This is a genomic window from Vibrio frigidus, assembly GCF_042465995.1.
Lineage (GTDB): Bacteria > Pseudomonadota > Gammaproteobacteria > Enterobacterales > Vibrionaceae > Vibrio.
The window spans coordinates 346,030-394,822 of record NZ_JBCDMC010000004.1 but is presented as its reverse complement, the minus strand read 5'-3'; the positions used below and the strand labels follow the sequence as shown (position 1 = coordinate 394,822).

General features: G+C 41.5%; 37 protein-coding genes (1 of these 37 cut by a window edge). 7 read left to right on the top strand and 30 right to left on the bottom strand.

All coding sequences use genetic code 11. The features are described 5' to 3' along the window. Positions 1–206 precede the first annotated feature (206 nt). From AACW90_RS09445 to hinT, 7 genes are all read right to left on the bottom strand, one after another. On the bottom strand, positions 207–1,496 hold the full coding sequence (locus AACW90_RS09445) for an NAD(P)/FAD-dependent oxidoreductase (RefSeq protein WP_390233529.1): 1,290 nt from the start codon (positions 1,494–1,496) through the stop codon (positions 207–209). 318 nt (positions 1,497–1,814) lie between these two features. Beyond that, a complete protein-coding gene (ycfP, locus tag AACW90_RS09440) occupies positions 1,815–2,354 on the bottom strand; it encodes an alpha/beta hydrolase YcfP (protein ID WP_347999889.1) in 540 nt (179 codons plus the stop codon). Between the two features lie 201 nt (positions 2,355–2,555). Then, complete coding sequence (locus AACW90_RS09435) at positions 2,556–3,401, bottom strand: phosphotransferase (RefSeq protein WP_390233525.1); 846 nt, start codon at positions 3,399–3,401, stop codon at positions 2,556–2,558. 64 nt (positions 3,402–3,465) lie between these two features. Then, positions 3,466–4,056, bottom strand: a complete 591-nt coding sequence (lpoB, locus tag AACW90_RS09430) for a penicillin-binding protein activator LpoB (RefSeq protein ID WP_275136226.1) — start codon at positions 4,054–4,056, stop codon at positions 3,466–3,468. A 9-nt stretch (positions 4,057–4,065) separates the two neighbouring features. Beyond that, positions 4,066–4,455: a YcfL family putative periplasmic lipoprotein gene (locus AACW90_RS09425; RefSeq protein WP_390233523.1), complete on the bottom strand. Its 390-nt coding sequence runs from the start codon at positions 4,453–4,455 to the stop codon at positions 4,066–4,068. Beyond that, positions 4,455–5,846 carry a COG3014 family protein gene (locus AACW90_RS09420; RefSeq protein ID WP_390233520.1) on the bottom strand — a complete coding sequence of 464 codons (1,392 nt, stop codon included), beginning with the start codon at positions 5,844–5,846 and terminating at the stop codon, positions 4,455–4,457. Before AACW90_RS09420 ends, AACW90_RS09425 begins: the two co-directional genes overlap by 1 nt. A 26-nt stretch (positions 5,847–5,872) precedes the next feature. Next, positions 5,873–6,223, bottom strand: a complete 351-nt coding sequence (hinT, locus tag AACW90_RS09415; protein WP_195702879.1) for a purine nucleoside phosphoramidase — start codon at positions 6,221–6,223, stop codon at positions 5,873–5,875. 249 nt (positions 6,224–6,472) lie between these two features. On the opposite strand from hinT, the gene AACW90_RS09410 reads away from it, so the two are divergent. After that, the gene (locus AACW90_RS09410) at positions 6,473–8,464 is read left to right on the top strand and encodes a methyl-accepting chemotaxis protein (protein ID WP_390233517.1); all 1,992 of its coding nucleotides are present in this window, start codon (positions 6,473–6,475) and stop codon (positions 8,462–8,464) included. Between the two features lie 169 nt (positions 8,465–8,633). After that, the gene (locus AACW90_RS09405) at positions 8,634–9,782 is read left to right on the top strand and encodes a Card1-like endonuclease domain-containing protein (protein WP_390233515.1); all 1,149 of its coding nucleotides are present in this window, start codon (positions 8,634–8,636) and stop codon (positions 9,780–9,782) included. A 119-nt stretch (positions 9,783–9,901) separates the two neighbouring features. Here the strand turns inward: AACW90_RS09405 and udp are convergent, their stop codons facing one another. The 8 genes from udp to AACW90_RS09365 all read right to left on the bottom strand — a co-directional run bounded on the left by udp (position 9,902) and on the right by AACW90_RS09365 (position 20,760). Next, a complete protein-coding gene (udp, locus tag AACW90_RS09400) occupies positions 9,902–10,660 on the bottom strand; it encodes a uridine phosphorylase (protein ID WP_195702876.1) in 759 nt (252 codons plus the stop codon). Between the two features lie 238 nt (positions 10,661–10,898). Continuing rightward, positions 10,899–13,178 (bottom strand): zinc/cadmium/mercury/lead-transporting ATPase, encoded by a 2,280-nt coding sequence (locus AACW90_RS09395; protein WP_390233512.1) that lies wholly within the window; start codon positions 13,176–13,178, stop codon positions 10,899–10,901. A 102-nt stretch (positions 13,179–13,280) separates the two neighbouring features. After that, on the bottom strand, positions 13,281–13,754 hold the full coding sequence (locus tag AACW90_RS09390; RefSeq protein ID WP_390233510.1) for a response regulator: 474 nt from the start codon (positions 13,752–13,754) through the stop codon (positions 13,281–13,283). 1 nt (position 13,755) lies between these two features. Continuing rightward, positions 13,756–15,081, bottom strand: coding sequence for an ATP-binding protein (locus AACW90_RS09385; protein WP_390233508.1), 1,326 nt, complete (start codon positions 15,079–15,081; stop codon positions 13,756–13,758). A gap of 5 nt (positions 15,082–15,086) precedes the next feature. Then, on the bottom strand, positions 15,087–16,505 hold the full coding sequence (locus AACW90_RS09380; protein WP_275136218.1) for an SLC13 family permease: 1,419 nt from the start codon (positions 16,503–16,505) through the stop codon (positions 15,087–15,089). Between the two features lie 168 nt (positions 16,506–16,673). Continuing rightward, the gene (locus tag AACW90_RS09375; protein ID WP_390233505.1) at positions 16,674–18,143 is read right to left on the bottom strand and encodes an MATE family efflux transporter; all 1,470 of its coding nucleotides are present in this window, start codon (positions 18,141–18,143) and stop codon (positions 16,674–16,676) included. Between the two features lie 72 nt (positions 18,144–18,215). Beyond that, positions 18,216–18,632 carry a CBS domain-containing protein gene (locus AACW90_RS09370; RefSeq protein ID WP_195702870.1) on the bottom strand — a complete coding sequence of 139 codons (417 nt, stop codon included), beginning with the start codon at positions 18,630–18,632 and terminating at the stop codon, positions 18,216–18,218. 253 nt (positions 18,633–18,885) lie between these two features. Continuing rightward, entirely contained in the window at positions 18,886–20,760 is a 1,875-nt protein-coding gene (locus AACW90_RS09365) for a methyl-accepting chemotaxis protein (protein ID WP_390233502.1), read from the bottom strand. Positions 20,761–21,255: 495 nt separating this feature from the next. Here AACW90_RS09365 and AACW90_RS09360 point away from each other — a divergent pair, with 495 nt between their 5' ends. After that, entirely contained in the window at positions 21,256–22,272 is a 1,017-nt protein-coding gene (locus AACW90_RS09360; RefSeq protein WP_390233499.1) for a LacI family DNA-binding transcriptional regulator, read from the top strand. 134 nt (positions 22,273–22,406) lie between these two features. Here AACW90_RS09360 and AACW90_RS09355 read toward each other — a convergent pair whose 3' ends face one another. The 7 genes from AACW90_RS09355 to AACW90_RS09325 all read right to left on the bottom strand — a co-directional run bounded on the left by AACW90_RS09355 (position 22,407) and on the right by AACW90_RS09325 (position 33,476). Next, positions 22,407–25,508: a GH116 family glycosyl hydrolase gene (locus AACW90_RS09355; RefSeq protein WP_390233559.1), complete on the bottom strand. Its 3,102-nt coding sequence runs from the start codon at positions 25,506–25,508 to the stop codon at positions 22,407–22,409. Positions 25,509–25,592: 84 nt separating this feature from the next. After that, positions 25,593–28,004 carry a glycoside hydrolase family 94 protein gene (locus AACW90_RS09350; RefSeq protein ID WP_390233496.1) on the bottom strand — a complete coding sequence of 804 codons (2,412 nt, stop codon included), beginning with the start codon at positions 28,002–28,004 and terminating at the stop codon, positions 25,593–25,595. Positions 28,005–28,080: 76 nt separating this feature from the next. Next, positions 28,081–29,172: an ABC transporter ATP-binding protein gene (locus tag AACW90_RS09345; protein ID WP_390233493.1), complete on the bottom strand. Its 1,092-nt coding sequence runs from the start codon at positions 29,170–29,172 to the stop codon at positions 28,081–28,083. Between the two features lie 93 nt (positions 29,173–29,265). Next, entirely contained in the window at positions 29,266–30,132 is an 867-nt protein-coding gene (locus AACW90_RS09340; protein ID WP_195702865.1) for a carbohydrate ABC transporter permease, read from the bottom strand. 1 nt (position 30,133) lies between these two features. Further along, on the bottom strand, positions 30,134–31,126 hold the full coding sequence (locus tag AACW90_RS09335; protein ID WP_390233556.1) for a carbohydrate ABC transporter permease: 993 nt from the start codon (positions 31,124–31,126) through the stop codon (positions 30,134–30,136). An 80-nt stretch (positions 31,127–31,206) separates the two neighbouring features. Next, positions 31,207–32,454: an ABC transporter substrate-binding protein gene (locus AACW90_RS09330; protein ID WP_390233490.1), complete on the bottom strand. Its 1,248-nt coding sequence runs from the start codon at positions 32,452–32,454 to the stop codon at positions 31,207–31,209. 17 nt (positions 32,455–32,471) lie between these two features. Further along, a complete protein-coding gene (locus AACW90_RS09325) occupies positions 32,472–33,476 on the bottom strand; it encodes a LacI family DNA-binding transcriptional regulator (protein ID WP_390233553.1) in 1,005 nt (334 codons plus the stop codon). A 1,324-nt stretch (positions 33,477–34,800) separates the two neighbouring features. Here AACW90_RS09325 and AACW90_RS09320 point away from each other — a divergent pair. Further along, on the top strand, positions 34,801–36,036 hold the full coding sequence (locus AACW90_RS09320; RefSeq protein ID WP_390233487.1) for a carbohydrate porin: 1,236 nt from the start codon (positions 34,801–34,803) through the stop codon (positions 36,034–36,036). Positions 36,037–36,182: 146 nt separating this feature from the next. Here AACW90_RS09320 and AACW90_RS09315 read toward each other — a convergent pair whose 3' ends face one another. The 5 genes from AACW90_RS09315 to AACW90_RS09295 all read right to left on the bottom strand — a co-directional run bounded on the left by AACW90_RS09315 (position 36,183) and on the right by AACW90_RS09295 (position 42,129). Then, the gene (locus AACW90_RS09315) at positions 36,183–37,787 is read right to left on the bottom strand and encodes a PAS domain-containing hybrid sensor histidine kinase/response regulator (RefSeq protein ID WP_390233484.1); all 1,605 of its coding nucleotides are present in this window, start codon (positions 37,785–37,787) and stop codon (positions 36,183–36,185) included. A 145-nt stretch (positions 37,788–37,932) separates the two neighbouring features. After that, positions 37,933–38,802, bottom strand: a complete 870-nt coding sequence (locus tag AACW90_RS09310) for an ABC transporter ATP-binding protein (protein ID WP_390233481.1) — start codon at positions 38,800–38,802, stop codon at positions 37,933–37,935. A gap of 19 nt (positions 38,803–38,821) precedes the next feature. Further along, on the bottom strand, positions 38,822–39,790 hold the full coding sequence (locus AACW90_RS09305; RefSeq protein ID WP_390233478.1) for an ABC transporter permease: 969 nt from the start codon (positions 39,788–39,790) through the stop codon (positions 38,822–38,824). Positions 39,791–39,897: 107 nt separating this feature from the next. Continuing rightward, positions 39,898–41,298: a CmpA/NrtA family ABC transporter substrate-binding protein gene (locus AACW90_RS09300; protein WP_390233475.1), complete on the bottom strand. Its 1,401-nt coding sequence runs from the start codon at positions 41,296–41,298 to the stop codon at positions 39,898–39,900. 645 nt (positions 41,299–41,943) lie between these two features. Then, the gene (locus AACW90_RS09295; protein ID WP_390233472.1) at positions 41,944–42,129 is read right to left on the bottom strand and encodes a hypothetical protein; all 186 of its coding nucleotides are present in this window, start codon (positions 42,127–42,129) and stop codon (positions 41,944–41,946) included. A gap of 168 nt (positions 42,130–42,297) precedes the next feature. Between AACW90_RS09295 and AACW90_RS09290 the strand changes: the two genes are divergently transcribed. The 3 genes from AACW90_RS09290 to AACW90_RS09280 all read left to right on the top strand — a co-directional run bounded on the left by AACW90_RS09290 (position 42,298) and on the right by AACW90_RS09280 (position 45,466). Then, entirely contained in the window at positions 42,298–43,302 is a 1,005-nt protein-coding gene (locus tag AACW90_RS09290) for an adenosine deaminase (protein WP_390233551.1), read from the top strand. 93 nt (positions 43,303–43,395) lie between these two features. Continuing rightward, complete coding sequence (locus AACW90_RS09285) at positions 43,396–44,871, top strand: coniferyl aldehyde dehydrogenase (protein WP_390233471.1); 1,476 nt, start codon at positions 43,396–43,398, stop codon at positions 44,869–44,871. Between the two features lie 7 nt (positions 44,872–44,878). Beyond that, positions 44,879–45,466, top strand: coding sequence for a TetR/AcrR family transcriptional regulator (locus tag AACW90_RS09280; protein WP_390233469.1), 588 nt, complete (start codon positions 44,879–44,881; stop codon positions 45,464–45,466). Between the two features lie 2 nt (positions 45,467–45,468). Here AACW90_RS09280 and AACW90_RS09275 read toward each other — a convergent pair whose 3' ends face one another. The 3 genes from AACW90_RS09275 to AACW90_RS09265 all read right to left on the bottom strand — a co-directional run. Further along, on the bottom strand, positions 45,469–46,584 hold the full coding sequence (locus AACW90_RS09275; protein ID WP_390233466.1) for a DUF481 domain-containing protein: 1,116 nt from the start codon (positions 46,582–46,584) through the stop codon (positions 45,469–45,471). A 167-nt stretch (positions 46,585–46,751) separates the two neighbouring features. Further along, a complete protein-coding gene (locus AACW90_RS09270; protein ID WP_390233463.1) occupies positions 46,752–47,612 on the bottom strand; it encodes an HD-GYP domain-containing protein in 861 nt (286 codons plus the stop codon). A gap of 295 nt (positions 47,613–47,907) precedes the next feature. Beyond that, a protein-coding gene (locus AACW90_RS09265; RefSeq protein ID WP_390233461.1) for a glycosyl transferase family protein crosses the window boundary here: on the bottom strand, positions 47,908–48,793 show its 3' portion. 89 nt of this gene lie beyond the right edge of the window; the window shows 886 of its 975 coding nt (coding positions 90–975); the start codon falls outside the window, past its right edge — the gene reads right to left on this strand; the stop codon is at positions 47,908–47,910.

Genomic DNA, 48,793 nt, shown 5'->3' with positions numbered 1-48,793 from the left:
CAACATATCAGTGACAAAAATGGTTAAGTATCATTCAATAGAAACACCGAGATTTGTGCTAAGTTATTAATAACGTACGATATTCTGTTTACATAAATTTTTGGAGCAATGATCTTACAATTGGTTTATAAGATGAGTTTCGACGCGTTAGGCATAAAAAAGCCATGCAATTGCATGGCTTCAGCTTATAACATCAACCTTTAGTCTTAGTGCAACTTAAGATTTGGTCTTAATACTCTGTTTATACGGCCAACTAGCATCATTAGTGCAGTCTTAACCATGCCATGCAACGCCATTTGATGCATACGATACAAAGAGATATAGACAACGCGTGCAATGCGCCCTTCTATCATCATTGAGCCTTTGGTTAGGTTCCCCATTAAACTGCCGACCGTTGAAAAACGGCTGAGAGAAACCAATGACCCGTGATCTTTATAAACATACGGTTTAAGCGCCTTGCCATTTAACTTCGCTATTATATTGGTATACGCTTGGCTTGACATCTGATGCGCCGCTTGGGCGCGTGGAGGGACAAATGAACCATCAACTTGTGTGCATTGAGCTAGGTCACCGATAACGAAAATATCTTCATCACGAGTAGTTTGTAGGGTGTCATTAACCACCAATTGGTTGATGCGGTTAGTCTCTAAGCCCGCAATGTCTTTAATGAAATCTGGCGCTTTAATACCCGCCGCCCACACCATGATATGCGCATGAATTTTGTCACCGTTTTTGGTGGTTAAACCATCGGTTTCGGCCTTTGTCACCAACGTCCCTGTTCTTACTGTTACACCTAATTTCGTTAGTTCATGATGAGCAGAAGTGGAAATTCTTGGAGGTAACGCAGGAAGAATACGCTCACCGGCTTCAATCAGGTTCACATTGAGTTTGCTTGAGTCAAGATCACCAAATCCATAGGTTCTCAACTCTTTGATCGCATTATGCAGTTCGGCCGATAACTCAACGCCGGTTGCACCAGCACCAACGATCGCGATATCTACGGTTCCTTGGCCCGCTTTTGCGTGAAGCTTCAAGAATTCGTTGTTCATTAAGGTTCGGAAACGATGTGCCTGTTCAGGACTGTCCAAAAAGATACAATTGTCACGGACCCCCGGTGTATTGAAATCGTTGGAGGTTGAACCAATGGCCATCACCAGAATGTCATACTCAAATTCACGTTGAGGCAATAATAATTCACCATCATCGTCTTTTAGCTCAGCTAATAAAATGACCTTGCGATCCCGATCTATCGCTTTAAGAGTACCTAGCCCAAAATTAAAATGATGATTCTTTGCGTGAGCACGATAACTTATAGCATCAACACCTTCATCGAGTGAGCCCGTAGCCACCTCATGGAGCAACGGCTTCCACAAATGGCTTCCTTTTCGGTCTACTAATGTGATTTCCGCTCTGTTTTTACGTCCAAGTGTATTTCCCAGTTTAGTCGCAAGCTCTAAACCACCAGCTCCACCACCGACAACAATGATTCGAGTCATGTTGGCACTCCTTTTAATCTACAATTTTAAATAGCCTGAATGTGTCAAGCTATGGGATTCTGTATTTAGGCCGATATTCACGCTTTATCTTGGTCAGCTTCTTGTAAGGTCGCTCACTCTTTTATTTCAACTTTAATTGATATATATCAAAAAAAGTTGAATTTTCATTATATATAGGTAAATGAGGACCGCAAGAAGTTATTTTGCCTTCATCACACTTTCACTCTTTTTGGTTAACTTTAAGTCGATTTATTTTAAAAAATGAACAAAAAAAAACGACCTCTATTGAGGTCGTTTCCCGAAAATAATTCGTCCCAATCAAGCTTCTTTAAAAGCCTTAATCGTTTGTAGATGTTGTGATATTTTCTTGAATTTATGGGTTTCTGTTTCATCCCAAATAATCCGATAATAATCCTCTAACGCATCAACCGTAAGGCTATGATCAATAGCATCATCGGCTTTAGATAAGATAACTAAACAGCGATCTTTATTTTTAATTCGATACTGAGCAACACATTTCGTTGCTATATCATCGTACTCTTCAGGGCGATCTATCTTCCCACTCATATTAGATTCTGGGAACAAATTCGGATTAAAAATAACTTGCTTGATACCACACAAAAAACCAATGCGTTCAGACCAGTAGCCACCAAGTCCAACACCACAAATAACGGGATGACGATCATCTGATTGCTCAATTGCCTTGTGCACCTCTTTTAAAAGATGTGCCATATCATGTTTTGGATGAAGAGTACTGTAGTTAATAAAACGAACATCGTCGTCTATAAATTGAAGCTGAAGTACCTTCTCGTGATTCCCTGGACTTGTTGAATCAAAGCCGTGTAAATAAATTATCATGGTACCTCCCACTATCCTTTTTGGTATAACTTTAAATCTACTACTAGTTAATTTTAACTTAATTGCCTGATTGTTTATGCATTATTTGTTTTATAGCATAAAAAAAAATCTTATTCGATTCAAAAGTTAAGATTGCAGAACAGCTAACCTATTGAAAAAGATAATTTTCCAAAAAAAAAGCACATTTTTAGAAGACCAACGTTAATGTGAGAGCAGAACCTCTAAACGACTGGCTTCCAACAAGTAATGTTCATCATTCCACAGCTGGTAGCCAAGTAAATACCACAGCATTGCCATCATTTGATTGCGCGGTGTCCACTTATTAACCCCTAATAGCCAACTATCGATTTCCTCTAGATTCCTCAGTTTACAGTACGCTACTACGCTTTTAAATACATCAAGCCCACTGAGGTCTAACGTCATGGCTAAATCCATCCTAGGGTCACTTACACCCGCATATTCCCAGTCGATAACCTTTATACCCTGATCGGTTCTCACTATATTGTAGTCTCCCAAATCAAAGTGACATAGTGCTGGCTCGACTTGAGGTATGTTTGGTAACCCTCTATAACGATTATAGAGCGCTTCGCGTTGTGTTGATTTTAGGCTGGGGTCTAACTTATGCCAATAGCCATCGACTTTTGCTGTAAAAGCAAACAAAGGCACGGGCTTATTATGTATGTTTACAGTGTGAATTTTAGTCAGAGTCGTAAGTAGTTCTAACTCACTTAACGGTACGTCACCTACACTGCCCTCTAACCACTCAACCAACAAACCTTTGTCGTTTAAGTGCACCGGTGTTGGGGCAAATTGACATTCTCTCAATGACTCCAACAATTGGTTCTCCCGGGTCCGAGAAATACCAAATTGAAACAGATGGGTAGAATTAGGTCGCCAGACATAAGGGACACCAGAATGTGACGTAATCTTCCAACATCGATTCGTTAAGCCACCAGCAAGAATTTCGGCAATTTGAGGGGGCACACAAAAAAAGGGCTCCAGCGACAATAACGACTGGTCAAGCGATGTTGCTTCACTCCAGGTCATTCTCACAGGATACCCTCTTGTCATCAAACGTTCGTTGTTAAACGACGCTGGTCTGAGATTGAGTTTAAAGGCCTAATAAACTCTTCGATTCGTTTTTACGAATCTCTGTTTCATCAGCCCACTCAATGAGACCCGTTTCCAGGTCCATTAATCGCATCGTCATCTTATAGTATACGTCTTTTTTGCTGCCAGCTTGTTTCACAATACTCGACAGGTTGCCATACAACATATATTGAGCGCCGACCATTTTACCAAACTGAATAGCACTGCTTTGATCCGCTAACTCATCGTTGTTCTGAAAGTTAAGTTGTTTACGTACGGATTCAACTCGGTCCATATCAACAAAACGGAACTTACCAGAGTTCAGCATTTTAGTGCTAATAGAATCGGTAATTGATTCCGTATCTATATGCTCACTCGTCTTGTTCTTGATCGTTTCAACAAATGCTATTGGACGACTGTCTCTAGTAATCGCCGCAACCGAACCTGACATAAGCATGCTATCAACCATTTCGCTCGCGATCTTTTGTAGATCTGTAGAGCCAAAGTCAATCGTTGTGGTTTCAGCTTCTTGCGCGTCGCCATAATTTACTTTATTAGAACAGCCGCCTAAAATAACTGCTAGTCCAATTAACGCTATAACACTTTTATTCATCTCTCACCCTTATTTATTTGCTTCGCGTATTTGAACACGGAATTGTTTGCCGTTTGGATTAATAGACACTTCCGAAATAGAAAGCGTTTCAAAACCTCTAACAATCTGTTGTTTCCAAGCCGCTTGCTTCGAATTTACTTCTAATCCTTCATTATCGTACCAATAGAAACGATATTGAATATTTTGATCACCCTTAAACTGGCTGGTAAGCGTAACGATACCTCTTGCATGCCCCTCCTGATCTACGGTCGCTATATTGTCTACTAGTAACCGTCCGCCAAGCACATTGTCGCCAAACATCACATTTTGCGATTGGCCATCAACTCGAAGACCCGCTGTATTTTTAGAACAACCGATTAAGGCCAAGGCCATAACTAATGCTATCCCTATTTTTTTCATTACAAACTCCCAAGTTGTTTGTGCCAAATTGTTGCATTCGAACCTTGTCTAGAAACCCAGACCAAAACAGTTCTGCCTTCACCTACAGTGACATCGTAACTCCGGCTTCCAACATCTATCGTGTATTTACCAGGGTCGACAACATCACTGCTGCTATAAACATTGGCAGGCAATGTTTGCCAACTGCGTGTATCGGGTTGCTCTGTAAACACATTCCACACATTCAGCAATAGATTACCGATATCGTCACCATTTGTTGTCTCTCGACGAATCTGTTCTTTTGCGACCACTCGTAAAGCCTGTCTTAGCAAGATTGTCGGCATTCTTTCCGTCAGATCTTGTTGCGCCATCAAGTTTACGTCGACAAGTTTAGACTTAGATACCGATTTACCATTTATCTTAAGCGTAGCAAACTGGCGAGAAACCTGTGAAGGATAATATGGAAGCGACATTGTAAAATAAGCCCACTGTCCCTTCGTATAGATAGGAAGCGGCTGTTTCCAGCCTTGCTTTGAAAAGACGACGCCTTGCTCATCTATAACGATTAACCTAGCTTTGTTTTTTGCCAAAGGTTTTCTGTCACCATATTGCTTAACTAGCTTGCTCAAGTCTTCTTGCATGCCTAATTTTTTTGCCACTCTAATCGTGCTATCGATTATCTCTGAGTTGCTGGGCATTACTGCTAACGCTCGTCTATAGTCAACATACGCGTTATTTAGTTCCCCTGACGTTTCATAAAGCAGCCCTGACAGGAAGAGTAAATAGCCATTTTGAACCGCTTGTAATTGTTTACCCGCGTCAGGATATTTGGACAAAACTGAACCCAAATTAGGACTCAAACCGTCTTTCCTCATATCTGATTCAGCAGAGGCAAGATCGGCTTCTCGTGTTTTCTTCGCTTTTTCCTGAACCTGATTGGCTTTACGTACCTCAACTAACGCACCTTCTAGTGAATTTTCACTGAGATAGTTAAGTGCCAAATAAAGGTGTAAAAAACCCAATTCATAATCGGCAGGGTAATAACTATTCAAGTTATCATTTACAGCCAAAGATCCTATGCTAGACGCGCTTTCACTGATAGAAACAACCGCCTGGTCTTGTTGTTCACGTACTGCATATTCACTGTTTTCTAAGAAAGCTTTACTCTCTTCATAGGTCTGATTGAGTAGATTAACTCTACCCTTTTCCATATTGTCTAGTATGTCACCGGCTATGTAATCTGGTAATAAATCGACGGCTTTTTCATACTGCCCAGATTCTACTGCTGTATAGACGTCACGATTTTGAGCACTATAGTGACTAAACAAGTTACCAGCAGATAGGGTGGAACAAGCGGTCACTGTTGCTGACACAGTGATAATAAATAGTAATCGGCACGTTTTATTCAACATAAGCTTACAAAGAGATTATTCCTAAATTAACCAAGTAGTAGTGGACCTAACGGACGACCACCAAGAAGGTGCATATGAATATGATAAACCTCTTGCCCACCATGGGCATTACAGTTAATTATCAAGCGATAGCCGTCCTTATCAATGCCTTCATCTTTCGCTATTTTTCTTGCCGCGGTAAACATTCTACCTAACATTAACTCATCCTCTTCTTCTACATCGTTCACAGTAGGGATCAGTTTATTCGGGATAATCAGAATGTGACTTGGAGCTCGTGGACTAATATCTCTAAATGCAGTAACCAGATCATCTTGGTAGACGATATCGGTTGGGATTTCTTTTCGAATAATTTTGCTGAATATTGTTTCTTCCGCCATTACGCTGCTCCATGTTTAACGGTAATTTTTGTTGAGTATGCGTTATGGGTCACCAAATCACAATAAAAAACAGCGTTCAACACTTCATTTTCTAGAAGCGCTGCCGATAAGTCAAATTGAGGTTCAAATCTCGGTTTGTAGCGTATGAAATACGTATTATTGGTCATCTATTTTCTGACATTAAAAACAATAATTATTGTGCAATACCGTGTCTATATTTATACCTTATTTTTCTAACGGGGAGAGAAAATGAAAGGGTCTGTAATCAGGCGTATGTACACCGGATTTACCATTTTGGTGATCATGTTTATCGCCACTGTCACTATAATGCTAAATGGCATGGGCAATATTCACGCTATGTTTAGCACGGTAACCGAGAAGTCACTGCCACTCGTTTCATTATCAAATCAGACAAGCGTCAAACTACTTTCTGCTGACAAAGCGTTTAAAGACTTTCTGACCACTCAAGATGTGGATCGGATGGAGCAAAATAAAAGTAATTTTCAACAGGCTCAAGATAGCTTTCAACAAGTATTCAGCCAACTAGAAACTGCAAGCTCAAACTACCCATCTTTGCAGAAGGATATACTTCAGTTAAAAAGTCTAGAAACGACGTACTTTTCCGTTGCACAAGATGCAATGATTAATTATCAGGATATGTTTGTTGCTCAAGAACAGGTCCGAAAATCCACGCGTAATTATCAACGACTTCATTCCGAATTGACCGTTGGTATGAAAGATTTTGTAGATGATCAGAGTAACATTTCTATTAAGTTATTAGCCAAGAGTTATTTCTTGAAGCTTAAAAAAGCTGAACTCGTTACATCAGATGCGCTCGCGAGTGATGACCTTGAATTTGTAGCAAAATCGTTCGCTGATAATAAAAAATCTGTCGCACAGCTCGTTTATGCTTATGAAGGTTTAACGACTCAGCTTCCGTCGATCAAATTCTCTTTTGATAACTCAGTGAAACAATTTACTAAGGATATAGGTAAAAAAGGAGGCGTGCTTGATCAACATTCAGCCTTTTTAGAAGCACGTTCAAGCCTGTATATGAACATCGAGAACCTAGCCGCGGAAGTGGACAAAACCATGAATCTACTTGGTGGATTTAACCGTGTTGCAACAGAGGAACTAAACGGCACACTAACGGAGGCTGAAAGCATCTATAAAGATGGTCGTTTACAGGCCATCATTATCGGTATTGTGGTGGTTATCATTGCAATCGTGATCGGCTATCGCCTTGCCCATAGCGTGAGAGAGCCTCTTACCCGCATTTTTGATACGCTTGAAAGCCTCGCAGACGGTGACATGACCAAACGAATTGAGATTCGCCACAACAACGAATTTGGCCGTGTGAGTGGGCATATTAATACCCTAGCAGACAATCTACATAACATTCTGCAACAGCTCAGTAGCGCGTCGCACAATCTGACTAATGCATCCACAACCAATCAGTCCACCTCAAACAATGCACAAACTCAACTCAGTAGTCAGCGCGAACAAACCGCCAATGTCGCGACAGCGATGACAGAGATGGCCCATTCTGTCGCAGAGGTTTCACAAAGCGCACTAAGCTCGTTAGACAAGGTACATCAGGTAGAAAGTGCTTCTGACAGTGGCCGTCAAGTAATGAGTCAGAACATCACCACAATCAACCAGCTCGAAAGTCGATTAACTGATTCGGTGAGTGCCGTATCCGAGCTACAAAAAATGAGTAGCGAAATTGGGTCGATCTTGGATGTGATTCAAGGCATCGCTGAACAAACCAATCTATTAGCACTCAATGCCGCGATAGAAGCGGCGAGAGCAGGTGAACAAGGCAGAGGGTTCGCTGTTGTCGCGGATGAAGTCAGAGTATTGGCTCAGAAGACAACAGAGTCGACCACCGAAATCGAAAGCATGATCGCCAACCTTCAATCGAGTTCAAAATCAGCTAATCAAATCATTGAAAGCTGCATGGGTGATATGGAAAACTCCGTTGCTCAAGCGTCAAATGCAAACAGCTCGATGGAAGAAATTCAGGCGTTAATACTCGAAATTAGTCAAATGAGCACACATATATCTGAAGCCGCAGCGGAACAAAGCACAACCACTGGCGACATAGCGCAAAGTTTAGAAGGCATTAATCAGATTGCCGATGAAAGTTATCATGCTATGTCAGAAATTGCTTCTGTGAGTGAGAATTTAAGCACGATCGCACAGGAACAAGAGAGCTTGGTGAGCCGATTTAAGCTCTAAATTCAAACTCTAGGTCATGTTAAGGTCAATTATTACTTTAACAAGGGTGAATTGTTATCAATTCACCCTTGTTTTTTATATAGTTACTACAATATAAAATGTAAGGCCAGCGAACCCTTCCAATAAAATTTTAATGCCGGCCAATACTTATAATTAGTAAGGACGTTAAATGGCTATTCACGTTGGTATTATTGATCGAGACCCCATCCGCTTAATCACGCCGCTTTTTGATAATAGAGCAATCTGTGAGCACATCATCTTTATTGGGGACAAGAATCAAAAGGTAATGTTTCAGAGGCTCAAATACGTTTTAGACAAACGAAACATCAAAACTGAGTTTTTTGAAATAACGTCAATCGCTGACACACCTCTGATTAGACAAGCGATACATCAGCTAGAAACAAACCTTCGTCAGCGTGGCAAAGAGCTAAAACTCAACGCCAGCTGTGGGTTGCGTCATCGCCTATTGCCTGTTTATGAAATGTTTCGACGCAATGCTTGGGAGATCTTCGTTGTTGAACCAAACAGCGATAAGATTTGCTGGATTTATCCGGAAGAAAACAAAGATGCTCAACTAGAAGACCACATCACGATTGCTGACTATTTAACTATTTTTGGTGCGCGGGCTGAATTTAACGAACACGATTTACCCGATCAACTCTATGAACTCGGACAAAGATGGGCCGGCAACGCCCTCGAACTTGGCCCCGGACTCGCGACACTCAACTACTTGGCAACAACGTGTCGTAAAGAGCAAAAATTAGAGGTAAGTTTAACCGAAAAACAACAAGGCTATCGCGAAGTGAATATGCTTCTCTCCGACCTTGTAGACACACAGCTTGCAACCTATCAAAATGGTGTTCTCAAATTTGCGAGCGAAGACGCAAGGCGATTTTCTAATGGTGAGTGGCTTGAAACACTGGTCCATAGTACCGTTAAGCAGATTCAAGATGAACTACCAACCATACAAGACCACTCTCTCAATGTTCAGGTATATCGCCAGTTAGGGGAACGTGAAGTTCGAAATGAGCTCGATGTAGCGACTGTTGTGAACAACAAACTACACATAATAGAGTGCAAAACAAAAGGCATGCGCGACGACGGTGACGATACTCTCTACAAGCTCGAGTCCTTGAGAGATTTGCTGGGTGGCTTACAAGCTCGAGCAATGCTGGTTAGCTTCCGTCCATTGAGACACAACGATATCACTCGTGCTGAGGACTTAGGGCTAGCACTTATCGGTCCCGACGAACTGAAAGACCTGAAAAAACACCTAACCCATTGGTTTGCTGATGCGGGCGGTCACGATGAGTTGTGATTGATGAACTGTAATTTAAGATAAGACTTACAACAAAAAATCCCGAATACCAAAAGTATCCGGGATTTTTATTATCAAGCAAAGTTGCTTCTCGAACGACAAGAGCAACCGATCAATAATTAAAGCATTTTACGCGCAGCGGCAATAACGACCTGAATAGAACGCGTCTCAGTTTCTTTAAGCGTCGCATGATCTGGGATCTCTTTCTGAGTACGGTTGATGATCACACCCGCAACGCAGCCAGCCTTAAGACCAGAGCTTGCACACATTGTAAATAGCGTCGCAGATTCCATTTCGAAATTGAGAACACCCATGTCTTGCCACTCTTGCATTGAACCTTGGAAACGCTTAACAACACGACCAGAGAACGTATCGTAACGCTCTTGTCCTGGATAAAAGGTATCACTAGACGCCGTTACGCCCATATGCACTTTAGCGCCAGACTCTTCTACCGCTTCTTTCATTGCGGTTGCAACTTCAAAGTTTGCAACGGCTGGAAACTCTAACGGAGCAAAATGCAAACTAGCGCCATCTAAACGAACTGAACCAGTAGAAACAATCATATCACCGACGTTAACATCTGATTGAATTGCACCAGTAGTACCCACACGTAAGAATGTACGTACACCACACTGTGCAAGTTCTTCAACCGCAATAGAAGTAGAAGGACCCCCGATACCCGTAGAACAAACTACGACAGGTGTGCCATCTAATTCTGCCAAGTAAACATTGTATTCACGGTGGCTTGAAAGTTGTACTGCATTATCCATTTCAGCGGCAATTTTTGGCACGCGATCTGGGTCACCAGGAATAATAGCAACAGTTGCGCCTTTAAGATCGGCCGCAGTAATACCAAGGTGAAAAACAGGTTGAGACATAGATGGCTCCTTAATGTGGACTCAGCATTTTTGCTAATCCAGAATATGGGTGAAGTTGACAGACAAACTGTAGCGAACAAATGCCACCCATAGAGTGATCACAATCACAATATAAACTTACATTACACTGCCTATTACATAGAAAACCGATTGGCATCACGTTTTTCTACATTTTTGAATAGAATTCGTTCAATTAAAAGAATAGCAAGCATCTGGAATTTATCCTGTCCAAATGCCACTATTTCAACCTCAACAACCTTAAAGCATTTGCTGTTACTAATAATGTCGCGCCACTGTCTGCCAATACCGCCAACCATAATCCAGTAATACCCAGAAGGCTCGTCACCAAAAATACGGCTTTTAACCCTAATGCCAAAGCGATATTTTGACGAATATTTGCCAATGTTGCTTTCGAAAGAATAATAATTTCTGCGACATCCGTCAGACGGTTGTGAGTCAAGGCCGAATCTGCCGCTTCCAACGCAACATCAGTGCCACTGCCCATCGCAATACCGATTGACGCCGCTTTCATGGCTGGAGCGTCATTGATACCATCGCCAACCATCGCAACATGCTTCGTTTTCGCAAGCTGTTGAACAAAATTCACTTTATCTTCAGGAAGCAGACCCGCTTTATATTCAACACCAATTTTGTCAGCGATACCTTTTGCACTTCGCGCATTGTCACCTGTAAGCATTAACGTACTAATACCGAGTTTGTGTAGTTTGTCTATCGCGTCTTTCGCATCCGTACGTAAGGTATCTTGCCAAGCAATAACGCCAATCACCTTCGACTCTTCTATGACTAAAACCGTTGTCTTGCCTACGCTCTCGAGACGAGCAACGTGTTGCTCTATCTCAGTCGATATCGGTACATTTGCCTTACTTGGCGCGCTTATACAATAGCTAACACCCGAAATTATTCCAGACACACCAATACCGGCAATCGCCGTTTTCTCGGTCGCTTCCGAAATAGCAATATGTTGGCTGTTAACGTAAGCCACTAACGACTTCGCTAATGGATGTGTTGAACCTAATTCGATGGATGCGGTTAGCCCTAGCAAGCGTTCTCTCGTTATATTTCCTAGTGGCACAACATCCGTCACTTTCGGTTCACCTTTGGTCAAAGTACCCGTCTTGTCAAAAGCGACTGTTTCTATGCGTCCAAGTTGTTCGAGTGCTGCTCCACCTTTTATTAACGCCCCGCGTTTAGCGGCAACCGCTAATCCAGAAGTTATGGCAGCAGGCGTAGAGATCACCAACGCACAAGGACAAGCAATAAGCAGTAAAGCAAGGCCTCGGTATACCCATGTCTCCCAAGGCTGCTCAAAAAGAAGCGGAGGAGTAATAATGACCAACAATGCTAGAGCCATCATGGCGGGGGTATACCAACGACTGAATCTATCAAGAAAACGTTCAAGTGGCGCTTTGTGCGACTCGGCTTGTTCGATTAGATGTAGTATGCGATCAATGGCGTTTTGACCTTGCTTAGAGGTAACCCGTAAGCGAACCACTTTATCAACGGCAACAGAACCGGCAAGAACCTGATCGTCCGCTAGATGTTCTACCGGGAGTGACTCACCCGTTAGTGCGCTTTCATCGAAACTAGCCGAGGTTAAAATCACCCCATCAGCAGGAAGACGAGAACCCGGAGATACCTCAATAATGTCTTCAGGAATTAATTCGCTAACTGAAACGTGAACCCGTTCTCCATCCACAATCTTTACGGCGTCTTCAGGAACCAACGCCATTAAAGACTTTACCCCACTTCTTGCCCGTGAAGAGGCGTAAGCTTCGAGTTTTTCACCAAGTAAAAACAACAGTAAAACCATTGCTGCTTCAATCGTTTCGCCTAAATACAGTGCCCCAATTGCAGCAACACTCATCAGCGTCTCAATTGAAAACGGGGTACCAGATCTCGCTAAGGTGATCGCTTTTTTACCGATAGGTATCAACCCTAATAAACAAATTGCAACAAAAGACCACTCACTGAATTGAGGAAGAAGTGGTTGTAATGCAAAAGAGATAAGCATCGCAATCACGAGAGAGATAACTTGGATATTCTGTTTGAATAAGCCACGCAGACTGAAATCATCGTCTGTAGTAGGCTGGGAGGTATATAGATTTAACGGAAAACCGGTCTTTAACGCGACAGATTCGATAGTTTGAGCAAGCGCTGAATCATCGTATTTAACGACAAGTTTTTCAGTCGCAAATAACACTTTAACATAGCTGACACCGGATATATTGCTAACCGCCGTTTCAATTTTTCGAGCACAAGAAGGGCAATCCATCCCCGCAATTTTCCAGCTTTGAGTAAAAAGAGATTGTAAACCTGAGGGGTCATTTTCCTCTGAAGGGCCAGAACCACTACTGCAAGTACCAGACTCGCTAGCACAACAGCCTTCACTTTCAGCACCGATAGTTTTTATCTGAGTAGTCATTGGATCAGAGCAGCTATCGCTACTGATATTCTGAGTGGTTGCCTTTGGTTGACAGCCTTTGTGTTTAGTACACATGGTATCTCCTTTATCACCATTTGGTGTAAATGATTTTTGTTAAGATACCAACAAGCATAAACCTTGGAGTTAACTCCAAGGTCAAGCTTTGATTTCATCAAATTAACGAAGGCGAGCTAAAACAACATTTTGATCCAAATTACTTTGATAATCGGTATAGTCCAATCCTTGGTCAAAGATAAACTCTGTAACCAGTGTCCTTGCACGTTCGCGTAAAACATCTGCATTCCAAGGCTTTTCAAAGTAACTCTCGATACGAGCAAGATTGATAGCGGTGATAGTATCTTGATGCGTCGCTTGTCCGGTTAGCAAGATCTTTTTTGTTGTTGAAAAACGACCGTCTTGTGAAATTTCAGTCAACAACTCCACTCCGGTTTTACCCGGCATAACATGATCAGAGATAATCAAGGCGACAAATTCACCTTCCGCGTCAAAATCATCCATCAGTTCTAGAGCTTCAGCTGCTGATTCGCAATCCTCTATGTTTAACCAAGTACTAAGTGGCTCTAGATCTTGTAGTACCGCGCTCAATACTTCACGTTGGTCATCTACACAGATCAGGTTTAACTTCTCCATATTATTCCTCGACTGGCAATTTAATTCTAAAAATGGTTTTTTCCGAACCGCTTTTCACAGCAATAGTTCCACCATAACCACTTACTATTCTTTTCACGATTGAAAGCCCGAGCCCTAAGCCAAAAGAGAGTCCACCTTTCTTGGTAGTGAAGTTGGGTTGAAAAATCTGACGTCGTGTTAATTCATCAATTTCAGGGCCATTATTGGAAATCGTGACAAGAATCCGTTTGTTTGTATACCGTGTAGCAATCTCAATAGCCGGCTCCGCCGACTCTTCCATTGCATCACAAGCATTTTTCATAATGTTCGCCCAAATCTGAACCAATTCAGTAGACGAACCTTTAAATTTCGGAAGGTTGGCAGGACTTAGATGTACTGACACTCTTCGTAAATCACTTTGTAGTAAAGCGATAGCCTTGTTAATCGACTCATTTATATCCAACCACTCATCGGTATCAATATCCGAGCGACCAAGTTGCTTCACCGACTTAACGATACCCACTGAGTGCCTTGCGGCTAATCGCATATCGTGTAAATCACGACCGACTTTCCAGTAACGTATGGCTTCGTTCGGATTATCTAGCCATTGTTTAGGTACTTCACCTCTCGGTACAGCTCGAGCCAAAGATTTAGCTAGGTCACGGGATAAACCCATTTCATTTTCAAGTTCTCTGGCGCGTTTACGTACCTCCGAAGAACTCGCGATCTGCCCTTGCAATAACCCTTGTTCTAAAAAGATACTCGCCTCAGGGTGAAGTTCTTCCATCAACTGAGAGATCACCGACTGCATCCGCTCGGTCTTACTGCTCAATACGCCGACGGCATTATTAAGCTCATGGGCGATACCTGCCGCAAGTTGTCCTAATGTGGTCATTTGCTCAGCGGTATATAGCTTTTGCAAAGCCTCTTCTTTGGCGATAGATTCCCGTATTGCTCTCATCTGTCGACGCGATAATTCGCTCACAATAACGGGCGTAAATTGAGCCGCTAAAGGGCCATAATATTCTGGCTCTACCGCCCTCGTCTGCCCATCTATCCAAGCGAGTTCGACATCGGTTTTAGCGACAACCGTTGAAGATGCAATGAGTGTCTCAGAAAAAAAACTGTGGACCCCTAAAAAGGCACCTTCGGTACCATTGAAGATCTTCGTTTCTCTTTCGCTCTCTTCATCAACAATGTAGCCTTCAATCTCTCCCTTCCAGACATAATACAGTCGCTCATTATCACCACCTTGCAATATGATGGATCGGCCCGCAGCGACCGTTAGCCTCCTTTCAGGTTGGCTAAAGTAACATCTGACCAAACGGGTGAGCTTTTCTGTATCCATATAAGTTATCCGATAAAACCAACGACGTTGAGTATCCAGACCAAAACAAAACTGCCTAGGACACCAATCACACCCATTATCACACCCACTTTCGCCATCTGGCCACTTTCAACGTTACCCGTTGCATGAGCTAATGCGTTTGGTGGTGTACTAATAGGTAAAGACATCCCTAACGAAGCCGCAAACGTGACGACGAGGATCAATGTCATCTGTCCACCCAATGGGGCGAGAGAAGTCATTGACGCACCTAGTGCTGCCATGATTGGCATCAACAAGTTAGCGGTTGCCGTATGTGACATGAAGTTTGCCATAGTCAAACAGAGGAATGCCGCGCCGAATAGGACAATATATGGTGAGTATTCATCAAACGGAATACTGTGTACCATAAGCCTAGCAAGACCCGTCTTATCTAAGGCAAGACCTAATGCAATACCACCGGATACCAACCATAAAACATCCCATGAAATTTTCTTAAGATCTTCTTTATTGATAATGCCGGTAATCGAGAAAATCGCGACGGGAATCAAGGCAACAGTATAAGAGTTCATTCCGTGAGAAGAACCCATTAACCAAAGCACAATTGTTGTACCAAACGTAATATATACCGTGATCGCCTTTGGTGTTTTAAGGAATTTACCTTTGATATTCAAATCAATCGACTTGGTATCTGCACCATAAAGTTTATTAATTAAGAACCAAGCCAGTGCCATCATAATAATGACGAACGGAACACCAAAAGTCATCCACTCACCAAACGTGATCAGGTTATCACCGACCAAGTATTTCAATGCAATAGCGTTAGGCGGGGTACCAATAGGGGTACCAATACCACCAATATTTGCGGCAACCGGAATACAAAGTGCAAAGGCGATACGACCTGGGTCATTTCGACTAAATACGGCAATAACAGGCGTTAGAATAGATAACATCATCGCCGTAGTTGCCGTATTGGACATGAACATGGAGAAGATGCCAGTGATAAGCATCAAACCAAGCATTACATACTTAGGATCTGAGCCAAACGGCTTAAGCAACACACGAGCTAAGTTAACATCTAAACGATATTTGGTAGCTGCCATAGCAAGAAAAAAACCACCTAAAAAGAGCATAATTATTGGGCTAGCAAACGTAGCCATAATGTCTTTGTAGTTCAGTAGTGTTCCAAACTCTGGTGTTCCTTCTCCAAGGCGAAAAAAGATAATGCCCTTATTTGAGAGCAACAATAGCTCTAGAACAATAATCACAACCGAGGTTGCGTAGATAGGGATTGGTTCGAAAACCCAGCACAAAGCAGCAAGCAAAAAGATAGCAATGACACGCTGTTGAATTATTGTCATACCATCAAAAGGAAATGCTGATAAAGGTAAAACTAAAATAAATAGAGGGATAATCAAAGGGATGAGATACTTCATATATTGTCGCATAGCGTGGTTACAATTCCATCTTACAGATTCCAAAAATTAAGATCGGCTGGCGCCGATCAATCTGTGTTCATTATGTGGCAATTCCTCGACTCAATTTGTAGTCGTAGATCAAACTTCCTACAATTCAACAATAAAATTCATTAAAAAACCTATATATCATGACACACGTCAGTTTACATTTTGATTTCTTGACGCCAAATCAAACGGTTGGACAGGAAGTTCTTCAGCGGCAACCACATCTGTCGAGCTAAATGGCGTCATTGTAACGCACTTCATTGCTGGGTCGATCGCATCAACATCGACGATAACATCGGTCATCAAATCACCAATATGTTTACGCAAAACGATGATTCCTATGATTCCAAATAAAATACTACCTGCTGCTTGACCATAAATGACCCCAAGAGCACCAAACCATTGCGCACCAAAGTACACAAACGGTAACGTACCTAGAGTCGCTTTACCTAGATTTAAACTGGTTGAATAGAAAGGTTTACCTAAATTATTGAACGATGCATTGGCGACGAATAGCGCTCCGTTGAAAACGAACGTTAAGGCAACAAAGGAACAGAATGCGGAAACCAATATCGCGGCATCTCCGGTTAAAGAAAAACTTGAAATAATCAAGCCTTGCGCCATATAGAGAATAGCGGAAACCGATATACAATAAATAGTGACAAAAATAAGAGCGTTGTAGAGCGTCTCTTTCACTCGGTCTAAACGCCCTGCACCGTAGTTTTGACCAATAATTGGCCCTACTGCACCCGAAAGCGCAAAGATCACAGCAAACGCAACCGGCATTATGCGCCCGATTACGGCAAAGCCTGCTACGAAGTTCTCGCCGAATTGGGCAATGTTTGTGGTGACAATCGCGTTACCAATAGGTGTTGCCGTATTGGTTATAATTGCAGGTAGAGCGATCGCCAATATTGTCGGTAGATGCTCTTTCACCATTCTAAACTGTGGTCGCCCAACGAGATCATGAATTCGAACCAAAGGAACCATCGAAAAGACAAGCACAGTAAAACGTGCCACGACTGACGCAGCAGCAGCTCCCTCTACATTCCAACCAAAACCGAAGATAAACAAAGGATCTAAAATGGCGTTGATTATCCCGCCAGCTAACGTTGCCCACATCGAGCGTTTTGCATCTCCGACGGCACGCAACCCGGCGCCTGCAACCATAGCCAATGCTATAAATGGGCTACTCGGCAACAGAATCTGCAAGTAAGCTTCCGCACGTTCTGCCGCAAAGCCTGTCGCCCCGATGGCGGCCAATAATTCAGATATATTAACGAACATAATACTGGTTACGACAACGCTTACGACAAAAGCAACCACCAGCGTGCTCGCGGCTATCTGTCTGGCATATTGCCGTTTTTTGGCCCCTAACGCTTTAGAGACGAGTGCCCCCATAGCAATAGAAGAACCAATAGAAACCGAGGTAGAGAAAAAGGTTAATGTGCCCGCAAATCCTACAGCAGCAGCCAATTCTACTTGACCTAACATACTGATAAACAACATATCCATGAGATCTACCACAAACAACGCCATTAAACCTATTGATGCGGTTCCAGACATCACCAAAATGTGTCTCATCGTTGAACCTTCAACAAATTTCGCAGTTTGTGTACTCATTCGTCTTCCTTTTTACGTTCATATCAAAAAAAAACAGAAGGCGCTTAATGCGCCTTCTGTTTTTTTTTACCTTTAAAGCTGATTTTTGAAACTCGTCTCTAATGCCTTACCAATCGCGGTTAACACATCGCGCCGAGTAATAATTCCAAGTAACTTTCCTTTGTCTACAACAGGATATACTTTCGGTTTTCCGACTTTCATCATCGCCGCCAATTCAAATATACCGAGATCTGGACTAACAGAAAGAACCTCTTTGTACATGCAATCACTAACAATATGCGTTTCTTGGCTGGTATACGCTACCTTCATCAAATTCGCTAATAAATCCTGCTCTGAAATGAATCCTATAACCTTTCCATCGGCGTCTACAACAGGACCACCCATATGGTTTGATTTCATGACTTTATCTAGCGCGGCAGAAAGAGACATTTCAGGGCTAAATTTAACCGCGTGATTATCCATGTAGTCTTTAACTTTTAGTGTTTCCATTACTTATCTCCTCAAACCTATCTAGCATGTATCTATCCGGAAGCTCGTATTGATTAACCGAAACTAGCGAATAACATCTTTCAATCTATAAACTATATTGTTACCTAATTTACTGATTTTACAAATAGATAACACCAATTTATTCAATAAGAAATAACTATTAAGAGGTACTATTTGGTTATAACGCACTTGTAACCCTTTAAAAATCGGGGTTTTTACGCTTTATCTAAGCCCAATAAAAATGAAAACTTCGCTATAAGTAAAACGATTTAGTTAAATTAGATTGCTGTTCAGCCATGTTTTCTAATTTCTCACTTAATAAAACTAAACTATGTGCACTCTGGGTTGTGTCTTGTGCCAATCCGTGGATATGAGCAACGTTTGTAGTCACCTCTGTCGCGGCGAGTTTATGTTGGTTTGTCGCAGCCGCGATCTGATGACTGCTCTCTTCTATTTTACCTAGAAATAGATGCACCTCAGATAGCGCCAAATTTACCCCATCGGCATGGCCACTGTACTCGTTCATATAATCACTACACGCTGCAATTTTGGACACCGTTACCTCGGCACTTTGCTTTAAAGAATCTATTTTCTGTTTTATTTCTACCGTCGAGCTTGTCGTCTTCGAGGCAAGTACTCGGACCTCGTCAGCCACAACCGCAAAACCTCGTCCTTGCTCCCCCGCTCTTGCCGCCTCTATCGCCGCGTTCAAAGCCAATAAATTGGTTTGCTCTGAAATATTTGAAATAACATCAAGTATCGAACCTATACTTACACTTTCCATTTCCAATTGTTGGATACTTTCTGTCGAACTCGCTAATTGACTCGAAAGTTGTTCAATAAGTTGAACGTTAATGTCCATTAACGCCTTACCTTTGTCCGAACAGGCAACCGCATTGGTAACCAAGTTAAAAGAATCATTCGAAGCGTTTGCAATCTCAACTACCGCGTGTTCTATCTCTTCCATTGCGGAAGCCACTTGTAAGATTTGTGCAGTTTGCTCTTCGATCGCAGAGCTAAGGCTGTCACTCGTTGTCTGGTTTTCTATCGATGCCTCATTGAGATTATTCGATGACAAACTCAATTGATTTATAACCATTGATAGTTGCTCAATCATCAAATTAACCTTGCTAGCGACCTGCCCTAACTCATTGTGAGCTTGATAATGCACTCGTACTGCAAGGTTTTTATTGGCTATGTCATCCAAAGCACCGTTTATTTGTTTGCTCGGCACCTTGATTGACCGCGCGACAATCCAACCGATAGCACACGCTAACGATGTCGCGATCAACACTGACGCAATAATGGAGATAGTCGACTGCTTAAGCTGGCGCTTCGATATTTCAAACAAAGAATTGGCGTTATTTGTGGCAAATATTGCCATTGTTTCAATTTCCTGTAATTGATTATCTAACTCTGTTTCTAGTTCTAACCGTAGAGAATGAGTATGATTGTTCAACTCAATCGACTGAAGATAGAGAGTAACCGCGCCAGTATCAGAGAAAACCAATGATTGAACTGCATTCAACCCCCCTTTAAGATTTGAATACATCTCAGGATTATTATCTTGAACCTTCCCTAACAATTCTGAGTATACCTGTTCTCTTCGTTTAAAATTTTTCGTCTCAGGTTTAAGTTCTATTGGGTCTTTTAACGAAAAAATCACCTTAGATTGAGATTCAATCAAGCTTACTTGGCTCTGCAACTGTTCTATTACTGTCTTGTCTGCTCCTGAACGAGATGATTGGGCTTGTAATTCATTGCTCACCTGCTGTAATAGCATTGCCGCATCAGATTGTGCGTACAGGCTTTGTTCGTTGATATCGATGAATTGAGCGTGAGTCGTCGTTACATCATTAAGTTGTTCAATAACCCATTTACTACTCGATGCAATAGCATCAACATATTGATTAAGTTCACTATTTACATCAGCATGCTGAATAAACCATAGCAATTCATTGTGATAATTGCTAACCGACGATTCAATCGCTTTATTCGCTTGCTCTAATTCATCAATATAAGAAATGAATAAGTAAGGCGTTAAACTGCGGTTAATATTGAGCAGGGCCACTTTCAATTGGCTTGAATGCACGACTAAAGGTGTGGATTCATTATTAATTCGCTCCATTCTGTCCGCGGAACCCTTGATTAAATCCAAACTAAACCACGATATTAATACCATAATTGATATCAATAATACGAACCCTAGATATATCTTAGATACAATAGACAAACTTTTCACTTTTATAACTCGACGATAAATATTTACGCTATTACCCCACAAAACCACCTCTACTTTCCATATCAATGCTCACAGAATGATCACTCAAAAGACCCATGAAACAAAACTGTCATACCTCAATATTTTACACGTAAACTATAGAAAAAATGTCTAAAATACATAAGGTTAAAAAACTTTCTCCACATGCTGACATTCGCTAAGAAAAGGGTTTCATAATGGAGTGATAAAAAATATGAACACGTCACATAACGCAAAAATTTGTTAAGCCTATCGCTTCAAAAATGAACGTTTGTTCAATGTATTTTTACCCAATCTTGAATGCTTTATGATAAAATAATCAACGGTAATTCATAAGTGAACACTTTAATTAGGCTATTTATTATGAGAAAGAAAAAAGAAACCGCTACCGTATATGATGTAGCTAAACTTGCCGGCGTATCTCCCGCCACTGTTTCTCGATTTTTAAATAGAACAACGTTTGTTTCAGATGAGAAAAGCCACAAGATTGAAGATGCCATCAACGCATTAGATTACAAACCCGTTTATCAACCTGCAATTACAGGCAATCGTCGTTCGATGACGATTGGAGCTCTCGTTCAACATCCCGATAGTCCGTTCACCAGTCAAATTTTAAACGATATGGAAAAAGTACTTATTTCGCAGGGGTATCAGTTAACTATTGCCTCTGGCCACTGGGATAAGAAACTTGAAACCTATGCATTAGCAAGCTTAAAACAGCAAAATATTGATGGTCTTATTATCGTCACTGGTAACTTAACGAACAATCAACTTATTGAATTTTCAAATGAAATACCTATCGTTGCCGTAGGTTATGATGTAAAAGCAAGCAAAATACGCTGTATTAATATTGACAACGAGTTAGCAGGATATATGGCAACACTTCACCTGCTTCAGCTTGGTCATTCAAACATTGGACACATAAAGGGACTGGCGTCTCAACCTGACTCGCTGCATCGATTTGATGGGTATAAAAGAGCCTTGAAAGAAGCCGGACTAAGACCGAACCAAAGGCTAATCAAACAAGGAGATTTCAGTTCGGCTCTCGCTTATAAGCAAACAGTTGAATTACTCAACGATGATAAAGCCAAAGTCACGGCAATATTCGCCGCGAATGATCTCAGTGCATACGGTGTAATTAAAGCCATTCATGATCACGGTCTTAGCGTACCTGATGATATCTCAGTGATTGGTTTGGATGATCTACCGACCTCGCAATACTTCACCCCGGGCTTAACCACATTAAGACAACCAATAGAAGAGATTGGCACCGTTTCTGCCAATTCAATCTTAAATTTCTTAAGCGGTGATCGGCACGAAGATAGGTTGCCACCAATAGATTTGATAGTACGTCAGACAACTCGATCCTTGAGAAACTAAACGATTAGATGTTCGTTCTAGTACGTTTGTGACTCGTTAATTTACCAGATTTGTATAAGCAAAAAAATACCACCATATTTGGTGGTATTTTTAACCAACAGCATTTGCTTTCACTTAGCAAAAACTTACGTCGTTTACCTTTGTTGCAATGCTTCTGGTAAATACGCAAATATCATCCCCGGTCTAAAGTAACGTCCTGCTGTATATTTCAATCCCGTATTCTGTAACCAAACATGCAAACTCGCCACATGTCCCGAGTCAATGATTGGAGCAACCAACTTAGTAAATGTCTCTATTTCAGAAGTAATAAATGGATTTACTCGTCTATCCGTTAGCAAGCATTCCGTTTTACATAACTGGGTGTGCCACTCATTCGCGACTGCACTAGAAATTGAAAACTCAGAAACCAAATCATCTGCTGATACGGTCACAGAACAATTAAATCCTTCTGGTGCGGCAAATGGGATTTTTGATTGATGATATAGAGCGTCATAGACAGTATCCATCAATTCAACGGCTTGATCATTTTTACCGCTAAGTCTTAGAGCTGAAGCGACACTAAACTGCACTCCTATCCAGACGTCTTGAGCCTGAAATGCGTCATGCGGCATACCGTTTTCCAAGGTCATGTTGGCAATACCAAGTTTAGGACTATTTATTTTATAATTCGTCTCATAAACATAATCTAGGGCTCGTTCAACTTTATCCTGACTAAACAAACCATTTAAACCTAATAACTTAAGATAACTGTCCGCAAGCAACGCGTCCCCAAAGCTATTATCCGAGTCCATCTCAATAATGGTATTATACTCACTCGTAAATGCCAGCGGTGCGATGTCTGCAAGAAGTCGTTTTGCTTGGTACCTCGATTGTACTTTGCTCTCATTTAAGTTTGCTTTTACGCCATCAAGATACTCATTTAGAATATCTTTATCGACTACACGGTTACCGGTTAAGTGTAACCCAATTGTCGCCAATTCTTGAAAACCGGTTCCCGTTAAGTGTTTGGTTTGAATTGGAGTAATATAAAAATGAAAATACCCTTTCTGCTCATCCCACAAACCTTGTTCTAGCACTGACAACGCTTTATCAGCACGATCGCTATATTCAATATCAAGCTCTTCTTGGCCCATCAACTTAGCTAACTCCGCTCCCGCATAAAGACCGGCAACCCAAAGACTCGCGCAATATACCGATATGCCATGCGACGCTAGGTTATCAAAGGTGTCATCCGTTCCTCTTGTTAGCGGTAGTGCATCCCCTTCTTCAATCAAATTGGTCAGGTATTCAATGCTCTCTCTTACCGCTTGCCAACAAGATTCAACAACAGAAAAATCATTCGTTTGCTTGAAATGGCGATAAACCATTAACACATATTTTGGCGCTAGATCCTTCCACTCTTTTACATTGTGCCAAGTGTAAGCGTCTGGTTGAATATCAAAGGGACTACCAAGATCATGTATCACCGCACCACGTATTGCCCTTACCCCTTCATATTTGGCATCGATAAGCTCAGCATGTGGTTTGTCTTCATACTCCCAAAAACGACGCTTGGTTACATCTTCAGAAAGAATCGCGTTGGAGAACTCTTTCATTACACAACCGTCGAGCTCAGGTAACAGGTAAAGCAGCGAAAACGAACCATAAAAATAGACATCCAGAGAATTGAAGAATGGATAATCTACACACTCTTTCACTAGGAATTTATCTGTCACATCCCAAACCGTCGATTCGGCAAGAAATGACAGCGTATTCATCGCCATGGTCGCAAAACCTACCGCAGAAGCGTTATCCCCTATCGCTTTTTTAGCCTGATCTAGGTAATGGATTTGTTCTGTGATTATGCGTTGTTCAATGGCATCTATACTTGGTAGCACCTCTTCCATGATAGCAACAGAACGGTGCTCATTTTGATAGAACTGACTATAGGCTTTTTCGCTTTGCCAGTCTTGCAACAATATTTTGTTGTGGTCCATCACTTGAACAAATCGAACACTTAACGACTGATTAGGTTCCAGATCTAGCTGAACCGTTACCAAAGCCGAAAGCGCCTCGCGTCCACTGTAGATTCCGCTGTCGAAATGCGCGTTAACTCGACCCGTATTTAGGGCATCTATTACGGCTTCATGTTCATTGACAGAATAGACGGAAGGTTTCGTTGTTACCGTAATCGATTGATTTTTTAGTAATGGCCGTTCGGTTTGAGCACCAAACAACGCTTCACCATCAATATCAGATTGATAAGGTGATTGGCTTGTTAGCTTCACACCAGAAAAGCCGTGCGTGTCTCCAACCTGAACTTCATAACCAGTATGAGATTGCTTCACAGGATTTTGCGTAAGCGTACAAGCCGAATCTTGAACCCCTGGCCGCTGCTTGGCATAGGTTGAACCGATAAGGTTTTTTAGCGACTGAACTAAGGTAACCGTCTTAGGTTTATCCGACAAGTTCGTCACTTCAAATTCATTCCAGTGGATCGGCAAAGAGCACAGTTTTTTATCACCACGAACAATAGGTGATACCACCTTCCGTTGGATGTTAATCTCACTAAAAGCAGAGTAACGATACTGAGCCATAGGATACAGAACCTGATACTCAATCTCACGTTCTGCTATAGTGTCAATCCCCTTCCGATTCGACTGAGCAGTAAGCGACACTCTTTTTGCACTGTTATTGATAACTAAACCGTTGAAAAAGTCCAAGACAACTAATAACTGTGTCCTTGTAGAGTGGGGATTTGTTGTTATTTCTGCTTGAGTTTTCGTGGTGAACTCAATGGCCCACTTTACGAACTGAGGTCGGTTTTCTGCATAAAAATGACCCGATTTTACAGCCTGTATTAACCCGCTTAATGCGCGCTCTGACGTGGATGTGTCAAGTATCTTCCCTTGAAAAAGGGCGGGATAAAAATGAAGATGTTGCGCGAGTTTTTCTAGGTGTGCAATAGCGAGTTTGTCTGTGCTAAGTTCATCTGCAACCGAGACAAAAAAATCGTTAAAGTTAAACTGGTTATCGTTGTTATCAATATAAATACCGGGGATAAAAGCAAAGCTCGGTGTATTACCTAAAGGGGTTAATGTAAAGGTACTCCCTATACCACCAACAGCCATACCAGTATTGTTCGGTGTGGTCGAAATTGGCGAATACCACGGCTGAATAAATTCTACCGCATTACCCTGTGCACAAATCTGTTCTGAAACACCAGTAAAACTTGTGTATGGAATCGTATTTCTCATCATCAAAACCTAATTTAGATTTGATAGGCGTACTCTCTGTTCATTAAAAACTCAGTCCATGAGCAGAGAGCTCGCCTATTTTATTTAGCCAAGTATTACGTCAATTTTGTGCTCACCAGTGGTGAATACAGGCGCTTTATTACCTTCAATTCGTTCACCATCGACACACATTTCGCGAACACCTTTACAAACAGAATCAGGGTTAGATACATGAATACAATAGGTTGCACCTCTAAACTTACGTTTCATCGTAAACTCAGGCCAATTAGCCGGAATACATGGATCGACAAGCAAGCCATCCACTTCAGGCCTTACACCAAGTATCCATTGAGTACCTGCAACATATGTCCACGCTGAGGTCCCCGAAAGCCACGCATTTCGACCCAAGCCAAATTGTTTATGCTCGTCACCTAATATGTTTTGTGGGTAACAATAAGGTTCGGTTTCAAATGTATTCAAATCATCGTTTTTCGATGCTGGGTTAATTTGGCGGTAATATTCATACGCGCGCTCACCATTACCCATTTTTGCTTCAGCAATCATCACCCATGGGTTAGAGTGTAGAAAAATACCACCGTTCTCTTTTGCTCCAGGAGGATAGGTTGATACACCACCTAAGCGAGGTTCGAACCCATTATAACCTGGCGTAGAGAGCTTAATTCCATTAGTCGTATTTAGCTTCCGATTAACAGAATCAAGCGCCTGCTCTGCTCTCTCATCTGTAGCAAATCCAGATATAACCGGCCAGCTCTGACCATTTGTATATATCTGACCTTGTTCATTGCTATGCGAGCCAATTGGCGCGCTATTCTCGTCGTAATAGCGGACATACCATGCGCCATCCCAACCGTAGTCATTCACCACTTTTTGCATATGTTTATATTGTGCGGAAAATTCTTCACTGAGTTGTATTTCACGTCGCAGTTTGCAAAGGTCAAGCATATCGAGCAACGCCTTACCGTACATGTTTGCCACCATAAGTGATTCCGCACCCGTTGGTAAGTTAACGGTGTCGTTCCAATCCGCAAAACCAAGCAAAGGCAGACCGTGTGAACCCGTATTGGTACGAGTAAATTCAATGGATCGGCATAGATGATTCCATACGGTTCCTTTCTCTAGAGGCGCATTCTCGCTGTCTTTCTCATAGAAAGGGATGATTTTGTTCAAGAACTCGCTGTTGCCCGTCTCTTTTACATACTGTGTTACCGCGTAGATAATCCATAAATGGTCATCACCATAGTAACTAGGACGGTCTTCTTCTTCTCTTGAATCACCTTCATTGGCTTCCATTGTAGAAGGGAAAAACTGATGCATTGCCGAACCGTTTCGCTTCTGGACCGAGAGCAAACGTTCGATAAGTTCACGGGCTTCTTCGGGCATATGCGCAATCACACCAAGGGTGTCTTGAGATGAATCGCGGAAGCCGATACCACGTGCTCCATAACCGAGTTGATACAACGAAAGGTAACGAGACCAATTTTTGGTGGTATGACACTGACGTGGATTGTGGATATTTAACATCGAGTTCATTGACTCATCTGGTGTATTAACCTGAAGAGTATCTAAATAAACGTCCCAGTCAGAAGAGAGTTCAGAGAAAGCGTTATCGACATTGCTATGAACGCGATATTTTGCCATCATTTCCGTCGCTTCACTTAGCGTCGATTTTTGAGTCAGTTGCACCACTGTTCTTTCAGTTACACCTTTAGAAAGCCAGCCTAACCTTAGGTTTAGCGCACCAATATTGTCTCCGCGCAGACACTCTGTGTTCCCTAACTCATCCTCTTGCAAGGCCATAGGCGCAGCCCAGCTTCCATAACCAAAGTCACCAAGAAACTGCTGACGGTCACCATCAAATGATGTAGCCACACGGTCCGCCGTCATTAAGTTAACGGCGTAATCACGCTTCATGAAGGCATACTGTTCAAGTACTACGTGACCAGAATCTTGTGTGTGTGCATTCAACGTCATGGTTTGAGGAACCCAATCGGCATTGAGCAACTGCTTAAGTGCATCAAAATGTGTAAATTCAAATACAGGCACAACGTCAACATGTAACTCTTCATCAGAGATATTGGTTATTTTTATATCTTGCAGGAGTACTTCATCGTTTTTCGGTACGAAGAAGGTCACTTCACTACGTACACCGAACGCTTCAGAGACGATCGTGGTATAGGAAAGCCCTGTGTGATTTTCGAATCTATCTAACGGCTTTAGTGTTGGCGTAAAAAACGGCGAGAAGATCTCTACATCGCCCGCTTTGTTGCGAACTTTTAGATATAAGGTTGAGCCCTTAAAGTCAGAGTTAGGCATCTGTGCGACGTATTTGGTTATACGATTTAGAGCAGGATCGCCTTTACATAGAAGCACGCCACCGTTGCTATCAACGATGCCGCCAAAATTTAGTGTGCCTACGTAGTTACTCCATTTAATCGGCGTCACTGGCGTTGTGGCTACATATTCTTTTTTCTTGTCGTCAAAAAAACCAAATTTCATTTCAAATCCTTAGGTGCTGCCCTAAACAGCAGCACTATTAAACCTTTATTAATTTTATTATTTTGTATCAGTTAGATTATACCGCTAGTGATTTACCACTTAATGCATCGAATAGATGAATCGCATCTAAATCGATGTAAAGTGTAGCACTTGCCACATCAACAGCTGCCGCTTGCGTTTCTACCATCATTTGTTGGTTCGCAACCTGCGTCTTAAGTAAGATGCTTGCGCCAAGCAATTCTTTATCTTGAATAACTACGGGCACAGGCAATACGCGGTCATGCTCTACTTGCTCGCTACGCAAATGAAGGTCGGTAGGACGAATCCCCATGTGTAATGCAAGGTTCTTGGTCGCCAACGTTTTAAACCGCTCAGGCAGCGGGATAACAATATCACCTAATTGGATAGCCCATTCGCCATCGGTATCAACAAGATTGGCATCTAACATGTTCATCGATGGGTTGCCGATAAACTGAGCCACAAACTTATTGGCAGGACGCTTAAATACATCTGTCGGTGTACCGACTTGCTCAACATAACCATCTTTCAGAATGACAATACGGTCCGCCAACGTCATTGCTTCAATCTGATCGTGCGTTACATATATCGTAGTTGTTTTGAGTTCACGATGAAGATGTTTGATTTCTTCACGCATTACACCACGGAGTTTTGCGTCTAGGTTAGATAGAGGCTCATCAAACAAGAATACTTTCGGCGTGCGTACCATTGCACGTCCCATTGCCACACGTTGACGTTGACCACCAGAAAGTTCTTTTGGTTTCCGGTCTAATAGCGGATCAAGTTCAAGCATTTTTGTTGCTTTGCGAACCTCCGTATCTATATCGGCTTTTGCCATTCCTTTTAGCTTGAGGGCAAAGGCAATATTTTCATAAACCGTCATATGTGGGTAAAGTGCATAACTTTGAAACACCATCGCTAAATCACGATCTTTAGCATCTATTTTGTTCATCAACTTACCACCAACGTAAATCTCGCCGGAGGTGATGTTCTCTAAGCCCGCAAGCATGCGTAGCGTGGTTGATTTACCACAACCAGATGGCCCTAAAAATACAACAAACTCACCATCTTCTACTTCAAAATCAAATTGTTTTACTACTTCTACATCGCCGAAAGATTTTTTGATATTTCTAAATTCTACATTTGCCATAATTTTATTTCTCCGCCCGCGAGTGCCGCTCTCTATGAGCTTTGCACTCGCCTTGCATTAATTAGTCATTGTCCGGGCTCAATTCGTAAAGAATTACCCTTTCACTGCGCCAGAAGTCAACCCACTTATCATCTGTTTGGATGCAAACAGATAAGCGGTGACAAGCGGCAGTATCGAGATTGTGGTACCTAGCATTACTGCTCCCCAAGGGGTGTTTGGTATCCCTTGTACACTCCGCAATGCCTGCGTGATTACGTAATTCTCTGGCGATGTAAGCACAACAAGTGGTTGCATGAATGAGTTCCAGAAAAATACAAACTGAACGATGGCCAATGTCGCAAGCGCTGATCTCATCAACGGAAGCACAACACTCCAATAGGTTCTAAATTCGCCTGCGCCGTCCAACTTAGAGGCTTCCAATAGCTCTTTAGGAATAGAAGCAATAACATGCTGTCGCATTAGGAAGATGCCAAACGGGGTTGTAGTAAACGGTAACCACACCGCCATATGGTTATCCATTAAGCCGAGGAATTTCACGATCATGAAATAAGGTATAAGGCTTAACACCGGTGGGATCATCATTGACCCAACTAACATACCAAATAGAACATTCTTACCTTTAAACTTAAACACGGCAAACGCATACCCACCCATACTACAAAACAGCAGCGAAATAGTCGTTCCCAGGAAGGCAACATATATACTGTTAAACATTGCCTGCCAAAATGGCATTATTTCCAATAATTTATCGTAGTTAATCGCAAGGCTGTCGCCCATCATTAGACTTATGCCAGAGCCAAATATTTCGGAACGGTCACGAGTAGACAACAATGCAGACCACAAAAACGGGAATACAGTTATCAACGCAGACACGATAAGAATGGTGGCTAGCGCGGCCAATAGAACTTTTGTGATTAGCTCTGAAACATCAGAACTTGGCTTTAGTGCACTTAATTTCATTTTATTGCTCCCCTAAGCCTTTTTTACCAAATAATACAAACTGAATCGTAGTGAAGAATGCAATGAGCGCGAATAACAACCATGAAATTGCAGATGCCGTTCCCATCTCTAGCCACTCCCAACCGACTTTGTATAAATACATAGATATTGTTAAACCAGCCTGTCCTGTACCACCAAGACCTTTCGTCAATACAAACGGCTCTTCAAACAGCTGCAAATTACCAATGATAGTCATCGTGACGGCAAAGAAAACAAACGGACGAATCATCGGTAATGAAACATACCAAAATCGATGCAGTGCATTTGCACCATCCATTCTTGCTGCCTCTAAGATATCTTTTGGTATGGTCATTAACCCTGTCGTATAAAGCACAATGTTAAAACCGGTATATTTCCAGAAAACAACGATAGCAATAGACGGTTTGATAAACGAGGCATCATCCAACCAGCGGATAGGTTGGTAGTCGTTTACCCACGCAAATGCCCAACCTAACAATGTACTGTCAGCCAGACCCATCAGAGCTTGGTTGATAACACCTGAGTTCGGAGAATACATGTTAAAGAAGATAAGAGACGCCGCTACAGTTGACGTAATGTACGGTAAGAAATAGGCTGACGTCAGCCAGTGGCGTAACCTATCCCCTAGAGAAACTAAGATATAAGCAACCGGAATCGCAACAAGATGTTGTGCAACACCAGAGGTAATTGCTAGCCAGAAAGTATTCTTAAGCGAACGCCATAGCCACGGGTCTGTTAATGCTATGCTGTAGTTCTCGAAACCCACAAATTTCATTGCGGCTATCCCTTCTACTGGATTCCATGCATGGAATGACAGAAAAACAGAAAAGAGCAGCGGAAAAATACCAAAAACAGAAAAAATTATTAAAAAAGGCAGAAGAAAACCATACGGTGTAAGCGCTTTCACGTTTAACCGTGAAAGAAACCCTTCCTTCTCAGAAAGTTCCTCCTGATTCGACAATACTGTTTCTTTCATTGTCTGACTCATAATAACGACCTCACTAGGTAGAGGCGCCTGTCTCTAATGGACAATGCGCCTCTTAAATTTACTAATAATTACTTAAGGTTACGGGTACGACGCAGGATTAGACGTTCGGCTTCGCTAAGCGCCGTTTTGATATCTTTACCTTCATCAAGTACTTCCATTAATGCATTTTCTAAGATAATTGAACGAGCAACGTGGTCACCACGGCCTGGTTCTACTGGCTTAATATTCTTCGCAACTTCAGCAAACAATTGACGAGCCTTTTGACCACCGAGGAATTCAACTTCTTCATTAAATAGTTCATCATCATAGGTTGTGATGTTTGCAGGGAATGCAGTAATTGTTTCGAAGTGCTTAAGCTGAACATCACGATTAGTTGTCATGTATTCAATAAGCTTCCAAGCTTCATCTTGCTTCTCGGATTGCTTCGGAATTGATAGGAATGAACCACCCCAGCTACCATAGATTCCATCGGGAAGGTTTGATACACCCCACTTACCTTTGGTTTCTGGTGCAATCCAGTTTTGTAGATGACCTAGAAGCCATGCGCCAGAAAGCTGTGTCGCAAACGTACCGTTGCGGAAGCCTTCATACCATTCGTTTGACCATGCGGTAATACGTGCGTCCAAGCCGTTGTCACGGATCTGCTTAGCGACTTCAAATGCGTGAACAAAACGCTCTGAGGTTACGACTGGTTTACCCTCTTTATCAAAGTAAAGACCTTCACCTTCAGGAACAGTAGTGAAAATAATCGCTTGAGCTACGTCTGCCGCTGAAGCGATAAGATAGATATTGTCTTGCTTTAGTTTCTTACCGTATTCAATGTAAGAATCCCAATCTTTAATTACTGCGTCTTGCTTCACGCCTTCTTTATCAAGAATGTCGGTGCGGTAGTACATCACACCAGGACCTAGGTCGACCGGAATGCCGTAAACATTGCCGTCACCACCTTTACCTTGAGTCCATGCGTAAGGAGCAAAGCTATCAGCATATTTGTCTGCACCATACTGTTCAGAGAGATTAACAAGCCCGCCAGAAGCAACGAAAGGACCGATTTTTTCTACATCAACAACAATAACATCACCGGCTCCAGAACCCGTTGCCAAGTTAGTGGTTAGCTTAGTGTGGTGATCGCCATGATTATTCATCAAATAATCTACTTTGATACCTGTCTGCTTTTCAAAGTCAGGAAGGATAACCTTCAAGCTGCTATCGAAATCTGGAAATCCATCAAAACGAATATCAGCATCAGAGGCATTGGCTGTTGCTGCGAGTCCTAAAGCAACCGCACTGGATAGGGTTAGAGTCTTAAGGTTCATCTTATAGTCCTTCATTATTATAAATTAGCTGTGAGTTTTTTCACCGATTCTCTAATCACTAAAGAGGGGGAAAGTTTAAAATCTACTTCTGTTTTCTTTTTTATGAGTTTCTGTAGGATCAACTGCACCGCTTCAGTACTCATCTGTTCTATTGGAAAATCGATTGTTGTAAGCCCTGGTGTGAGATAACGAGCAAACAAAATATTGTCGAAACCAACGAGGGAAACATCTTCAGGAACCAGTAAATTGGCTTTCTTCATCTCGCCAAAGGCACCAAAAGCCATATGGTCATTTGCCGCAAAGACTGCGCTGAAACGGCAATGACGATTAAGAAGTTTGTTCATGGCGCTTGCACCTGTTTCTTCGGTAAATCCCGCTTCAACTACGCGTGACTCACTGTATTCAATACCCGCTTCTTCGAGGGCGTCACGATAACCTTGCAAACGACCTCTAGCATCGGATTTAGACAAAGGCCCGGTAATACACGCTATTTCACGATGCCCCATATCAATAAGGTATTTTGTCGCGATATTTGCACCCAATTCGTTATCGAGCTCTATACAGCTATTGTTAAGCTCTGGGACAAAGCGGTTCACAAGAGCAAGTTGAATACCCTGAGTTTCTAGGTCAATTAGATAGTCGTCGGAAACATCTTGAGTGTGCAAAATAAGCGCATCAACACGTCGACTTAATAAAAAGTCAATCGCCTGCTTTTGACCCTCTTCGTCATTAGAGCCCGCCGTAACAATAAGGTGATAACCAAATCGGCGCAGCTGGTCCTCAATTGCTTGAAGCATGCCGGAATAAAAACCAGCCAATTCAGGAACGACAACTCCAATACTACCTGTACGGCTAGAGGCTAAAGCTTGTGCAATAGAGTTTGGCCGATAGCCAAGTTTTTTAATCGCTTTTTCTACTGACATTTTTTTATCGTGGCTGACTCTGGTAGAGCCATTAACCACTCTTGATACTGTTGCCTGAGAGACACCAGCGAACTCAGATACGTCTCTAATTGTTGCCATCATTTTGCCCCCTCTAATGTCATGCATTCATATTGGAAACCGCTTTCATGTAACGGATGATAGAGCAAAACAAACGGCAATTCGTGAACTCGATCACATTGAAATTAAGGTGATGAATTGGAGGTTCAAAAGCTTGAAAACACCGACAGGAAACCATACCTCTGTGAAACTGTTTCATGGGGATTACACTGAATAAAATTCACAAAAAAGAAGAAAAATTCTTTAAAAACAATTAATTAATTAATAAAAAGCAAGAATAAAATTCAGATGACCATTCTGTTTCATGAGAAGTACGGAGAGATTTTACTTTCGGAAGCACAAAAAATAGGGGCACTAAAGTGCCCCTTAACTGTGTGGAGTTCACAAAGCATATGCTGCTGGTTCTGCCTCCCAGAGATATGAAAATCATTGCTTGAAAAGGCTTGAGATTTACTTAGTACTGCAATCCAACACTGTTCTTTCAACTAGGTACAACTAAAGCTCACCAAATCCGACATTGCTCATGAATTGATTCGTTCCTGTTGTATGTCGTCAAAAGGAGTTTAAACAGGTGCTGGAGACGCCATAATAATAACAGATGTACATTAAAAAATAGATTAGTATCACGAATAATAAATATAAACACACTAATGAAACAAGTTAGATTTTATAAAACAACCGATAACATTGAAAATTCATATATATAACAATAGCTCTGTTAAAAATACCTTTACCATCTGATGACTTTTATTTTTCTTTGTTTCATGAAACATGATTAGTCAACACAACCTATTATATCTAAAGAATAAATCAATCTAAAAACACCTTCATTATAAGGAAAATTATATTTTGTAATACAATAACAATCTGATCGTGCTATTTAAACACACATTACATCTAATTATCGGCGCTATAATTCCTTCATCTCTGCTTCATTAAAAATTCGATTGCAGAACATTTAAACATGGATTTTATATATTCTATGCAAATTTGATTACTTACTTTATATTTATAAAACCATACAATTCATGAAAGATCGCAAATATACGAAATATTTCATAACTCCTTCAAAAAAACGGCCCATATAACCTATTACAAATGTGACGAAAACATATATATCCTGTGAAATGAAAGCGATTACAGAACACGTAACTTGTCATACGGCTAAAACTAACCCATTGATATTAAGTATGTAAGTATTGCACCGCCCAATTGTTACCTATTTTATTTTGTTTCATGTAATTTATGCCTCTAAAACGTGTGAGCCCGTAGAGTTTTTTCAAACGTTTCATTCCTTAATATTTCTCCCGAAATAACAAAACCTACAATAATTTAAGGACCGTACATGAAAAACTTTAAGGTTTTATCTCTCGCCCTAGCAGTGGCCTCCTCTCTTACAACTTTTGGCGCTGTCGCTAACGAAACTATCAACATGCAGGCGCAGATTGATGACTTACAAGCGCTTATGGCAAAAAAAGGTAATGACGTAATCTTCTTTGGTTATGCTCGATATGGTGCGCAATATCAAAATGGTGATACTCGATATGTAAACGGTATTGGTAGTACGGGACAAACTGTTGGTCGTTTAGGTAACGAAGCCAATGGTGGTGAGTTTGGTATTGCTAAAAAATACACTGCTGAAAATGGAGCGGTTTGGGACCTTGCAGTCATGGTTGAGCATTGGTCAAATGACGAATGGGGTGATGAATCCTACGGTGGTGTAAACCTTAAAAGATTTTACTCGGGTGTAACCAATATTTTTGAATCACAACCAGGCTTGTATGTTTGGGCAGGTCGTGATTTCCATGCTCGATTGCAACAAGGTTTAAACGATTACTACGTAACAATCGAAGATGGTCAAGGGGGTGGTTTCAAAGATTTTGACTTAGGTGGTGCAAAATTGGACTTCGGTTTTGTAGGTGGCGTCGACGATAATGAAGGGTCCCTTGGCAACGACAACGGTAAATATGCCGCAACCTCTAAGATTAAAGGTATTGATGCTGGATTTGCCAAAATTGACGCATACGCACACTTTGGTTTTACATCAGAAGATGAAGGTATTGAAAGTGCGGGACTAGATAGCGAAACAGCGTGGTTAGTCGGTACTCAAATTAAGTTTGATTCTGCTAGCTTGCATGTTCGATATGGTGACGGTGCAAATAACTCGGTAATGGGCCTTAAAGGCGATTTCCAAAGTGTATTTGTCAGTTATGAAGGTGGATTTAGTGCTAGCGAAAATTGGGATATTAACTACCTAGCCGCTTATTACAACCAATCTGGTGATGACGCTACCGACCAAAATGAATATAGCCTAATCGTTCGCCCTCAATATCGTTGGAACGACATTCACTCCACATGGATTGAAACTGGCTATGCATTAGTTGATGAAGACAGCGGCAACGAAACGGATGGTTGGAAAGTAACGCTTTCTCAAAACATGTCTATAGGTGGCCTACCTGGGAGCCGTCCAATGCTTCGCTTCTATGCCACCGTTGGTGAAAAAGATGTTGCGCCACAAGGATCAGCTAACACTACGACCGATACCGTTAGCTTCGGTGCAATGTTCGAAGCATGGTGGTAAAAATCGTTAAGTTTAGACGTACTTTGTCATTCGATTGAATACACATTGGCTGAGTTTTACGCTCTATAATGATTAAAATAAAGGGTCCATTAAGGGCCCTTTATTTGTCTTTAATAATAATTGAAGGAAGGGGGGTTCACTAATCTTTAAAGTTGTGGCAAGCCACTTAACGCCTCGACCAAATCATCTCGTTTAAGTGGTTTAATAAATATCCCGCTTAGGTTGTAACCACCAGCAAGATGTTGCTCCAGGTTACTTTTAATTGCATCCGCTGTTACGATAAACGCTGGCGTATCTTTAAAGTATTCATATTGGCGCAACTTAATCAAGGTTTCAGGGCCACTCAGTATAGGCATATGCACATCGAGTAAGAAACAATCTATATCTCGATTCAAACTCCCTTCTTCTGCCGCTTGAACTAGGTCACTCCCATCTTGAAAAGATAACGTATTTGCCCCTTCCAGTCTTAATATTGTTTCTAATATCTCTCTGTTAAAAGGTTGGTCCTCGACGATGCAGACGTTTCTTCCTGCCAAACTATTTTTCTTAATTCGTCGCTTTTTAGTATTTTCTTTTAAGTCGCTACTATCAGGACAAAAATCAAGTTGCAGTGAAACGGCGACAATTGTGCCAACATTCGGTTTTGTAAATATTTTAACTTTACCTCCCATTACTTTTGTTAACTCTTTTACGATAGAGAGCCCGAGTCCAGTCCCTTCAAAATAGTGACTTGAGGATTTTAACTGTTCAAATGCCTTAAATACATGGCGCTTTTTATTCGATTCCATGCCAATACCTTCATCCTTGATTAATACAAACAGGTTACATTTATTTTTATCACGTGAAGGTTTGATACTCGCTCGAACGGTGACCGGACTATCTTTTGAGAACTTGATCGCATTAGAAACAAGATTAAAGACAATCTGTTTAATCCTTGTTTCATCTCCGAATAGGTGGCAGTCACAAATAGGTCGATACTCTTTAACTATTTGAATATGATTGTCTTTAGCTTTATGCGTAAGATTAGACACAACGCTATCAAGCAAATTAATTAAGTCAAAGGGCTTCAAGCTTAATTTTAATTTGTTCGCTTCTATAGAAGAAAGATCCAGAATATCGTCCACCAAATTCAATAGGTGATCGACAGAGTTCGTCATCTTCTCAAAGTAGTGATGACACGTTTCTAGGTCACAGTCTGTCGCTAAATTTAGATAACCCGATATAGCACTAATCGGCGTGCGTATTTCATGGCTCATTTTTGCAAGAAATGTATTCTTGGCTTGAGTTGCTGCGTAGAGTTTTTCCTCTACTGCTTTTTTTTTAGTAATATCTATCGCTAAGCACATTATGGCAATAACATCACCCATCTCATTAAAAATCGGCGCTTTATTGGTATAAAACCAACGGTACTCACCATGAATATCAGGTAAGTACTGTTCAAAGAAGACCACCTGCTTGCCCTCTATTACTTGTAAATCTTTTTCTCTTATTGCCTGAGCCACTTCAGGGTTAAACCAGAATATTTCAGTGTCCGTTTTACCCAAGACTTCATGGGGTGAAATACCTATTGCCTTTTCAAAGTAGCTGTTAACAAGATAGTGACGCCCAGAAATATCTTTTGCGCAAACAATTGCTTCAACACCATCTATCACGTTGAGCACCATTCTTAATAACCCGTCCGAGCTCATGTCAACGTTTGAGATAAACTGAGAGAGAGTAAACAGATCGATACTTTTATGATCAAAATCCATAGCATTTTCAAATTTTAATTAGTAAACCCATGCCTAGATTAACCAAAGTTACAAAAAAGCACATAGCACGCCTTACAGCAAATAAATATATTTATGCTAATTAACCTTAATTAGCATAAATGGGACGGTAAGATGTCTTGCTTAATTAAGCGATCTTCGCTGTTTTTTCTAGCGGCTGCGAGTCTGTACCCGTATTCGACTCATTGGCAGATTCACACGATTGAAAAGGTTCTACCTTCACCTGTTTTTCATATAAGAATCTTAATACTGATTGCCGATATTGTTGATAGATAACATTATCCGCTAACGCTACACGATTACGCGGTCTTTCAAGTTCAATATCGAGAACTTCACCTATTGTTGCGCCAGGCCCATTCGTCATCATAACAATTTTGTCTGACAACAAGACTGCTTCATCTACATCATGGGTAATCATAATGATCGTATTGTTTAGATCTGCTTGAATTTTCATCAATGAGTCTTGAAGATGAGCACGGGTTAACGCATCAAGGGCACCAAATGGCTCATCCATGAGCAATACTTTAGGCTTTAATGCCAACGCTCTTGCAATACCAACACGCTGCTTCATTCCACCGGATATCTCATCCGGTTTTTTGTCAGATGCGTGTTGCATTTGAATAAGCTCTAGATAATGGTCTACCTGTTGCTTTATCCACGCTTTAGATTTCCCTTTAGCCACCTGTTTTACGGCAAGCTCTACGTTTTGATACACCGTCAACCAAGGTAACAATGAATGATTTTGAAACACTACCGCCCTTTCTGGACCGGGCTCAACGACTTCTTTACCATCAAGTATCACCCCACCATCGGTTGCTTCTAGAAGACCAGCAACCAAGTTAAGAACGGTTGACTTACCACAACCAGAATGACCAATCAGTGAGATAAACTCGCCCTTATTGATATTGAGATTGACATCCTTAAGCGCGACAAACTCGCCTTTGGCCGTTGGAAAACGCATTCCTAACTGGGTTAAATCCAATAGTACTTTTGACATGATTTGATCCTTTTTCCAGTTATCTAAGCTCTTGCGATTTATTCCAAGAGAGCTTCTTCTGTAATGTCAGCATGCCTCGGTCTAAAAGCAGCCCAATAAATCCAATCGTTATGACCGCGACCATAATTCGGCCTAATGACGCTGAACTACCGTTTTGAAATTCATCCCAAACAAACTTACCTAACCCCGGGTTTTGCGCGAGCATCTCAGCGGCAATAAGCACCATCCATGCGATACCTAAAGAGAGACGCAGACCCGTAAATATCATCGGTATTGCAGACGGTAGTACGATAGTACGAATGTTTTGCCACCAAGAGAGCCGAAGCACCTTACTCACATTAATCAAATCTTTATCGACGCTTGTTACGCCAACCGCGGTGTTGATTAACGTAGGCCACAAACTACACAATGCAACGGTAATGAGTGAAGTAACAAAGGATTTGGGCACTAATGGATCGCTACTCACATAACTGGCGCTCACTACCATGGTCACTATTGGCAGCCATGCCAATGGTGAAACCGGCTTTAATAACTGAATAATGGGATTAAATGCTTGATAAAGCCCTTGATTTAAACCGAGGATAATTCCAAGCGGGATCGCAATAACCGAAGCCAGCAGGAAACCGGCCGCGACCGTAATCAAGCTCGTCCCTATCTGATCAAAAAATGTAGGCTTGCCTGTATACGACCGGATCTTTACCTTTGCCTCGGGGTTTTTGGCTAATTTCGCTGCATTGCGTTTTTCTTGTCTTGCAAAGAATGCATCACTCTTATCTCGTTCTCCAACATGCTCTTCAATCAGATTGACGAACTGAGTATAGGTTTGTACTGGTCCCGGAAGGGTGCCTAGTGAGGTTTGAACTTGTTTCGCGGACATATGCCAAATCAATAAGAACAACACAAAACCCAACAGGGGATAGACAAACATTTTTGATTGATTTGCTACTAACCTGGTAGCTGGCAGGATGGAAATAACATTGCTAGACATAACGACTCCTTCACCAATTCACTGAAACTGAACATGGAGTAAAGGAAGAAAATCCATCTTACTTACACCATGTTCACGTCAACTATCTAAATTTTAATCAAGCTAAATTAGACTTTGTCGGCACCTTTTAAGCCAATAGAAAACTGCTGTAGATAATCATTTGGTTTGCGACCGTCATAAACCACGTCATCGATAAAGTGCGTTTGTGGGTCTTTAAAACCATCTTCAGACTCAAATGTGGGGAAATCATTCACTTTCAATACGCCTTCTTCAACCAATGCTTCTGCTGCTTGTTGATAGATGTCAGGGCGATACACTTTCTTTGCAATATCCATATACCAATCATCCCCTTTCTCCTCTGGAATTTGCCCCCAACGACGCATCTGAGTTAGATACCAAATTGCGTCGCTGTAGTAAGGAAATGTTGCGTTATAACGGAAGAAAACATTGAAGTCAGGCACTTCTCTTTTATCGCCTTTTTCATACTCAAATGTCCCCGTCATACTGTTCGCGATGACATCCGCATCAGCACCTACATAGTCACTTTTTGCCAACATCTTCACCGCTTCTTCGCGATTAGCGTTATCGTTTTCATCCAGCCAAGCCGCCGCTCTAATCAATGCCTTAACCACCCTAATATGAGTATTTGGGTATTTATCTGCCCACGCCTTAGAGACACCAAACACTTTTTCCGGGTTGTTCTTCCAAATCTCGTAATCGGTGACAACTGGCACGCCGATATTTTTGAATACCGCTTGTTGATTCCACGGTTCACCTACGCAGTAACCCTTGATTGTCCCCGCTTCCATTGTTGCTGGCATTTGCGGTGGAGGTGTTACCGATAAAAGAACATCCGCACTTATCTGCCCACTGTTGTCTCCTGATATAGGAGCATAATAACCGGGGTGAATGCCACCAGCCGCTAACCAATAACGAAGCTCATAATTGTGCGTTGAAACAGGGAAAACCATGCCCATATTGAACGGTTTACCTTGGTCTTGGTAGCGGGTAACAACGGGCTTTAACGCATCTGCTTTGATTGGGTGTACCGGCCTTCCATCTGCCTGCATTTCCAAGTGAGGTTTCATCTGCTCCCATGTGTCATTAGAAACAGTGATCGCGTTCCCATTAAGATCCATACTGAACGCAGTAATAATTTCAGCCTGTGTACCTATGCCAATCGTTGCACCTAGTGGCTGTCCAGCTAGCATGTGTGCTCCGTCTAATTCACCATCGATGACACGGTCTAAAAGTACTTTCCAATTCGCTTGCGCTTCCAACGTAACGTACAGGCCCTCGTCTTCGAAGAAACCTTTTTCATACGCCACTGCTAAAGGAGCCATATCGGTTAGCTTAATAAAACCGAATTTCAGCTCATCAATTTCTGGTTCTCCCACCTCAGCCCACGCATTGCTCACTAAACATGAGGCAGATAATGCAAATCCTGTCGCTACAATTACTGCCCTTCTTATCGCTGATTTATTCTGCATCCGAATTCTCCATTTCATCGCTGCTACAATTCATTAGTGGTTTCTGTTTCTTAAAAATTGGCAATTAAAAACACTTTGCTTATTTCAAGTAGTCGCGCCGTTGCTGTCATGTCGTCATCGTCGTGACGTCATCATTCCACTTGCAAGTTATCGCGCTAAAAACCTCATCAAATTTTTTGTTACTTATTGACGTATATCAAGTAGCGTGCCAATTAGGTTTTTACCTTTAATATCAGCACTTAACAGGAGAATTCATCTTCTTCCACATCCAATGACGCATTTTGTTAGTGCATCACGCACCATTGTTACCAAAATGTTATAACCCTAAAGAGGTAGTGATAAATGACGATATTACTAAGGATATAAGCATTGGGATTTAAGTTAATATTCTGTCAGGTCGTCGAATCAACACTATAATGTGATGGATATCACTTTATAAATGTAAACTAATTGTTAGTATCTTTGAAAACGTGACTTGACGTACCTTCAAATAGGCTACATCTACAATAATTAAGAAGAGGAAAGTTATGATTAGAAGAACTAGACGAGCACAGCTAAAACGCTGTCGCGGTCGTTTTTGGAAAGAGACATCGAAGAAGATAACTTTCCTAAGATAATCAGAACTAAAGGCTAACTAGGTTAGCCTTTTTTATTGCCTACCATTTATTTCTCTCGTGTCGTGTTAGAACCTATATTTACCTCTTCATCACTTAACGAAAAATCACCTTCCAAAGCGAGTTCATCAGCACGCCTATGCATGGCTTCTATAAGTTCTCTGTCGTGCTTTGCAAAATAGAGATCTTCTTCGGCTTTGCCCTTTAAGCGAAGTTTTTCTACAAAATCGACCATACTTCACCCCACCTATCCTTTGCTATTGATATAAGTATAGTCAAACATACGCCGAATATTTCGGCTTCTTATTTGCAGCTTTTCCGTAACTCATATACCTTTAGTAGATAACAAAAAAATAGAGGTAGCCCTATGAGCAATAAAGATTTTATTGATAGCAAAGAAGACATGGGTACCTTTATACAGAAGTTACCTAAGGTTGAACTGCACCTCCATATTGAAGGCTCGTTAGAACCAGAGCTCATGTTTGAGTTGGCGAAAAGAAATCAGATTGAACTGCCTTATAAATCGACAGAAGAAATTCGTGCTGCCTATCAGTTCGACAACCTTCAATCTTTTTTGAATATCTATTATCAAGGTGCTCACGTTTTATTGCATGAGCAAGACTTTTATGACCTCACATGGGCTTATCTGCTCCGATGCAAAAAAGATAATGTCATTCACTCTGAAATCTTTTTCGATCCACAGACACACACAGAGCGCGATATATCATTCGATATAATAGTCGGAGGCATTCATAAAGCCCTTAAAAGAGCAGAGCACGAGTTGGGTATTAGCAGTAATTTGATTATGTGCTTTCTGCGCCACTTGAGCGAAGATGAGGCATTTACGACACTTGAACTTGCACTTGAACACAAAGACAAAATCGTTGCTGTTGGGCTCGATTCATCAGAGCAAGGGCATCCACCTAAGAAATTTGAACGCGTCTTTCAGAAGGCTCGCGAGCACGGATTTCTCGCCGTTGCCCACGCAGGTGAAGAAGGGCCTGCTCAAAATATCATTGATGCTATCGAAGATCTAAAGGTAGATAGAATTGACCATGGTGTTCGATGTATTGACGACAAAAACCTCATGTTGTCGCTGGCTCACTCTAAAGTGCCATTAACAATATGCCCATTATCAAACATTAAGCTCAAAGTGTTCGAGTCTATGGCACAACACAATATCCTCGAATTAATGAAAAAAGGGTTACACGTTACCATTAACTCTGATGATCCCGCATATTTTGGGGGCTACATGTCTGACAATTTTTTGGCCGTTGCTTCGGCATTGCCATTTTCCAAACGAGAGTTAGCTCAGCTATCACTCAATGCTATTGAAGCTTCTTTTATTTCTATTCAACACAAAGAAGACCTCAAGCAACAAGTACACACGTATTTAGCACAGCAATGACAGCTTGATTGACCTTTATTGCAATCGCCGTTTTTTTCAATTATCATTTACCGACTGATTAGTCGGTTTGTTTATAATATTAAGGTGGCTTTAATGACAACACATTCCTCTGCGCAACCATCAGATAGTGCTCACTCACCGCTGTTTGATATCTTCGCGCAACAAAAACAGCAATACACTCAACATCCTTTGCCTACTTATCAGGAACGCGTACATCAGTTAAAAGAGCTAAAGAGGGCAGTTCTAAGCTACAAACAAGATCTCGTCTCGGCAATGAGTATCGATTTTGGTTACCGCTCAGAGCACGATAGTCTTATCGGGGACATTCTTCCTGTCATTAGTCAAATTAACTACACACTTAAAAAACTGAAGAAATGGATGAAACCGAGTAAAAGGCATGCGGGCTTACTGCTTGCTCCTGCATCGGTTCGAGTTGAGTACCAACCCAAAGGTGTGATAGGCATAATCGCTCCATGGAATTTCCCGATCATGCTCTCACTTAGTCCACTCGTGACATCTATAGCCGCGGGTAATCGCACCATGATAAAGGTGTCTGAGTTTACGCCGGAAACCAACAAAGTACTGACCACATTGATCTACTCTATATTCTCTCACCAAGACGTTGCGATAATAGAGGGTGAAGTCGACATCGCAAGCGAGTTTTCGTCATTGCCGTTTGACCATATCCTATTCACGGGTTCGACCCCAGTGGGTAAGCATGTAATGCGCGCGGCAGCGAATAACCTCACGCCTGTAACATTGGAGTTGGGAGGAAAATCGCCGGTGATCATTGGCGAAGATATGCCGATAGATACGGCGGTAGAAAGAATCATCTATGGTAAGTGTTTAAATGCGGGACAAATATGTGTTTCACCGGACTACATTCTCTGTCCCAAAGACAAGGTAGACGACTTTATTTCTCTATATAGAGCAAAATTTCAATCGCTTTATCCAGACTTCGATAACAATAAAGATTACAGCCAGATAATTAATATCCGTCAGGCGCAACGAATTGAATCCGTATTGCAGGACGCTTTAGACAAGGGCGCGATGGTTTATTCCGCTGACACTAATAACGAAGCCAATACCCAATTAAACAGTGATAACAAAACATTACTTAATACTGAATCAAAAAAGTGGCCCACTCAAATTATTGCTAACGTGAATGATACTATGCGAGTGATGCAGGAAGAAATCTTCGGCCCACTTTTGCCAATTGTCCCATATCAATCTCTACAAGAAGCGATTGATTTTGTGAAGCACAATCCAAGGCCACTTGCGCTCTATTTGATGAGCTATGACGAAACGGTTCAGCGCCAAGTACTTGAACAGACACATTCCGGTGGAGTCTGTATCAACGAAACCGTATTCCACGTAGCAGCAGAAGATGCCCCTTTTGGTGGCATTGGTCAATCCGGGATTGGACACTATCACGGTATCGAAGGGTTCAGAACACTGAGTCATGCTAAGACCATTTTGCAAAGAGGCACATTTAATACGGGTAAACTGATACATCCGCCTTACGGTAATCTTGTGCAAAAAATGATGCTCAAATTCTTTTTAAGATAGGTTGGTAATGAAATCTGACAAACGCCAAAAAATACTTGATACCGCATTAATGCTCTTTGTAGAGCGCGGGTTCTATTCCGTATCTACCGCCAGTATTGCTAAACAAGCTGGTGTTGCCACTGGCACGCTGTTTCATCATTTCGCAACGAAAAATGCGTTGTTAGAAGAGCTTCTCATCACCGTAAAACAAGAATTTGCCGATTCTGTATTACAAAATGAAGCCGTCGTCACCGCCGCTTTGGAAGCGGATATAAAAAGCCAAGCAAAAGCTATCTGGTCTGCAGGTTTAGAGTGGGCAGTCAACCACCCTCATAAATTACAGTTGTTCTTAGCTTTCTCTCAACTGCAGCAAGTCAACCAACTCCTTGGACAAACAAAGGTTAGAGGCCTACTCAGCTTCCTATATCAATTAATCGAGGCGGGTGTGCAGCAGTCGATATTTAAACCCTACTCAGAGGAGCTTCTTACCGATTGGTGCCACAGCCAGTTTCTATCAAGTGCACGTTATCTAACGAGCCAACCTCCGTATCAATTTGAAGAGTTAACGCTCGCTACCTTTACTCTATTTTGGGATGGCATCGCTAAAAAGCACTGATTCTAAAAATTGTATTCGATCTCTATTACCATCAACAGGTCGGTGTTTTCAGGTTTGCGCCCCTCTTCGTTCGCAACAGGGTTAGAAGTATTGTCTATAATGGCGGCAATTTCTAGATCGATGTCATCGATTAGCTCTATTTCAATACCGGTTTCTAGGTGCTGTATAAATCGTCCTGATTCTTGATTAACCACCTTACCGTCGTAGATAAAAAAGTATTCAAGATCTTTGGTAATATCTAATTCGTAGTCCATTCCAAAGGCAAACACTGGTGAAACATTGTTCTTCTTTTCACCCACTTCAACACTGTTGTATTTTGTATGTAATACACTAAACCCTGCGTAAACATCCAATTCGACATCGCTCGTATCGAACACTTCGTACCCCATCGAGACACCGAGTGTCGTCTGCGCGTCAATGTTCTTAAATTCATCAATATAGAGTTCATAAGTCGGAAGACGAAAATAAATTTGCTCTGAGTAATACAGATCGAAGGATCCATTTAACCTGTGATTGTCTTCTGTTTTCTCTCTACTTTCAGAGTCATTATTTGCACTTTCTGACACAACTCCTCGATAATTAAATAGAAACCGGCCATGCGCGGAGAGATACCGAGCTTTCGCACTAAAACTATAATCTAGGCTTTCTGAATTACCGCTTTTGTATTTTAGTCCCGCGCCAAGCTCACCATCCCAAAGGCTTTGTTCGCTTTTCTCGGAAGGGGATATAGAGAGAATCATCTCTCTTGGGTAGGCTTTGTCGGGAAGGTCCATAAAAGTCAAAGTGGAATCCGTTAGCCAAAGCTGACCATCTCTAATAATCCCATCTTTAAAACGTACTCTCATCTTTTGCTTGGTTCGCAGCTCCCTAATATCTTTCATCTCGATATCAACAAGTCCCACTTCATCGCTATCAAACTCAATCTCTTCTTGGTACATAGCAATCAAGTCGCCAGCAAATAACTCTCCTTTCTTAAGAAGAACCCAATCGTACTTAATTGGTACACTCGGAATATCGACCTTCCATGGTGAAGGTGTTGTATCATTTGAGCTAACGGCCGTTTTCGGTAGTATTACCAACAACCCTAACAGTAGAATAACTTTAACTCTGTTTTGCATCCCTGCCCTTAACCCTAAATTGAATCGACCAATCGTCCGTAAAATACTTCACATAGCATAATTGATTCATCAATATAAATTAATAGTTTAGGTTGATTTTATGGAGTGCATCATCAAAATATTTGTTGTATTCGCTTTCTGACTGAATAGTTCAAATGACAATAATACTAAATTGCCAACAATCCATTTTCTTCAAATTCTGTCTCAATACGAAAATGCGGTTCGTTTTTCGTCATAGCTATATTTCTTACATTGATAATATTCGCAAAGTGCTCCAATATTAGTTCAACCAATTCGGGCTGAAAGTGTTTACCTGATTCGTTTCGAAGCAAGTCTTTAACTTGATGCACAGGCCATGGTTCTTTATAAGGGCGTCGACTCAACAATGCGTCAATAACATCTACGATAGCGGTAATTCGTCCATAAATATGTATTTCTTCAGCTACTTTTCCTTTAGGGTATCCAGTACCATCCCATTTTTCATGATGTTCATGAGCCACAATAGCGGCCATCTCCATTAAATGACCACAACCTGAGGAGAGCAGCTTGTAGCCTTCCGTGGTATGACGTTTCATCACCTCAAACTCATCATGATTAAGCTTACCGGGTTTATCTAGTATCTTTTCACTGATCGCTATTTTACCAATATCATGCATGGGGCTAATGACTTTTAATACTTGGCATTCAGCATCACTTAATCCATAAAGCTTACCAACGTAATAAGACATTTTGGCGACTCGTTTAACATGGCTTCCTGTTTCTCCCGAGCGACACTCAATGGCTTTTCCCATCATGGTTAATATATTTTTTTGTAGATCAAATGCTTCCTGTTTTACTTTCATTAAAGTATGTTCACTTTGTGCAATAACTCGCACTTTATTGGTATGCCTATACATCGCATAAAAAAATGAAATGATTAACGGCAGTAATGCCAAGATCAAAAAAATGTCATCGCCGAATAAGGCAATATGAGAATCGACAACCATATTGTCTTGAGGTTTAGTCCGTTCATTTAAAGTATTCAACATAATAATAGGTATCTTCAATATTAATTTAAAATGATATATATAATTTCTTTCTACGAGAAAAACAATATCACTAAAAATATGTATCAAAGGATATTAAGGAATATCCCTACATAGAAGTAAGCATTGTTAACTGAACGCATAAAAATAGATTAGGAAAAGAAAATTGTATGTAGGAAATAGCTGATTATTCTCCGCTTATATAAGACATATCGTATTATATAAACAGAGAGAGCTCATCAAATGACAAAACCGGATAAATAGAACGCCAATACTTTCAAAGATAGAGTGTACAAGGTCAGCAAGGAGCACAATTGTATGGGCTATTTACTACCCAGTCACTCCATAATGCGTAGGCGAGTTCGTAGGCTTTATCTCTATCATTCACCTTGGCAAACAATACGGCACATAATGTCGCAACAACCGTATTTGCCATCATATTGTGATCACTTACGTCAGTATCGAGCAATGATTGATTGGCAACGGGGAGATCTGAAGCCATTGTTTCTGGCCAGTAGTGAGAAGTCACTCCATTGCTATCACTTCGCCAAACCGTTTGGCTGACCTTAGGATTGTATTCTGACTCACCAGACTGGCCTTTAAAGGAGATAACCGCGTGTTTACTCAGGCCGACGGCTTGCTCTACTTCCGCGTGCAATTGCTGAAACCCTGGGTGAAAGCTACCTCTAATACCGTATCTCGCGTTACCCGGATTAAGCGCTCTCACTACCGTATTGATTGGTGTTCTTAAACCATAACGGTTTTTCCAATCCAACATAGTCACCGCCTGAGGAGCAAAGCTAGCTAGAGGCAGGTACACAATATTGTGTTGCTCTATCATCTCTTTTGCTTGCTTCACATCCTGTGCCAAGGGAATATCAAGCGCATCAATGTAGTGACGCGCGTGTTCACGAATCGAACTCTTTTCTAAGTGTCCATGCACCAACACTTTGTAACCATTCTCAGCGAGTATTTTGGCGGCGATAATGTGCCAAGGTTTTCCTGCGCTTGCTCTTTTTCCAGCATAGCAAGGCCAGTCAATATCAGCGCCAATATCCGGCATCCTCGTTTGGAACGCCTTAACAAATCCTGCAATTTCGTCATGGGTTTCATTTTGAACTCGAATAAGCATCATCAACATAGCCATCTGGTCATCACCAATTTTGCCATCGAGATACTCATCC

Bases quoted from the DNA above. Each gene is read 5' to 3' on its own strand.
- AACW90_RS09445 (WP_390233529.1), bottom strand. From the start codon at position 1,496: ATGACTCGAATCATTGTTGTCGGTGGTGGAGCTGGTGGTTTAGAGCTT.
- ycfP (WP_347999889.1), bottom strand. From the start codon at position 2,354: ATGATAATTTATTTACACGGCTTTGATTCAACAAGTCCAGGGAATCAC.
- AACW90_RS09435 (WP_390233525.1), bottom strand. From the start codon at position 3,401: ATGACCTGGAGTGAAGCAACATCGCTTGACCAGTCGTTATTGTCGCTG.
- lpoB (WP_275136226.1), bottom strand. From the start codon at position 4,056: ATGAATAAAAGTGTTATAGCGTTAATTGGACTAGCAGTTATTTTAGGC.
- AACW90_RS09425 (WP_390233523.1), bottom strand. From the start codon at position 4,455: ATGAAAAAAATAGGGATAGCATTAGTTATGGCCTTGGCCTTAATCGGT.
- AACW90_RS09420 (WP_390233520.1), bottom strand. From the start codon at position 5,846: ATGTTGAATAAAACGTGCCGATTACTATTTATTATCACTGTGTCAGCA.
- hinT (WP_195702879.1), bottom strand. From the start codon at position 6,223: ATGGCGGAAGAAACAATATTCAGCAAAATTATTCGAAAAGAAATCCCA.
- AACW90_RS09410 (WP_390233517.1), top strand. From the start codon at position 6,473: ATGAAAGGGTCTGTAATCAGGCGTATGTACACCGGATTTACCATTTTG.
- AACW90_RS09405 (WP_390233515.1), top strand. From the start codon at position 8,634: ATGGCTATTCACGTTGGTATTATTGATCGAGACCCCATCCGCTTAATC.
- udp (WP_195702876.1), bottom strand. From the start codon at position 10,660: ATGTCTCAACCTGTTTTTCACCTTGGTATTACTGCGGCCGATCTTAAA.
- AACW90_RS09395 (WP_390233512.1), bottom strand. From the start codon at position 13,178: ATGTGTACTAAACACAAAGGCTGTCAACCAAAGGCAACCACTCAGAAT.
- AACW90_RS09390 (WP_390233510.1), bottom strand. From the start codon at position 13,754: ATGGAGAAGTTAAACCTGATCTGTGTAGATGACCAACGTGAAGTATTG.
- AACW90_RS09385 (WP_390233508.1), bottom strand. From the start codon at position 15,081: ATGGATACAGAAAAGCTCACCCGTTTGGTCAGATGTTACTTTAGCCAA.
- AACW90_RS09380 (WP_275136218.1), bottom strand. From the start codon at position 16,505: ATGCGACAATATATGAAGTATCTCATCCCTTTGATTATCCCTCTATTT.
- AACW90_RS09375 (WP_390233505.1), bottom strand. From the start codon at position 18,143: ATGAGTACACAAACTGCGAAATTTGTTGAAGGTTCAACGATGAGACAC.
- AACW90_RS09370 (WP_195702870.1), bottom strand. From the start codon at position 18,632: ATGGAAACACTAAAAGTTAAAGACTACATGGATAATCACGCGGTTAAA.
- AACW90_RS09365 (WP_390233502.1), bottom strand. From the start codon at position 20,760: ATGGAGCGAATTAATAATGAATCCACACCTTTAGTCGTGCATTCAAGC.
- AACW90_RS09360 (WP_390233499.1), top strand. From the start codon at position 21,256: ATGAGAAAGAAAAAAGAAACCGCTACCGTATATGATGTAGCTAAACTT.
- AACW90_RS09355 (WP_390233559.1), bottom strand. From the start codon at position 25,508: ATGAGAAATACGATTCCATACACAAGTTTTACTGGTGTTTCAGAACAG.
- AACW90_RS09350 (WP_390233496.1), bottom strand. From the start codon at position 28,004: ATGAAATTTGGTTTTTTTGACGACAAGAAAAAAGAATATGTAGCCACA.
- AACW90_RS09345 (WP_390233493.1), bottom strand. From the start codon at position 29,172: ATGGCAAATGTAGAATTTAGAAATATCAAAAAATCTTTCGGCGATGTA.
- AACW90_RS09340 (WP_195702865.1), bottom strand. From the start codon at position 30,132: ATGAAATTAAGTGCACTAAAGCCAAGTTCTGATGTTTCAGAGCTAATC.
- AACW90_RS09335 (WP_390233556.1), bottom strand. From the start codon at position 31,126: ATGAAAGAAACAGTATTGTCGAATCAGGAGGAACTTTCTGAGAAGGAA.
- AACW90_RS09330 (WP_390233490.1), bottom strand. From the start codon at position 32,454: ATGAACCTTAAGACTCTAACCCTATCCAGTGCGGTTGCTTTAGGACTC.
- AACW90_RS09325 (WP_390233553.1), bottom strand. From the start codon at position 33,476: ATGGCAACAATTAGAGACGTATCTGAGTTCGCTGGTGTCTCTCAGGCA.
- AACW90_RS09320 (WP_390233487.1), top strand. From the start codon at position 34,801: ATGAAAAACTTTAAGGTTTTATCTCTCGCCCTAGCAGTGGCCTCCTCT.
- AACW90_RS09315 (WP_390233484.1), bottom strand. From the start codon at position 37,787: ATGGATTTTGATCATAAAAGTATCGATCTGTTTACTCTCTCTCAGTTT.
- AACW90_RS09310 (WP_390233481.1), bottom strand. From the start codon at position 38,802: ATGTCAAAAGTACTATTGGATTTAACCCAGTTAGGAATGCGTTTTCCA.
- AACW90_RS09305 (WP_390233478.1), bottom strand. From the start codon at position 39,790: ATGTCTAGCAATGTTATTTCCATCCTGCCAGCTACCAGGTTAGTAGCA.
- AACW90_RS09300 (WP_390233475.1), bottom strand. From the start codon at position 41,298: ATGAAATGGAGAATTCGGATGCAGAATAAATCAGCGATAAGAAGGGCA.
- AACW90_RS09295 (WP_390233472.1), bottom strand. From the start codon at position 42,129: ATGGTCGATTTTGTAGAAAAACTTCGCTTAAAGGGCAAAGCCGAAGAA.
- AACW90_RS09290 (WP_390233551.1), top strand. From the start codon at position 42,298: ATGGGTACCTTTATACAGAAGTTACCTAAGGTTGAACTGCACCTCCAT.
- AACW90_RS09285 (WP_390233471.1), top strand. From the start codon at position 43,396: ATGACAACACATTCCTCTGCGCAACCATCAGATAGTGCTCACTCACCG.
- AACW90_RS09280 (WP_390233469.1), top strand. From the start codon at position 44,879: ATGAAATCTGACAAACGCCAAAAAATACTTGATACCGCATTAATGCTC.
- AACW90_RS09275 (WP_390233466.1), bottom strand. From the start codon at position 46,584: ATGCAAAACAGAGTTAAAGTTATTCTACTGTTAGGGTTGTTGGTAATA.
- AACW90_RS09270 (WP_390233463.1), bottom strand. From the start codon at position 47,612: ATGTTGAATACTTTAAATGAACGGACTAAACCTCAAGACAATATGGTT.